Raw genomic sequence first — 50,000 nt, 5'->3', positions numbered from 1 at the left:
ATTCCGGATAACGCTTGCCACCTACGTATTACCGCGGCTGCTGGCACGTAGTTAGCCGTGGCTTTCTGGTTAGGTACCGTCAAGGTGCCAGCTTATTCAACTAGCACTTGTTCTTCCCTAACAACAGAGTTTTACGACCCGAAAGCCTTCATCACTCACGCGGCGTTGCTCCGTCAGACTTTCGTCCATTGCGGAAGATTCCCTACTGCTGCCTCCCGTAGGAGTCTGGGCCGTGTCTCAGTCCCAGTGTGGCCGATCACCCTCTCAGGTCGGCTACGCATCGTTGCCTTGGTGAGCCGTTACCTCACCAACTAGCTAATGCGACGCGGGTCCATCCATAAGTGACAGCCGAAGCCGCCTTTCAATTTCGAACCATGCAGTTCAAAATGTTATCCGGTATTAGCCCCGGTTTCCCGGAGTTATCCCAGTCTTATGGGCAGGTTACCCACGTGTTACTCACCCGTCCGCCGCTAACTTCTTGAGAGCAAGCTCTCAATCCATTCGCTCGACTTGCATGTATTAGGCACGCCGCCAGCGTTCATCCTGAGCCAGGATCAAACTCTCCAATAAAGTTAGTTTGTCTAGCATCTAAAAATAAAAATTGACGTTTCACGTTGTTTGTTTCGTTCAGTTTTCAAAGAACTACTTGGTCGCTCAGAAGCGACTTTATCAATATAACATTTCGTTACATTCTCGTCAACAACTTTTTTCAATAAGTTGTTTTTCGTTTGTTTTGCTTGTTACCTTTCGTGGCAACGAATATAAATATACCAGTTTGATTATTAAAATGCAATAGTTTTTCTAATAAAATTTTTAACTTAGTAAAAAAGTATAAAAACAGCACATTTCTTCTATATAAGTATAATTTCTCGCACCATCAAGATCTATTATACCCACGCAACTCATACTCAAATAAAAAAAGCTTTGGAGAAATCTCCAAAGCTTAGTCTTGTTTATGGCGCATAGCAGGGAATAATAATACATCACGAATAGATGGTGCATTTGTTAATAACATAACTAGACGATCAATACCAATTCCTAATCCACCCGTAGGAGGCATACCGTACTCAAGAGCTTCAATATAATCGTCATCCATCATATGTGCTTCGTCATTACCTTGTTCACGCTCTTTTAATTGCGCTTCAAAACGTTCTTTTTGATCGATCGGATCATTTAACTCAGTAAATGCATTTGCATGTTCACGTGCAACGATAAATAATTCGAAACGATCTGTGAATCGTGGATCTTCATCATTCTTTTTCGCAAGTGGCGAAATTTCTACCGGATGACCGTAAATAAATGTTGGTTGGATTAATTTATCTTCTACTTTTTGCTCGAAGAACTCATTAATAATATGACCAACTTCCATTGTATCCTTAATTTCTACATTATGTTCTTTCGCAAGCTCACGCGCTTCTTCTACACTCATCGGATTCCAGAAATCCGCTCCAGAGTGTTGCTTAATTGCATCTACCATATGAAGACGTGTCCATTCTGGTTCTAGATTAATTTCATAATCACCATATTGGATTGTTGTTGTACCCAATACTTTTTTCGCAATATGAGCAACCATATTTTCTGTTAGTTTCATAATATCATTATAATCAGCGTACGCTTCATATAATTCAATCATCGTAAACTCAGGGTTATGACGAGTTGATACACCCTCATTACGGAATACACGGCCAATCTCATAAACTTTTTCTAATCCGCCCACAATAAGACGTTTTAAATGAAGTTCAATTGCGATGCGCATATATAATTCCATATCTAACGCATTATGATGCGTAGTGAAAGGACGAGCAGATGCTCCACCTGCAATCGCGTGCATCATAGGCGTTTCTACTTCAAGATAACCGTTGTCATCTAAATATCTTCTCATTTCACGAATAATTTTACTGCGAGTAACAAATGTTTCACGACTTTCCATACTTGTAATTAAGTCTAAGTAACGTTGACGGTATCGTTGTTCAACATCTTTTAATCCATGATATTTATCCGGTAACGGACGGAGAGATTTCGTTAAAAGCGTAAATCCCGTTGCTTTTACTGAAAGTTCTCCAACGTTTGTTTTGAACACTTTACCTTCAATACCTACTAAGTCACCTAAATCTGCTGTCGTAAATAACTCGTACTCTTCATCTCCAACAGTATCTTTACGAACGTAAATTTGAATTTGTCCGTGTAAATCTTGAATGTGCGCGAATCCAGCTTTTCCTTTACCGCGTTTTGTCATAATACGACCAGCGATAGAAACAGTGATTTCTTTCTCTTCTAATTCTTCTTTAGAGAATTCTCCATATAAACTTACTAAGTCGGTCGTTGAATTTGTGCGTTCAAATCGTTTACCGAACGGATCGATTCCTTGCTCACGTAAATTATGTAGCTTTTCACGACGAACAAGCAATTGGTCGTTTAATTCTTCGTGGTTCATGTTATCCATGATATTGATATCACTCCAGCTCTATTAATTTTTACAATATATACAGTATAGCATTTTCTACTCAACTAGAAAAACTGCCAGCAACTAACTGGCAGTTCTTCTTTCTTTCACGTAATTATAGGAAGTGTATAGAAGAATGTCAATCTCCTATGTTCCTTATTAACCAACGTAAATTGTTTGTTGTTTCGCTTCTACTTCTTCTACAAATGCACCTAACACATTCGCAAGGTCTTCACGTGTGTTACAAGCATTAATACCATTACGTACACTCGCATTACCACGAACACCTTTTAAATACCAAGCTGCATGTTTTCTCATCTCTCTTACAGCGACACTTTCGTTCTTTAAGTCGATAAGACGATCTAGATGCAACATACATACATCAATTTTCTCGCGCACTGTTGGTTCCGGCATTAATTCACCTGTCTCTAAATACTTTACTGTACGATAAATCATCCATGGATCCCCAAGAGCCGCACGGCCAATCATAACACCATCTACACCAATCTCATCAAGCATTCGCTTCGCATCTTGCGGTGTTTCGACATCACCATTTCCGATAACCGGGATATTCACAGCTTGCTTTACTTGTTTAATGATATCCCAATCCGCTTTACCTTCATACATTTGCACTCGCGTACGTCCGTGAACCGCCACAGCTTGTCCACCAGCACGCTCAATAGCTCTAGCATTTTCTATTGCGAAAATATGTTCTTCATCCCAACCGATACGCATTTTAACTGTAACCGGCTTTTCAACAGCATCTACAACCGCTGCTACCATTTCATATATTTTATTGGGATCTAAAAGCCACCTTGCCCCCGCATCACATTTTACGATTTTCGGTACTGGGCAACCCATATTGATATCAATAATATCTGCTGTCGTATATTTATCTACGTATTTCGCAGCATCTACAAGAGTTTCTTTCTCTCCACCAAAAATTTGTAAACTTAATGGTTTTTCTCTCTCATCGATATATAACATATCTAATGTTCTTTTGTTATTCAGTAATATTGCCTTATCACTTACCATTTCAGCACAAACTAGACCTGCACCAAATTCTTTCACTGTTAAACGGAATGCAGAATTACACACTCCCGCCATCGGTGCTAATACAACCGGATTTTTCATCTCAATATTTGCAATCTTTAACAATCAACCTACTCCTTCCTGCACAGTCACTTTGGCATTAATTCATCTATCGAAACATTTAATGCCTTAGCAACTTCTACTACAAAATCTTGAGAAGGTGATCGATTCCCTCTCTCAACTTCACCTAAAACAGATACAGATACCCCTAATTCTTTAGCAAAACCTTCTTGCGTGTAGCCTTTTAGCTTTCGAAAAGCACGAATGCGTCTTCCCCATTTTTCTGCTTCCATACCGTTACTCCCTCTCGCCTTTTCATTTCTTCTACTTGTGAACGTGAAATGTTTTGTTTTATGTCTTGATTAATCTCTAACAACGGAACGATAACAAAAGCTCTTTCAAACATCCGCGGATGCGGAACAATAAGATTCTCTGCTTCAATATTCTCTTGATTATAAAGTAAAATGTCAAGGTCGATAGTCCTCGGTCCCCACCTAATTTCCCTTTTTCTTCCTAGGTCATTTTCTACTTTTTGTGTTACTTTCAATAATTCTTGTGGTGATAAATTGGTAGAAATTTTTATAACTAAATTTAAAAAGCAACTTTGGTCAGTATAGCCAACTGGCTCAGTTTCATATACAGATGAAATATCATCAACCTGAATATAAGGATTTTTATTTAAGAACTGAATCGCTTCGGTTAGATACGTATAACGCTCTCCAATATTTGACCCTAATGCAATGTATGCTATATTATTCATGGACGTTCTCTCGTAATTTCTACTGCTACAGCACGATAATGACCTGGTATCGGTGGATCCGGCTTAATTACCTTAATTGTACATCGTGAAATACTTTCATATTGTTTTAATATATCTGCAGCAATATTTTCAGCGATACTCTCCACAAGCTTATACTTTCTATCTTCAACAACTTTTCTACATAATTCGAAAAGCTCTCCATAATTGACCGAATGCTCTAATTCATCACTTTCCCCTGCACGCTTTAAATCCAACTCCACCGTTAAGTCAACTTTAAATCTCTGACCTAATTTATTTTCCTCCGGGAACACACCATGATAACCGTAAAACTCCATATCATGGATATAAATTTTATCCAATTACTTTACCCCCTTACCAATCATTGCATCCATCATTTTAGCCATACGCGCCATTTCTTTCACATCATGGACACGAACAAACTCACAACCCTTTTCAATACCAAGACAAACAGTAGCTCCCGTTCCCTCAAGGCGTTCCTCTACTGGCAAATCTAATACGTGCCCAATAAAGGACTTTCTCGATGTACCTAAGAGAACCGGATAACCTAGCACATTTAACTGTTCTAAATTACGCATCACCTCTAAGTTTTGCTTAGGTGTTTTAGCAAAACCGATACCTGGATCTAAAATAATATTCTCATCTCGCACACCAGCATTTTTAGCAATTTTGATACTATCATACAAATCAGCAATCATATCCGCCATTAAATTTCGATAATTCATATTATCGCGGTTATGCATTAAAATGATAGGTACATCATAATGAGCTGCGACTTCAGCAATTATTGGCTCCGCCTTCGCTCCCCAAATATCATTAATAATATGAGCACCAGCCTCAATTGCTTGCTTTGCAACTTCAGCTTTATATGTATCGATAGATATAGGCAATTTCACTTCTTTTGAAACCGCTTGAATCATCGGGACAACTCGCTTTATTTCTTCTTCTACTGATACTTTAGCAAAACCCGGGCGAGTAGATTCGCCACCAATATCAATAATATGAGCACCTTCACCTTGCATTTCTTTTGCATGACGTACCGCAGCATCTACCTCGTTGTAACTCCCACCATCAGAAAACGAATCTGGTGTTACATTTAAAATCCCCATAATTAATGTCTTTTCATTTAAATTCAATGTATATTCGCCGCAGCGTAAATCATAATCCCACTTCAAACTACACATCTCCTCTTCGTAATTCATTTCTGCTCCATAATTTCTCTCTCTGCATTCCATAAAGGTACATTAAACTTTTTGTAACTACTCCTACTTTACCCGGGAAATCCTGCGCTTCTATACGATAAAGCGGAACAATTTCTTGAATTGAGTTTGTTACAAAGACTTCATCTGCTGAAAGTAATTCATCTTTTGTAAAGAAACCTTCCTTTACTTCTATATTCAATTCTTCAGCACTTTTTATAATAAACGCACGAGTGATACCATTTAAAATCCCTGTTTTTAACGAAGGTGTATATAAAACATCACCTTTCACAAAAAAGAGATTCGAAACAATCCCCTCTGCAACATAACCTGCTTCAGTAAGGAAAATACCTTCCTTGCTCACTACATTTCCAATTTCACGCTTCCCTAAAATATTATTTAGATAATGATGAGACTTCAGACGAAATGCTCCTTCTGGTGTATTTCGCACTTGTTTTAAAATAACCCCTTCTTTTTCTACTACATCTCCTGGAGCTGTTAAAGGTTTTATAAAAACAATAACCGAAGGGTCTTCATACATTTCCGTTTGTAATCCTATTTCATCTACACCTGCTGATACATTAAAACGTACATACGCATGTTCCAATTCATTCTTAGCGAGTAGATTTTTCAAAATAAGCATCACGTCATCTTTTGTCATTGTCCATTTAATTTGCAATGCATCTAGCGCACCTATTAAACGGTTATAATGATCATCTAACAAAAAAGGATGACCATTATAAATACGAAATGTCTCAAAAACTCCCAGCCCATATAAATAACCATGGTCATAAGGGGAGATTTTCGCTTCATTCGCTTCTACATACTCGCCATTTACGTAAATTAACATGATGTCACACTTGGACTATATTTACGAATGAAGTTCTGTAGTAACTCTTTCCCATGAGAAGTCATAATAGATTCTGGGTGGAATTGCACACCCTCTATCGGCAGTGTCTTATGACGAATCGCCATAATTTCCCCTTCCTCTGTCCAAGATGTTACCTCTAAACAATCTGGCAATGACTCTTTCTTAACAATCAGGGAATGATAACGCGTTGCAGTAAATGGATTAGGAATATCTAAGAAAATCGTTTTCCCATCATGATGCATAAGTGACGTTTTTCCATGCATTAATCGCTCTGCACGAACAACTTCTCCACCAAATACTTGTGCAATCGATTGATGCCCAAGACAAACTCCAAAAATCGGAATCTTCCCAGCAAAGTATTTAATAACTTCCATACTAATCCCCGCTTCATTAGGACTACATGGACCTGGCGAAATCATTAAGAAATCTGGTTTCATATTCTCAATATCTGCAATACTCACTTCATCATTACGCTTAACAACAAGCTCTTGTCCAAGTTCTCCAAGAAACTGTACTAAATTAAATGTAAAAGAATCATAATTATCAATCATTAATATCATTTCTCTCACCTAACCGTTTCTTCGCTACTTTCTTTTGCACGCCATAAAGCAATTGCCTTTTTTAACGACTCTTTATATTCATTTTTCGGATTTGAATCAATTACAATTCCCGCTCCAGCTTGCACATGTGCTTGCCCATCTTTCGCAAGAAGCGTTCTAATGACAATATTTAATTCCGTATCTCCAGAATAACCAATCCAACCAATTGAACCTGTATAAATCCCTCGACGAACAGGCTCTAATTCTTCTATAATCTCCATCGTACGTATTTTCGGTGCACCAGTAATTGTTCCACCAGGAAATACAGCTTTCACTAAATCGAAAGCATCCTTATCTTCTTCCACCTCACCACGCACATTGGAAACGATATGCATAACATGTGAGTACTTTTCAATTACCATAAATTCATCGACTTCTACAGTACCATATTTACAAACACGTCCTAAATCATTTCGCTCTAAATCTACAAGCATCACATGCTCTGCTCGTTCCTTTTCGTTCTCAATTAATTCCCTTGCTAAGTCTTGATCCTCTTGTTCATTTGCACCTCGGGATCTTGTACCTGCAATTGGTCGTGTACTTACTTCTTGCCCTTGTTTTTTAATCAGCAATTCAGGCGAAGCACTAACAATTTGAAAATCCCCAAGCTCTAAGTAACCCATATATGGAGATGGATTAATTTTACGAAGACTTGTATAAATTTCTAGTGGATGCGTTTGTAAAGTTCTTTCCTGTCTTGTCGACAAGTTTACTTGAAACACATCACCATTTCCAATATACTCTTGAATACATTCAACAGCCTTCATAAAGCCTGCTTCTGTAAAGGCAACCGCTTCATTTTTCTTTTTAGGACGTTCAAACGGCATAGTCACTTCAGGCACTTCTGCCGTCCAAAGATCCTTCCATTCATTTAAACGTTCTTCCGCTTCTGCATGCTTATCTACATAATGTGTAATAATCCACAATACCTTTTCTTTTTGATCATAGACAAACACATCATCAAATAATAAAAAGTATATATCGGGTATATTCAGATCATCCTCTGCAAGAGAAGGGAGTTTTTCAATATAACGGATACAATCATAACTAAAGTAGCCCATTGCACCACCTTGAAAAGGTGGGTACTCTGGATTGTAGTCTGTTTTCCATTTCTCCATATATTCTTGCATTAAATCTAATGGATTCCCTTTTTTTATTGTTTCCTTACCACTTTCACTTATATGTAACTTTACACCCTTTCCTTGGATTGCCGCTACCGGGTTTAAACCCACTATGTTATAACGACCGCCACGTCCACTTTCCAGCAAAATATGTTGCGGCTTATCCTGAGAAAGAAATTTATATTGCTTAAAGAAATCTAACTGATATGGAATAGAAAGCGCTAAAGATTTTCTTCGTTGCATATCAACACCCCGTCTTCTTTTATCCCACCCTCTTAGATGAACCACCTCAAACTACATAAGTTATTTATATAGAGATTGATTATACTCGAAGGCTAGTGAAAATAATTTAATTATACTACCTCTTATTTTACATGAAGTTTTCTAGTCATTCACTCTTTTCCTATTTCCAATCCAAAAAGAAAAAGCATCCTTTTTCAAGGATGCTTTTTCAATCGCATTTAATTATGATTCAAATTGATAAAGTGGTGTACTTAAATAACGTTCACCGTTACTTGGAATAATAACGAGTACCTTTTTCCCTTTACCTAACTTTTTCGCAACTTCTGTTGCTGCATAAATAACTGCTCCTGAAGAGATACCAACTAAAATACCTTCTTCTTTAGCCACTCTTCTCGCATATTCAAATGCTTGCTCTGTTTTCACTTGAATAATTTCATCATATACTTCTACATCCAATGTCTCTGGGACAAATCCCGCCCCAATTCCTTGGATTTTATGTGGACCTGGTTTCCCACCAGATAACACTGGTGAATCCGCAGGTTCTACTGCATAAATTTTAATACCTTCATATGCTTCCTTCAGCACTTCACCAGCACCAGTAATTGTTCCACCTGTACCAATACCTGCAATAAACGCATCTAATTGATCACCCATTTGTTCAACAATTTCTGGACCTGTTGTTAAACGGTGAATTTGTGGATTCGATTGATTTTGGAACTGTTGCGGTATAAAGTAACCATGCTCTTTTGCTAATTCAGTTGCTTTACGAATTGCTCCACCCATCCCTTCAGGACCTGGAGTCAATACTAATTCAGCACCGTAAGCACGTAATAAATTACGACGCTCAATACTCATTGTTTCTGGCATTACTAAAATTGCATTATATCCTTTAGCAGCCGCTACCATCGCTAAACCAATACCTGTGTTACCACTTGTTGGTTCAATGATTGTATCGCCCTCTTTTAACAATCCCTTTTTTTCAGCATCTTCAATCATAGCTAGTGCAATACGATCTTTAACGCTACTCCCCGGATTCATAAATTCTAGTTTTAAGTATATATCTGCGCTGTCTGATTCTACGATGCGGTTCAACTTAACGATCGGCGTTTTCCCGATTAATTCTGAAACTGATTGTGCCACTCGCATTCCTGTCACTCCTAACACCGAGTATTTTTATTGGTTTTATCTATATTTAGATTTTGTCAGAAAATTCCCTGTTTGTCAATCTATTCGGAGGGTTAATCCCCTTATTACAAATTCTCAATTAAATTTGTAATATCTTCTTTAGAGAACTTGTAACGTTCATTACAGAAATGGCAATGAACTTCTGTCTCTTCTTCTTCTTCACGAATTTGCTCTAACTCTGTTTTACCTAAACTAATTAACACACTCTCAATACGCTCACGTGAACACGTACAATTAAATTGAACATCCATTGTTTCTAATACTTTTACTTTATCTTCTCCAAGGACTGCATATAGTAGCTCTTCTGGAGAAAGGCCTCGTTCAATCAATGTTGATACAGGCGGGATTTTTTGCAAACGATCTTCAATGAATGAAATTGTTTCTTCCTGTGCGCCCGGCATAATTTGAAGGATAAATCCACCCGCCGCTAATACGCTGTCATCTCCATTTACAAGAACACCGACACCAACAGAAGAAGGCGTCTGCTCAGAAACTGCGAAATAATACGTGAAATCTTCCCCTAGTTCTCCCGAAACGATTGGGGATTGACCGATAAACGGCTCACGCATACCAATATCTTTAATTACTGTTACAAAACCTTCTGTACCTACCGCTTGATATACACGTAATTTCCCTTGTTCCGTTCCTTCAAAATCAACATGTGGATTCGTTACGTAGCCACGTACATCTCCATTTGCATGAGCATCCACTAAGATAGGGCCAATCGGACCATTACCTTCTACCTTAATCGTTAACTTTTGATCACCTTTTAACATCGCACCCATCATTGTACCTGCAGTTAAAGAACGACCAAGTGCCGCCGAAGCTGTCCTCCATGTATCATGACGTCTTTGTGCCTCACTTACTGTATTTGTTGTACGTACACTATACGCACGTACTTCTCCATCAAACGCTAACGCTTTTACTAAATAATCTTTCATACTTATTTATTCACCTTTCTCCTGCTGTAAATTTGCATTACGCTCATATAACATATACAAGCCTTTTAACGTTAAAAATGGATCTACAATATCAATTACATTCGATTCCTCTGAAATTAATTTCGCCAATCCACCTGTTGCAATAACTTTCGGTTCTTGTTTAGCTTCCTCTTTCATACGCTTAACAATACCTTCCACTTGTCCTACATAACCATAAAGAATACCTGATTGCATCGCACTTACTGTATTCTTCCCAACAACACTGCTCGGTTTTGTAATTTCAATACGAGGAAGTTTTGCCGCCCTACTATATAAAGCCTCTGCTGAAATCATAATTCCTGGCGTAATAACTCCACCCATATAATGCTTTTCTTCATTAATATAACAATATGTAGTAGCCGTACCAAAATCAACAATAATAAGTGGACTTCCATACAATTGGATTCCTGCTACTGCATTTACAATTCGATCTGCGCCTACTTCACGTGGATTTTCATATTTAATATTTAGCCCCGTTTTTATTCCAGGTCCTACTACAAGCGGTTTAATTTTAAAATACTTTTCACACATACGTTCTAAAGCGAACATAATTGGTGGTACGACTGAAGACACAATAATACCTTTCACATCTTCAAACGAGAGACCCTCATGATCAAGTAACTGTTTTACAAGCATTCCATATTCATCTTCTGTCTTATGACGATCTGTTTCCATGCGCCAATGCTGACGAAGTTCCCCCTCTTCAAACACGCCTAGTACAGCATTTGTGTTCCCTACATCCAATACAAAAATCATATTCTCACCACTTATCTTATTTAATCTATATTTGTGTAGTATGTATAAAACTTATAAAAACATCATATCACACATACTTATATAATCAGCTTTCCTATCCTCATCATTTTACAAAAAGATTGCTCTCTATTTCAATTTTTAATACTAGTTTTACTTAAATTACTTTATCCACTAAGCCCTCAATAGTAATTAGCAAAAATCTTAACAAATAAAAAAGGAGTGACGATAGTCACTCCTTCATTTCTTACTTATCTTCTTTATCTTCATCGTCTTTCTTCATATTGATGTTTACTTTCACATCATCTGAAGATGTTGGACGCTCAGGTAATCTGCCATAATCATATAAATGATTAATTTGCTCTGCATCTAATGTTTCTACTTCAAGTAACGTTTTTGCGATAATATCAAGCTTATCTCGTTTTTCAGTAAGAATTTGTTTCGCACGAGCATAACAGTCTTTAATAATCGTTTGCATTTCCACATCAATTTCATGCGCAATTGCATCACTGTAGTTTTGTTCTGAATGGAAGTCTCTTCCTAAGAATACCTGACCACCTTGTGAGCTACCAAATTGCATCGGTCCAAGCTTATCACTCATACCGAATTCCGTAACCATACGTCTTGCAATACCAGTCGCACGTTGGAAGTCGTTGTGAGCACCTGTACTTGCTTCACCAAATACAATCTCCTCAGCTACTCGACCACCAAGTAAACCAGTGATTTTATCAAGTAACTCTGGCTTTGTCATGAAGTAACGATCTTCCTTCGGAAGCATTACCGCATATCCACCAGCTTGACCACGAGGGACAATTGTTACTTTATGAACGACATCAGCCTCATCAAGAACAACACCAATTACAGTGTGGCCTGCTTCATGGAAAGCAACGATATTACGTTCTTTTTCAGAGATAACACGACTTTTCTTAGCTGGACCTGCAATAACACGATCCGTTGCTTCATCGATATCACTCATATCAATTTTCTTCTTATCTCGACGTGCAGCTACTAAAGCAGCTTCGTTTAATAAGTTTTCAAGATCCGCACCAGAGAATCCTGGTGTACGAGTCGCAATTGCTCTTAAATTAATATGCTCATCAAGCGGTTTATTACGCGCATGTACTTTCAGTACAGCTTCACGGCCATTTACATCTGGACGATCTACTGTAATTTGACGGTCAAAACGACCTGGACGTAATAACGCTGGGTCAAGAATGTCTGGACGGTTTGTCGCAGCAATGATAATAATACCTTCGTTTGCACCGAATCCATCCATTTCAACAAGTAACTGATTCAATGTTTGCTCACGCTCATCATGACCACCACCAAGACCTGCGCCACGTTGACGACCTACTGCATCAATTTCATCAATGAAAATGATACAAGGAGCATTTTTCTTTGCATTTTCAAATAAATCACGTACACGTGATGCACCGACACCGACAAACATCTCTACAAAGTCAGAACCACTGATAGAGAAGAATGGAACGCCAGCCTCACCTGCAACAGCACGTGCTAATAAAGTTTTACCTGTACCTGGAGGTCCAACTAATAGGACACCCTTTGGAATACGGGCACCAACTTCAGAAAACTTACGAGGGTCTTTTAAGAATTCAACTACCTCAACAAGTTCTTGTTTCTCTTCATCCGCCCCAGCAACATCTCTGAAACGAACTTTTTTCTTTTCATCATTATATAACTTCGCCTTACTTTTCCCGAAGTTCATAACACGGCTACCGCCGCCTTGAGCTTGGTTTAATAAGAAGAAGAATAAAATGAAGATGATGACAAACGGAATGATTGAAGTAAAGAATGTTACCCAAGCACTTGTTTCTTCTGCTGGTTGATACTTAACTTCGGCACCTTTCGCTTTATCATTGATTTTCTTTTGTAATTCCTCAGTATTTGGTGCATAAGTAACAAATTGTTCTCCTTGGCTAGAGTTATTGAATTGTCCTTTTACCTCAAATACACCATTTTTCGGTTGAAGTTGCACATTACGCACTTCACCGCTTTCTAGTTTAGTAATGAATTTGTCGTAGCTAACTGATGTCGTTTTTTGTGTCGAACCATTAAAATAGCTCACGATTCCAATTACTACTAAGAATATCAGTAAATAAAAGATGGTATTACGGAAGATACGATTCATTCCTAACCTCCTCTCACGGCATAAACACTATAGTAAATCGTAACATAGAAAAACTTTCCTATACAATTGTAAAGCCTGTATTTAATTAATTCGAGTAAACGCTTGGTTTTAATACGCCTACATAAGGAAGATTACGGTACTGCTCTTTATAATCTAATCCATATCCTACTACAAATTCATGTGGAACAGTAAATCCAACATAATCCGCTTTCAGATCAACCTTACGGCCTGTTGGCTTATCTAATAATGTAACAATTTTTACAGACTTCGCTTTACGATATTTGAATAAGTCTACTAAGTAGCTTAGTGTAAGACCACTATCAATAATATCTTCGACGATTAAAATATCACGACCTTCTACAGAAGTATCAAGATCTTTTAAAATTTTCACTTCGCCTGTTGAAACTGTAGAGTGACCATAACTAGATACAGCCATAAAATCCATTTCAAGATATGTATCTGTTCTCTTTAATAAATCTGCCATAAATGGCATTGCGCCTTTTAATACACCAATTGCAAGGGGTACTGTGTTTTTATAATCCTCTGCAATAACTGCACCTAGTTCGCGCACCTTTTCTTGTATTTGTTCTTCAGAAATTAATACTTTTTCGATATCTTGATTCATCATTTCATTATCCTCCCGGAAGACTCCTTGCTTTTGTAGTGAATAATCATATATTTACCCTTCTTTGCCATCTCTTTCGAAATTGCAAATGCAGATCGCTTCAACAAGGGTACCCAAATAATGTTCCCACTTGCATCACAAACGACCGGCCATTCTTCCCTTTTTTCTTTTGGTACTTTCGCTTCGATAAAAATAGCTTTTATCTTTTTCGTGCCATCCATACCTTGTATTGACATGCGATCTCCATTTTCCCTAGAACGAATACGAAGTGGATATGATATATCATTATACTTAGCAACAAATACTGTTTCATTCATGTTACTTGGTATATCTTCGCTCACCTCTGTTACAAATTCATCCCCGTTCAATAGCGTAATGATCCCGGGTACTGATAAATCTTGCAAAAAAGGAGAGACAATTTCTTGTTTAAATCTAAAGCTACACTCCTCGTATGTACGAACAATTTTCAAATCACCTGGAAAATCAAGTGAACCTGAAGGTTGTGTCCGCTTAAAAAACTCAATCACCTTGTCAATATGTATAGAAGAAAGAGAAGATGGAATCTTATATTCATAAAGATAGTTTAATATTAGTTGAATCCCTCTTCTTTGTAAAGGCATAGACATGGATTCAAAGGCAGGAATTGATAAGCTAATTTGTTTATCACTTTTTTTTGTAATTACTTTATTCATTTTCTCAAAAGCTAATTCCTGCAAATAAGCCTCATCCTCTTGCATCTGCACGCTAAATTTTTGGAATTTCTCATGCATTTGTGGATTTTCTTCTTTTAAGTGAGGAAGGACATATTTACGTAATCGATTCCTTGTATATACTTCCTTTTTATTACTCGGATCTATACGTGGAATTAAATTTAGCTTATTACAGTAATCAACAATTTCTTCCTTCGTTACCCCAAGTAACGGCCTAATTAAATATCCATTATGAAAAGGACGCTTCACTGCAATTCCTGCATATCCTTTCGGAGTACTCCCTCTTACAAGACGCATTAAAATCGTCTCTACTTGATCATCTCCATGATGTCCAAGAGCAACATATCTTGCATCATATTTCTTCATTATTCTTTCCAAAAATGCATATCTGCATTCCCTAGCAGCAACCTGTGCATTCATCCCGTATTGCTGTTGATATTGTGATACATTAATTCTTATCGTTTCACAAATAATTCCCAGTTCTTCACAAAGGTCCTGCACAAACTGTAAATCCTCATGAGATTCATCACCTCTAAACATATGATCCACATGAGCTACTACAATTTCCAACTGTTTTTCCGCTCTTTTTTCTAATAAATAATATAAAAGGGCTAACGAGTCAGGACCACCAGAAACTCCCACAACAATTGTTGAATCATTCTTTAATACATCATGCTGCTTTACAAAGTCATCTACTTTTTCAACAAATGTATCTTTCAACTTCGCAATCACCTTTCATTAAACAAGAACAGCAACATTAGTCGCCTTGTCTATAATGGTACAACTTTTACAAACATTGTGCAAAAAAAAGATATACAAAAATTACATTTTTATCTTACATCCTCCGTCTGTATTCACAAAATCAATAGCATTACCTTTTCCCACAAAAAAACCTAGGTATTCGCCTAGGTTTTTAAAATCAAATTTTAGATAAACATTCCACTTACATTTTACTGCGCCTGCATGCCTACAATCGGAATCGTAGCCCACTTCGGCATATTTTTCTTCACTTTTGCCACTACAATAGTCATATCATCATTTATATAACCATCACAAGAGCGAATCACTTCTTCCATAATGATATCAGCAATTTCTTGCGGGTCTTCGGTTTGCAATTCTTTAATTTTTCGTTTCATCCACAATTCATGATTCTCTACATGCTGCGCTCCCTCAAAAATCCCATCGCTCATCATAATAAGGATATCGCCCGTTTTTAATTGTTCACCCACCACATCAACTTCAACATCTTCGATGATTCCCATCGGCAAATTACTTGCTTCAATTTTCAAAATATTATTCGCGCGTTTAACAAAACTCGGCGTTGATCCGATCTTTAAAAACCTTGCACTCGCATCTCGCAAATCTACCATAGCTAAGTCTAATGTCGTAAACATCTCTTCCGTCGTTCTCAAAGAAAGAATTGAATTAATAGACTTAATCGCTATTTCTTCGTCAATACCGGATTGGAGTATTTTTTGTAATAATTTCACCGTTTCCTTACTTTCCATATGAGCTCTTTGCCCATTCCCCATACCATCACTAATCGCAAGTGCATATTTGCCAACACTTAAATCCATCATCGCATAAGAGTCACCCGAAACAAATCCACCGCCCTTTGCGGCTGTGGCCAATCCCGTATCAAGAGAATACGTCTTCGCCGAACCGAATGATATTAAACTGTGGCCATTCGGATAAGAAGACTTTTCTTCATGTTTAACGACAATATTTTCTTTAAGGATATCCGAAAGCATCGGTGCAACTAACTTTTCACATTCACCATGTTCATTAGATGCAACGGGAATCAACATTTCAATATCAATACTTCCTCTATCTAAACAATAAATATCAACATGCTCTACTTCGACACCAAAATCACGGAACGCTTGCATAATCTGTTCTTCCTGCACCTGATGATTTTCACGCTCTCGTTGTATCTCCTTAGCAAAATCCTCCATAACCTTTGATACACCTAATAGTTGCTCCGCAACTATTCTACGATTTTCCTTCATTTGTTTTCGTAATTTTTGTCCCTCATAGAAATGATCTAATTCACCCGCTACTAAATCCGTCACTTTTTTCCCTCTCACACAATGCTTGTCCCACTCACGAACTAATTTACGATTATGTTGCAGGGTTCCTTCTTCCGTTTCACTCATTATTTGTTTCATATAATCGTACGTTTTATCGAAATTCACTACCCAGCATTGATCCTTTTTAAAGCATGTTTGACATGTTTTCGCAGTAATTGTACTCAAAAACAAATCTGCTTCTGTCTCTTTATCTTCTTCCTCTACATACCCATATACAGAAAAGCTATTAGATAAAGCAGCAAATACATTTGCAAATTGGTTGATTTTGTTCGCTGTAACATCGCGCATCCTTCTTAAATATTGTTGTTGATCTTGCGAATGCTCTTGTGTACCTGGCATAAATTTAGCAATACGATCTAAAACAAGCTTTGGCGTTAATAAGAAGATAGCAATCGCTACGCCTGACTCAATTAAAGTCGTTACAATATTTGTCTGTTTGTCTACATATAATGTAATTAAGCTTGTCCCAATTAATAAACCTAAACTAACACCTAAACGCTTCCCTTCTTTTAACAACCCACCAAGCAATCCAGAAAAAGCAAGAAGGCTAAGCTGGGACAAGCTAGATACATTTGCTAAACTTAATATCAAACCTGTTACGACCCCCACTGTAGATCCTGTAGCAGCACCCGCAATAAATGCAAATACTAGTACTAAATACCGTGTAAAAATATGTTGAATAGAAGCATCATATACAAACCAATCTGTTGTACCCGTTAAAACAGATGCTAGTAATATAATCAAACAAACAATTTCTTCCGTCTCTAACGCCTGTTGTTTTCCTTTCCTTTCTACTAAAAGCGGAACACTTTGTAAAAATATCATAGTTAATACAAAACTAAGCCCAGCCTCAATGGTACTAACGAGTAAATCGTACATGGTGACAGTTTGTTGTGCAAAATATACAACAACTAAGTGTGCGGTTAATGCGGAGATAAATACTTGAAATGGAACAAGTCCAACGGTTTTACGTGTGAATCTACTAAAGAAGATATTATAAATGAAGAAAGTAAAGATAGATGCAAAAGTAAAAAACAAATTATCTATCGAGACTGAAAGAGCTCCTCCCATTAGAGCTAAAAATGCTAGCGGCATCTTATCCCGCTTCATAACATAAACAGCAGCAAAAAATGGTAGTGCAAACGGTAAGATATTTGTTAATATATATGCTCTTCCCAAAAGAAAACCAATAACAACAATAATAAATCCCCATCTAAAGAAAACTTGTTCAAATTTCATTCGCAACTTACTCGTCCACTTTATTCCTCCAAGCTGACTCTCATTCATTGCCAATACACTTGTATTCATAGTATTCCTTCCTGCTTTAGGCATACTTTTAACACCACCTGCATAGTTTAATTACTGTCATTATAAAAGATGATTGTTGGGATTTTTGTCAAAACAACAGTTTTCACTTTTATAATCGTTCGACTTTTTATTCGAAATAACTCTACAGATATACACGGTATGTAAGTTATTTCGATTTTTTAATTAAATATTCAGAAAATATAGGGTGATTTTGTAGAAGTGTTGTATATCTTAATCCATTTAACAAAAAAAAGATCATGCAAATTTGCATGATCTTTTTAGATGACCCGTACGGGATTCGAACCCGTGTTACCGCCGTGAAAGGGCGGTGTCTTAACCACTTGACCAACGGGCCGTTAAATTAAATATAGCGGCGGAGGGGATCGAACCCCCGACCTCACGGGTATGAACCGTACGCTCTAGCCAGCTGAGCTACACCGCCATGTCGTCGTATTTAACGGACAATTAGTATCTTACATCAGATATTATTTAAAGTCAACATATCTTGAAAACTTTTTTAAAATATATTTTCACATATAAAAAAGTACCCTGAGCCATCACTCTGGGTACCTCTCTATATGTTAAAAACTAAACGGTCTTATTATCCGCGACGTGCGCCACGGCCACCACGTTTAGACTCTGTGTTACGCTTTAAAGAAGTTAAACGATCTTCGCTATCCTTTAAGAAGCGTGCCATCTTTTGCTCAAATGTTTCTTTTGGAGCTCGGTCGTTACCGCCACCTCGATTATCTCTGTTGAAAGAGCGATTATTACGTTGTGGACGTCCAGAACGTTGTTGATCACCACCGCGTTGGTATTCACCGCGTGGACGATCTCCTTCTGTTTTTTCACGTTCTTTCGCTTTTTTGATAGATAAACCAATCTTTCCATCTTTTTCAACATTAATAACTTTTACTTCTACTTGGTCGCCCACTTTTAAGTGATCGTTAATATCTTTTACATAGTTATCAGCAACTTCACTAATATGAACAAGACCAGTTAAGCCTTCTGGCAGCTCCACAAAAGCCCCAAAATTTGTAATACCTGTTACTTTACCCTGTAACTTGCTGCCTACCTCGATTGACATAAAAAAAATGCTCCTCCTTAGTGGTTAAAAAGTCAAATTTTACTTTATTATATATAATCCTAAAATATAGTGTCAATAAGACATACTCTACTTCGAAACAGGAAAAATTATCTCCCCTTTACCAGAGAAGAAATAATCCCTTCTAGCAATCTTTAATACGTACTCTTCATCATTTAACTTTTGAACTTCGTCTTTTAGACTTTTTTCTTTATTCGTTAATGAATCCAGTTCTTTTTTCATGTCCTTAACTTTTGCTTCTTTTGCTTTAATGGAACTGTTTTGTTGATAAAACGTTACACTAATACTCGCAATAATTGTAAAAGTAAAGACAAGAAAAACCGCTAAACGGCGATAAAGTCGCTTCCTGTTCTCATCCGTTTGTATTATATGCTCTTTAACAGGATTTGGACTCTGTTTTTCGATTGTTCTTTGTCTCAGTTCCCTCATTTCCGAGGTCCCCCTAACTTCTTTTTTATACGCTCCCATATTTGGAAGATATGTCCCTTCAATTTTGCTATATATTGCAGGAACCCTATATGTTTCACTATAAAAAGTTTAACACGATTAGGGAGAAGTTTCCATATGAGCGAAGCAATAAATCGAACAGGCCAGAAAAAAACTTTCCATATGAAAAGTAATATCCAAATCACCATTTTCCATAACACATGTCCAATTGAAAGCAGTATACGAAATAAGAATAATATAAATGCAATAAATAGCTGCGCTATAATAATAACAGGTTTTATCATGAGTAGCTGTATAATTCGAACAAAAAAATATGTTGTTTGCATAAAAATATAGATGAGAAAATTTAACAGCTTCATGTATAGTGCTTTCAGTAAGCTTTGATATGCCGCAAAACCACATAATAATGCCAAAAACACATATATACGTAACTCAGCTTCATTTACGAGAAGCAATACATAAAAGACAAATAATGCTTGGACAATCCAAAATAGTATATCATGTATAAATACAAGCCAACGTTTACGTTCTTGACGCTTTAAAAAACGTTGATATGTATCTAAAGATGCTCCAATCCAAGCACCCATTCCAATCATTGAAAGCATTGTATACAACTGAATTGTTAAGCTCATTTAAACAACTTACTAAAGAAACCTTTAGTTTTTTCTCCTTGATTTTCATCAATATACAGCATCTCATGAACTTTCCCTTTAATCGACACAATACCTTTTTCTACATCTAAATTTTTCATTTGTAAATTTTGACCACGAATCGTTAAAAAACCCATTACGGTTTCGAGTAAAAACTCTTCGCTATCAAAACTCTCTACCTGCTTCACACCAGTAATATCAATTACACGCCTTCCACGCATAATAATATCATGCTCCACAGAAACATTTTGTTGATTAGAAGACGTAGGTGAGTAACCATTATTCACGTAAATCCCCCCATAGGTTTTTACTAGCTAATAGTAATGTATGAGGGGATAAATGATTTTAGAACAAGCCTTCTTCCGCTTTTACTTTTTCTTCGCGAACTAAGCTATACATATTTGCTGCATCTTCTTTTTTAGTTGTTTCTTTCAATTCATTTATTTTTACAGTCACTATTTTTTGACCAAAACGAATTGTTAATTCATCAGCTACTTTCACATCCGAACTTGCTTTTGCCACTTGACCATTAATAGATATTCTTCCTTGATCAGCTACTTCTTTCGCTAATGTTCTTCTTTTAATTAAACGTGACACTTTTAAAAACTTATCTAGACGCATCTCAAATCCCCCTATTAACGCTCTGTTTGTTTCGCTTCTTCCCATAAAACATCTAACTGTTCTAATGATAAATCTTCCATCTCTTTATTCATTTCAGCTACTTTTGCCTCCATGTATAAAAAACGACCAGTAAATTTCTCATTAGTTGAACGTAACGCCTCTTCTGGATCTATTTTATAATGACGAGCTATATTAACAAATGCAAATAGTAAATCACCAAACTCACCTAGCATCTTTTCCTCATCCATGTTTGTAACTTCTTGTTGGAACTCTTGCCATTCTTCCAAAGCTTTCTCTATCATAGGCTGCACATCAACCCAATCAAATCCAACCTTACCGGCTTTCTTCTGAATTTCATAGGCGCGTAGTAACTGCGGCAAACTTTTTGGAACGCCATTTAAAACAGATTCTTTCACGAATCCTTTTTCTTGTTTTTTAATTTCTTCCCAATTGGCAATCACTTCATCAGCATTGTTTACATCCGTATTTCCAAATACATGTGGATGGCGACGAACCATTTTCTCAGATAGAGTTCGAATGATATCATCTATAGAAAACCAACCTTCATCTTCTCCAATTTGAGCATGAAGCATAACTTGTAATAATATATCACCTAATTCTTCTACTAAGTGATCATCATCCTCTTCATCAATTGCTTCCAATACTTCATAAGCTTCCTCAATTAAATATTTCTTTAATGATTGATGTGTTTGCTTTTTATCCCACGGACAACCATTTGGGCCTCGAAGTTCTGCAATAATTTCTCTAAGTACATCGAACTGTTGATACAAGGATGCACGCTCCTGAACTGGCGGCACATACACACTCGTTAAATTATTCAATTCCGTTTCATGATCTAACATATACAACGGTACCTTCTTTACTTGTTCAAATGAAGTTCCTGCAGCTGTTACGATATACACTTCATAATCATCCGGCAACATCTCCATTAATGTTAATTTCACATCAGATGCAACGAATGCATCATATACTTGGCAAAAGATTAGATGTTGACGTAATTCTAATTGTCCTCTTTTAAATGATGTAGCGTCAAGTAATTGAAATCCTTCAATTGGATCAATCTTTAGGCTTGCAAACATAGGATCAAGGAAACTTTGTCCACCCTCAATTCGCAATTCAACATTTGAATCTTCACCTTTTTCCAACAGTAGCTGAACTGTTCTTTCTGCTACAAGCGGATGCCCTGGAACAGCATAGATAATTTCTGTACCTTCAGCTTGTTCTAGCAATTTATTCGCAATTGTTTCATATACAATTTCAAACGTATCATGCGCTTCATATACATCATCAAAAGCCGTATATTGCACGCCTTCTTTCTCCAATTCTTCTATAACTGGATGTTCCTTCGTCCTAACAAACAGATGATCTGCTTCTTTTATCTTTCGATATACACCCATCGTTAGCTGATCTAATTCACCAGCACCTAAACCTAAAATAGTAATGATTCCACTCACAATCTGTCACCTCTATCCACTCTTCTTCAATGAACCTTCTTTTTTCTCTTGTTTCATAACGGTTCCTAATTCTTTTTTTGTAAATACACGTAATTTCAAAATTAAAAACATATATGTCAATCCGCCGACAACTACACCTAGCAACGCTTCAAGCGTCGCGATTCCTCTATGTTCCGTATCAATTACTAATCCAGACACCTGCAACACACGTGTGAACATCATTAATACAAATCCCATACAGATACCACTAATCACTACACCTAACATATTTCGCTTATTGATAAGCGATCCTGATACAGCTCTCATAAGCAACAAACTATTTAGCCCAGAAATTATAATTAACGCACACAAAGTCGCAAAGGCTGCCCCTTTCACACCAAAATAAGGCATAAATATATAATTTAACGCTAACTTTAAGCAACCTCCAAATACAACAAATAATGCTGGCTTAAATGTTTGTCCCAACCCTTGTAAAATAGAAGCCGTCGTAATTGACAACGAGCTAAATAAAATAGATAAAGATAAAATAGATAAAACATCTGATCCATCACTATTTTCAAACAACATAATATTCGTAGGTTGAATAATACAAGTTAGTCCAATAGCTGCTGCAAGTCCAATAACAAGTGTTATTTTCATTGCTAACTTTACCTTTTCTTGAATAAAGGAAAGATCTCCTCTTTCCTTCGCCGCTGTAATAATTGGAATAAGTGACAACGAGAAAGAAGTCGTCACAACAGTACCTAATTGCATTAGCGGAATACTTCTATCATAAACACCCTTTAATACCTTTGCACTTTCAACCTGTTCTCCCGCACCAATAAGTAAGGTGTACAAGGATATTGAATCTGCCATCTGTATAAAAATAAGCACTAAATTACTAACACAAATCGCTAACCCCTGCCAAAAAAGGATTTTAATTATCCTCCTTTTGCCCTTAATTCTCGCTACACTTTTGAAAAATATAGAACGAAAATCTCGACGCATATACAACATAAGTACAATAATCCCAATAAGTCCACCCGCAATTGAGCCTAACATAGCCCCTGCACCAACTGTATATAAATCAAATCCGTGAGCAATTAGGAATAGCGATAAAAATACAATAATAGAAACTCGAATTGTTTGTTCTATTACTTGCGAAACAGCTGTTGGCATCATATTATTGAAGCCTTGAAAATACCCTCTTGCTACAGACAAAAACGGCATCAATAAGAATGAAAATGAAATAACACGTAGTAACTTATCTAAGTATATATCACCCATAGCTATCGCAATTGTTTTGGCCCCAAAAAACAATGTAAAGAAGCCTATAAAACCAATTCCCAATAAAAACCAAAAAGATACACAAATAATTTCTTCTGCTTCTTTTTGTTTTCCCCGCTCTAGTCGTTCTGCAACCATTTTCGAAATGATAATAGGAAACCCATAAGTAGCTAAAATTAAACAAAATCCATAAAACGGGTAAATTTGTTGGTAAATATAAAAACCAATATCACCCGCTATATTTTGATATGGAATACGGTAAAAAGCGCTTAATACTTTTGTAACAAAACTTGCAATCGTTAATATAATAGCCCCGCGCCAAAAGGCTTGATACTTCTTCGCTTCCATATAAGAAAACTCCTTTTTCTATTCTCACCTCTCGTATTATATCATAAAGAAATGAACAAGCTGCCTTACCACCACGGGTAATAATAGGTTCCTGCACCGTTAAAAATACTCAACGAAAAAAGGTAGCAAAGCGCTACCTTCATTCAATATACATATATCTCCAAATAATTGATTTCTCAAAAAGAAAGATCATAATTAGGAAAAATTGCTACTTCTAAAATTATACACCCTTACTGTTCCATTTGTTTCGCTAAGAAACTGGCAGCAGTATTAACCGCTTTATGCTCGATTTCGCTTATAATAGCTTCTTTCGAAAAAATAATGACAGCTCCAATCGGGTCTCCGTTTGCAACAATCGGTCCAACTGTATAAGAATGAACCTTTTCTGTTACACCATCGATAATGGAAATATCACTTTCGTCCGTCATAATAACAGACTTTCGTTCTTCCATCGTTTTTTCGATTAAATCGCCAACACTTTTATTTAAGTATTCTTTTTTCGATACGCCTGATACTGCGATGATAGAATCTCGATCACAGACAAGCACATTATGTCCTAAGCTGTCATATAAAGCCTCAGCATATTCTTTTGCAAAATCACCTAGTTCACTAATTGGAGAATACTTCTTTAAAATTACCTCTCCATCGCGATCAACAAATATTTCTAGTGGGTCTCCTTCTCGAATACGTAAAGTTCTACGAATTTCCTTCGGGATTACTACCCTGCCTAAATCATCAATTCGACGTACGATTCCAGTTGCTTTCATTCTAATGCTGCCTCACTTTCTACTGATGATCAAAGTGGTGAATTTACCTGTTCATGTAAAAATCACCAACTGTTAGACATAGTATTTTACACATTAGTTCTTCTATGCACGTCGAATTGTATTTTTTTATCTTATTTTAGGCATTTATTACTTCTTTTTTTACATCTGGTAAGCCTTTTAATAAATTTTCAGCAATTGTTAACCACTTCGATGTCTCTAAACCATTTGTTTTCATAACAATTTTCAATTGTGATCCTTCCATTCCTAAACCGATCATACGTCCAAAACTATTTCCAAGCATGAATAATTTTCCACCATCAATATTTTGACTTGCTTGTTCAGAAAACAGGAATGTTACTTCAAATTTATTCTGTTTAATTAACTCAATTTGTTCTTTCATTGCCAACACTTTGATATTTGCAATTTGTAATAAATAACCGACTTCTTGTGGATAATCACCGAATCTATCGATCATTTCTTCCTGCAATTCTTCAATATCCTCAATTGCAGAAACACCTCTAAATTGTTTATACATCATAATTTTTTGCTTACTATCTGAAATATAAGCATCTGGTAAGTATGCATCTACCTCTAAGTCAATTTCAACATTAACTGTATTTTCAGCCCCATCTGTTCCTCTACGCTGTTCAATTGCATCTTTTAACATTTGAGAATATAGATCAAATCCGACAGAATCAATAAATCCATGCTGCTCTGCCCCTAACAAATTACCTGCTCCACGAATAGATAAATCTCTCATCGCAATTTTGAAACCAGATCCAAGTTCCGTGAACTCTTTAATTGCTTGCAGACGCTTCTCTGCAACCTCTGACAGCACTTTGTCACGTTTATAGGCAAAGTATGCATATGCAACACGATTAGAACGTCCAACACGCCCACGAAGCTGATACAACTGTGATAATCCCATACGATCTGCATCAAATACAATTAACGTATTTACATTCGGAATATCTACACCCGTCTCAATAATTGTTGTACTTACAAGAACATCATGCTGTCCTTCTAAAAATGATAGCATAACAGACTCTAATTCACTTTCGTTCATTTTCCCATGTGCGTATGTTACACGGGCATCTGGAACTAACATCGAAATTTCATCTGCTTTTCTTTCAATATCCTCTACACGGTTATATAGGAAGTAAATTTGACCGCCTCTTGCAAGCTCTCGCTCTATCGCCTCTCGCATTAATGCTGGATTATACTCTACTACATACGTTTGGACTGGGAAACGATTTTCTGGCGGTGTCTCAATAACAGATAAGTCGCGCACACCAAGCATAGACATATGAAGCGTCCGTGGAATCGGAGTTGCCGTTAATGTTAATACGTCAACATTCGCCTTCAATTGTTTAATTTTCTCTTTATGCGTCACACCAAATCTTTGTTCTTCATCAATAATAAGAAGCCCTAAATCTTTATAAGTAACATCTTTAGATAAAATACGATGTGTTCCGATTACAATATCTATTGTGCCATCCTTTAAACCCTTAATCGTTTCATTTTGTTGTTTTCTCGTACGGAATCTACTTAATAATCCTATATTGATTGGATAATCTTGAAAACGCTCTCGAATTGTTTCATAGTGTTGCTGCGCAAGAATCGTTGTCGGTACTAAAATTGCAACTTGTTTTTCATCCATAATTGCTTTAAATGCCGCACGAATAGCCACTTCAGTCTTTCCATACCCTACATCACCACAAAGGAGCCTATCCATCGGGCGTCCGCGTTCCATATCTTTTTTAATCTCGTCAATAGAACGTAACTGATCCTCTGTCTCTTGATATGGGAAAGATGATTCGAACTCTTGTTGTTCTGCTGTATCTGGCGTATATGCATAGCCTTTTGAAGCTTCGCGTTCAGCATATAGTTTAATTAGGTCATCCGCAATGTCTTGTACAGATTTTTCAACTTTCGTTTTAACCTTCTTCCAATCATTACCACCTAATTTGTAAACTTTTGGATCCTTACCTTCAGACCCTACATATTTTTGGACTTGATCAATTTGTTCAATTGGAACGTATAACTTATCATTACCTTGATATTTAATATTTAAATAATCTTTATGAACACCATTAATCTCTAATGTCTCAATACCTAAAAATTTACCTATACCATGATTTACATGAACTACATAATCTCCAACTTTTAATTCCGAATAACTTTTAATACGTTCAGCATTCGATAACTTTTGTTTACGTTGTGATTTTTTAACTTTCTTATGAAAAAGCTCCTTTTCAGTAATGACAACAAGCTTTTGCATCGGCATTTCAAATCCTGCATGTAAATCACCTACAGCAATTTGTAACCTTCCAGGCAATAAGATATCTGTACCTTCCACAATATCTGCCTCAATATCATAATCACTTAAAATATGTTGTAATTTTTTCACACGTTCATCATCTGTTCCAAGTACAACAGTCGTAAAATGCCCTTCATTCCATCTATCAATTTCTGTTTTTAACAAATTCATCTGTCCATGGAAATCTTGCATTGTTTTACATGTTACATTCACAATATTTTGCGGATGTGTGTGTGCAATATGACGCAAGAATAACGTTAAATATACAAAATTTCTTTTTTTATGATGAAGAAATCCCTCGAATGCGTGAGAGAAAGATAAATCTTGAATAATTGTTCCTTCACCAAGAAGTGATATATACCATTCCGCCTCTTCTGTTTCCAGATGTGATGCTGTTTCTTGAATACGGGAAATCTCATCTAAAATTACAACACCGTCTTCTGGTAAATAATCTATCAGACTAGCAGGTTCTTTATAGAAAATAGATAAGTATTTAAACATCTGTTCTATACTTTGCCCGTTTTTCAACATCTCAATTTCATGACTTACCGTCTCAAGTACTGTAGTCTTTAGTTTATCATCAGAAAGTTTTTGCATCGTCTTAGTCAAACCTTCTTCAAGATGCTGAATTCCTGATTTTAATTCTTCCTGTGAAAATAAAAACTCTGTTGCCGGACCAAACTTAACGCTTTCTTTTTTTCCTTGAGAACGCTGTTCATCCACATCAAATAATCGAATAGAATCGACTTCTGTATCGAAGAATTCAATACGAAATGGTAGTTCTTCAGTTAAAGGATAAATATCTAATATTCCCCCGCGCAAACTGAACTCCCCTGGAGCTTCTACCATCGACTTACGTTCATAGCCAATATGATGTAAAGTATGCAAGAGCGCATCTAAATCAATCTCTTGCCCTAGATTGATTTCAACTTGCTTTTGCTTCCACAATTCTTTTATTGGTAAAAATCTACGCAATCCTGCCACTGGAGCTACAATGATTCCATTCTCTCCAGCAGCCAAGCGATTTAACACTTCTATACGTTGCGCCTTCAATTCTGGACTTGCAACCCCAATTTCCGATGCTATAAGTTCATTCACTGGATATAGCCACACATCTTTTTCACCAAGTAACGCCACTAAATCTTCATGTACTTTTTGCGCTTGGTATAAGTTATGTGTCACGATTAATTGTGATTTTTTTGTTTTTTTATATAAAGCCGCCATTAATAATGAACGAGAAGACGTTGCCATCCCTGATATAAGTTGTTCCTTTAACCCATCTTCTAATCCATTAATAACTGATTGTATCTCTTTATTTTTATAAAATTGCTCTAATAAACCTATCATTTTTAAAACTCCTCTCAACATAAAGAGCAAGCCATTCTATTTTATGCAAATATTTCGGAAAAGGAAAACAGAAAAATGCTTTGGACATGCCAAAGCGACAACATTTTATTGCAGAAATTTTTCATATTCATAATACTCAGGATAAGATGCGAGCGTTTCTTGACACGATTCACAAATCGTTTTTATATATATATTTCCATTCTCATGAAAATGAATCATCTCTACTACTTCTTGCTCTGTTAGTTGAAATAAAACGTCGCTATATACTTTTTCTGCGTTAATGGAGCCTACATTACCTCCGCAGTGTCTGCAATAATAATACCCTTCCATACTAGCCTCCTAAAAATTAAATTACTACTAGTATGGGTAAAACAAAAAAGAAATATTCCTAATCTCATTTTTAACTATTGAAAGTATTCATGATTTGGAGAAAAGGCTTATTTAGCCACTCTTCACATGCATCCGCTGCTTTTTCAATAGAATGGTTAACATCCGGAATCTCTTCAGATGTAAAGCGTCCTAATACATAATCGACTACCTTCATTCCATTTTTCGGGCGATCAATTCCCATACGGATACGTTGAAATTCTTGTGTTCCTAGGTGTGAAATCGTTGACTTTACACCATTATGTCCACCAGCACTACCTTTCATGCGAAGACGCAATTTACCTACAGGAATGTCTAAATCGTCGTACATAACAACGAAGTCCTCAACATCAATTTTATAATAATCCATGAGTGGACGAATACTTTCTCCAGATAAATTCATATATGTTAGCGGCTTTAATAAGATTACCTTTTCTCCATTAACAAACCCTGCACCAAATACACCTTTAAATTTTTGTTCATTCAAAGAAATGTTCCAACGCTTCGCAAGTTCATCAATGGCCATAAATCCAATATTATGCCTTGTTAATTCATATTCTCTACCTGGGTTCCCAAGTCCTACTATCAATTTCATTCTTGTACCACTACTTTCTTTTTTCGATACGAAAAGACGTAACCAATTTTGGTTACGTCTCATTCTATCCAATTAATTGAATAATACACTCACAGATTCTTCTTCGTATACACGAATGATTGCTTCTCCGATTAATGGAGCAACTGAAAGTTCATGTACTTTGTCGATTTTCTTCTCTTCCGGTAATACGATAGAGTTCGTTACAACTAACTCTTTAATATTTGAATTTTGAATACGTTCAATTGCTGGACCAGATAATACTGGGTGTGTACAGCAAGCATATACTTCAGAAGCACCGTTCTCAACAAGAGCGTTTGCTGCTAATGTAATTGTACCAGCTGTATCAATGATGTCATCAATTAAAATCGCTGTTTTGCCTTCAATATTACCGATAATGTTCATTACCTCTGATACGTTCGGGCGAGGGCGACGCTTATCAATAATAGCGATTGGCGCTTTTAGACGATCTGCCATTTTTCTTGCACGAGTTACACCACCATGATCAGGAGACACGATTACGATATCTTTAAGACCTTTTGTTTCAAAGTAATCAGAAAGAATCGGTACACCCATTAAGTGGTCGATTGGGATATCAAAGAACCCTTGAATTTGTGGAGCATGTAAATCTAGAGTGATTACACGAGTTGCACCTGCTGTTTCAAGCAAGTTTGCTACAAGTTTCGATGTAATTGGTTCACGAGAACGCGCTTTACGGTCTTGACGCGCATAACCATAATAAGGAATAACAATATTAATTGTTTTCGCAGATGCACGTTTTAATGCATCGATCATAATAAGTAATTCCATGATATGTTCGTTTACTGGGAAGCTTGTAGATTGAATAATGAATACATCGCAACCACGGATACTTTCTTCAATGTTAATTTGAACTTCTCCATCACTAAAACGATCAACAGAACATTTTCCTAGTCCTACTCCAATATGCTTTGCAATCTGCTCAGCAAGTTCCTTATTAGAGTTTAAAGAGAATACTTTCAAATTAGAATTTAGATATTGAGTCGACATCTAGATTAACCCTCCACATTATGATTTTTTCTTATTCAGCAATTGATCAACATAGTCTTCTTTGTTAACTTGACGTGCACGTGCTACCGATAATGCTTTTGATGGAACATTCTCTGTAATTGTAGAGCCTGCTGCCACATAAGCACCATCTTCAACTGTTACTGGAGCAACAAGGTTTGAATTACATCCAATAAATACCCCATTACCAATCACAGTTTTGAATTTATTCTTACCGTCATAGTTCACCGTAATTGAACCACAACCAAGATTCACGTCTTCTCCAACTTGTGCATCCCCGATATAACTCAAGTGTGAAGCTTTACTTCTATTACCAAAGACAGTTTTTTTGATTTCCACGAAGTTTCCAACGCGTACTTCGTCTCCAATAACTGAATCTGGGCGAATATGTGCAAATGGACCAACCGATACTTCTGTACCAAGTTTACTATCATGTACAGTAGATTGACGAATTGTCGTACGATCTCCAATTTCACTATCACGAATTACTGTATGCGGTCCAATTTCACAATCAGAACCAATTACAGTGTTCCCCTCAATAATTGTTCCTGGATGAAGAACTGTATCACTACCGATAATTGCATCAGCAGAAATATAAGTGTTACTTGGATCAATAATTGTAACACCATTTACCATGTTCTTTCGGTTGATACGGTTTTTCATAATAATTTCCGCTTGCGATAGAGCGACTCTGTCGTTAACACCTAACGTTTCATCGAACTGCTCTGTTTGATAAGCTGATACGATATGACCTTCATTTTTTAAAATCTCAATAACATCTGGAAGGTAATATTCACCTTGTACGTTATCATTTGAAACTTTAGAAAGTGAAGCAAATAAAGCCTTATTATCAAAACAATACGTACCTGTATTGATTTCTTTAATAGCTAATTCTTTCTCATTTGCATCTTTATGCTCAACAATCTTTTCAACATGACCATTCTCATTACGAACAATACGGCCATATCCAGCAGGTTCTTCTATGTACGCTGTTAGCACCGTCGCCATTGCTCCTGCTTCTTTATGTTGCTGAAGTAATGCTTCCATCGTTTCAGCAGTTATTAGCGGCGTATCACCACAAATAACTAAAGTTGTTCCTTCTTCATTTGCAAGTACACTTGCAGCTTGATCTACAGCATGTGCTGTACCAAGTTGTTCTGCTTGTAATGCAAACTCACTTACGTTTCCTAGCTGTTCTTGTACCATTTCAGCACCATGTCCAACAACCGTTACAAGTTTCTGCAATCCTAATTGAGATACTTGATCGACTACGTGTTGTACCATGGGTTTTCCACATACAGGATGCAGCACTTTGTATAGCTTAGACTTCATACGTGTGCCTTTACCTGCAGCTAGAATCACTGCAAATCTGTTTGACATATAGACCCTCCATCGCAACCTATTTATCCATTAAAGATATTATCCTAAATCATCATATATTTCAAGAAACACATTTTAACTATTAAATTTTACCATAATTCTTATAAGATGTTTTACTCTTTAGTATCTTTTTTAAGAAATAAGCTATACTATTTAAAATGATTTTGAAAAAATTAGTAGTTTCTTCTTTTTATATTAATGAATTATGAAATTTACAAATATAAAGTAAAAAAAACAAACTCCTGTAAATGCTTACAGGAGTTTGCTACAAAATTATAAGGCTTTTCGTCAAAGCCCTTTTCATTCGAATTTTACGAAGCACCTGCTTCTTCAAACTCAACCTCTTCTAACTCGCCTAAACGATGATACTCTGTTAAAACCGCATCTTGAATTTTAGAGCGTGTACCAGAATTAATCGGATGTGCAATGTCACGGAACTCTCCATCTGGAGTACGTTTACTTGGCATTGCTACAAATAATCCATTATTACCATCAATTACACGAATATCATGAACAACAAATTCATGGTCCAAAGTAATAGAGGCAATTGCTCTCATGCGGCCTTCTGTGTTTACGCGGCGTAATCTTACGTCAGTCACTTCCATCTTGTGTTCACCACCCTTTTCTAAATAAGCGATATATTTGTATAAATTCCACAAATTTTCTATTTTCCCTTTAATTTTTTAAAAATTTTTAAGATAAAAATTTTTAATGTAGTTGAATATAGAGATTAGTGGAGGTTATCGCTTACAAAAGGTTACTTAACTAGGGCGATTACTTCAATTTCAACGGAAACATCTTTCGGTAATTTTGCTACTTGCACACAAGATCGAGCTGGTTTATGAGTAGAGAAATAAGAGCTATATACTTCATTCACTGCATTAAAATCATCCATGTCCTTTAAAAATACTGTTGTTTTTACGACTGTATCAAATGAAGCACCTGCTTCCTCTAATACCGCTTGTAAATTTTGAAATACTTGTTCTGTTTGTACTGTTACATCTCCTGTTACAAGCTCCCCATTTTCCGTTAATGGAATTTGTCCTGAGCTATAAAACATATTATTTACAATAATCCCTTGTGAGTAAGGTCCAATCGCTTGTGGTGCCTTGCTTGTTTGAACAACTTTCATACTTTTCACCCTTTTATTATTTATTTTACTCTTTAAAAATAGTGTACGAAAGGCAGTTTGTCCATCTATTTTATAATCTATAAATAAAATAAAAAAAGATAGAGCTATCTGCTCTACCTTTTATTCAGCCTCTACAAGCCCTTCATCAAATGGTGCAAGAGAATAATTCCCTTTTTCCACTTGAATCGTTTTTTCTTTCACATCAACTTCCGATAGACGAATTAATGATACAAAATTATTAATTAGTCGTTCTTCAATATCTGTGGATTCTACTAATACACCAATACCAACAACATTAGCCTTGAACTCTTCTAACATACTCATCATACCTTGAATCGTTCCACCAGCTTTCATGAAGTCATCAATAATTAAAACATTCGATCCTTCTGGAAGGCTGCGTTTTGCTAATGTCATTGTTTGAATTCGTTTAGAAGAACCCGACACATAGTTAATACTAACAGTCGGACCTTCTGTTACCTTATTATCTTTCCTTGCAATTACAACTGGTACATCTAAGTAATTTGCCACTGCATAAGCAAGTGGAATCCCTTTCGTTGCCACCGTCATAACCGCATCAATTGATTGCCTAGCAAAAACAGAAGCAAACAAACGACCTGCGCCATTAATATGGCGAGGATTACTCAATAAATCTGTCATGTATAAGTAACCGCCAGGCAAAATACGATCTGGATTTTCAAATAAGCCACAAAGCTCATCAATAATTAGATCTGCCTCTTCTTCACTTATATACGGTATATATTTCACTCCTCCTGCTGCTCCTGGTATCGTTTGCAATGTGCCGACCCCTTGTTGTTCAAACGTTTGCTTAATAATAACTAAATCTTCACTAATGGAAGACTTAGCCGATTGATACCTTTCAGCAAAAAAAGTGAGAGATACTAGCTGACGAGGGTTTTGTAGCAAGTAATAAGTCATATCGACTAATCTTGTACTTCTTCTAATTTTCATACTCTCACCTCAAATCACGAATATTCTAAACAAATCATAACGTATTATACGTCTTTATTCAAGCGTTTCTCGCTCTCCTAATAAACGTACCGCATAGACCTGTTCACAAAATCCTTTTAACCCGTTATAAATGCGATGCATTCGAGAATCATGGTGTACAAGTCCAAATACAGTTGGACCACTTCCACTCATCAATACAGCATCCGCTCCGAATCGCTTCATCTGTGATTTAATACGTGCAACTTCAGGATGCATTCCAAATGTTACATCTTCTAAAACGTTACCAACAGTATCACAAATCCCTTTATAATCTCCAGAATTTATGACATCAACCATTTTATCTACATTTGGATGTATAACTCGATTTAACTTTAAATTTCCATACACATCAGCAGTAGATACACCTATATGTGGTTTCGCTAAAATAACCCAACAAGAAGGCGGAGTCTTTATATGCTCAATTTTCTCTCCTCTTCCAGTGGCAATTGCTGTGCCGCCGTATACACAGAACGATACATCTGATCCAATTTCTGCGCCAAGCTCTGCTAACTCATCAATTGTAAGCCCTAAATTCCATAATTTATTAAGACCACGTAATGTCGCTGCTGCATCACTACTTCCACCTGCTAATCCAGCTGCTACTGGAATCGTTTTTTCAATAGTAATAGATACACCTTTTTTTACATTAAACTTCTCTTTTAATAATTTCGCTGCCTGATAAGCTAAATTTCGTTGGTCGTCTGGGACATACCGATTATGGGATAAAATTTCAATACGGTCTTCTGCTAATTCCGTTAGTTCTAGACGATCTGCTAAATCAATGGTTGTCATAATCATTTTCACTTCATGATATCCGTCTTGTCTTTTTCCCAGTACATCTAACGACAGATTAATCTTTGCTGGTGCTTTCACTAGTAGCTTCAATCTATTCACCCACTCTATGTACTCAATCTTTTATCGTTTATTTTACCATAAATTTATAGTAAGACGATGACACTTCCCTAATTATAACGAAAAGCATTCAGAATGAAACTACTTATGTAAAATGATGGCACCTTTTAGAGTACAAAAAGCCGAGGAATGTCTCCTCGGCTACCGTAGCATAGAAAGTATCTTACAACTACTGGTTTCGTTTCATTAATTGCTGTTCTGCAATTTCTATAGCACGTTTCACCATGTTACCAGCATCTTTCGCACGAATTCCGCCCCATCCTTCTTTCTGAACAACATCATAAAAGCCAAGCTCTTTTGCTAGCTCTTCTTTAAATTGGTTTGACATGACACCTCTTCGTCTACTCAATGCAGAGTCCCTCCTTATTTTGCTACGGTATAGTTAGTATGCAAAATAATATAGCTTTTCATTTATGGGAATATATGTAATGATATATGGATTATAAAATGACCTCATTATGAGGGTCTCCATAAAATGTTAACTCTACTGTCTCTGTTAAAACATCTGCATAACTATAAGATACACGTTGCAACGCATCTTCTTGTTGATCCAATTGTACAACAAAAACAGAACGGTATGTTTCTGCTAGTACACCTGATTGCTCCACAGTTTTTCTTCTTCCACTATTTGCTTTTAACATAAGTCGCTGTCCAAGATGGTGATCTAATTCGCTTTTAATTTCATCTAAACGTTTTGACATATACTTCGCTACACCTCGCTGTAATTTAGATTGAACACTTAAAGCACTATATATCTATCCTAATTATTAACCGCGATTCACAGCTAATATCATCTTGCGTTTGAATAGATAGAAGAAATACTATATTGTAAAAGTATCATTACGTAGTCTGTACGTTCTTGCCTCTTTTTATCCAAATTCATTTAAATCCTTCCATACAAAAAAGCAAGATACATATGTACCCTGCTTACTCTTCGTAATGTTGAAAAGGTAATCCCGTTCGTAAAATCCCTCTCGTTTCAATTCCACCTAGTCCCTTTTCACCAGTAATTGTATTACGTACGACATCCCATACATTGACTCTCTCCATAAATGAAGTAAAACTAATTTTACCAACTACATATACGGGATCTAGTGCATGAATATTAATTCTAGATGGTGAACTAGCGAAATTGGCCCCTGCACGAATTAGTGCCTCAAAGTGCGATTGACATGCCCCAGCAAAAATAACAAGTTGATCCAATGATGGATATTTTTTTCGCACTTCTCGAACAGCCTGTACAAAATGCCTTGAATGCCTATATGCCGCTAAATCTCCCTTCACTCCTTTCGATTTTGTATATGCATCATGCCCCGTAATAACGAGAATGTCTGGGCGAAAGTGATCTATTAAGTCTACTACTTTTTCATGCATCTCCGTTTCTTTACAATGAATACCTTGTACAGGAACGCCAATTTTGTTATATAAGTCTAAGCACTTGCGCAAATATAAAGGGTCTCCATCTATATGCAATACACGTCCCGGCATTTGAAAATAATTCACCTCACTTGTGTATCCACCAGTTGAAGTATGTTCATGCCTTTGTTTCATTAACACATAATCTTGTTGAAACAAACGATACGTGCGCTCCATTGTTTCTTTCTCACGCTTCACCCTTTTTTTATGTTCTCGTTGATCTATACTAATTAAATCTTCAAGTGGCGCATCCGCCACCAGTCTAATTTCCTCTCCAAACAATATAGCTATCTCGCCTTTTATTTCTATAATACGAAAAAGAATATCCCTCTTATGAGAATATCGTTCCACTAATTCTCCAACATGTAAAGCCATTCTCCTACCTCCAAACTCATTAGGCCATCTTACCTGTTTTTAAAATATGAATTTAGAGGGAGAAAGGTGACAAAAGGGACAGTTCAAGTTGAACTGTCCCTTTCATATTCTTATGATAATTTATGAAGAACCAATGCATTACTTAATGTTGCAAACTCTTCAATAGATAGCGTTTCGCCTCTTCGCTTTGGATCAATTCCTACTTCTGTTAAAATTCGATCCAATAATTCCTTATCTTTCGGGAAACCATTTAAATTATTTGATAAATTATTCATTAAAGTTTTACGGCGCTGTGCGAAACTTGCTCGTACTACTTCAAAGAAGAATGTTTCATCTGTCACCTCTACAACCGGTTTCGGACGCTTTAGAAGGCGAATAATTGCAGAATCAACATTTGGCTGTGGTACAAACACTGTACGCGGTACAGTCATAACTGTTTCAACTTCTGTATAATACTGAATGGCAATCGATAAAGAACCATACTCTTTCGTTCCAGGTTTAGCAGCTAAACGATCTCCAACTTCTTTTTGCATCATAACAACAAATCCACGAACTGGTAACTTTTCTTCAAGCAATTTAAATAAAATTGGCGTTGTAATATAGTATGGCAAGTTAGCTACTACCATTACATCTTGCCCTTCTTCAAATTGCTCATTAAATACTTCATGTACATCCGCTTTTAGTACGTCTTTATTAATAACTGTAACGTTACCATATGGTGCTAACGTCTCATCTAAAATTGGTAATAGTCTTTGATCAATTTCAAAAGCCACTACTTTTTTAGCACGCTTCGCTAATTGCTCTGTTAATGCACCGATACCTGGTCCAATTTCAATTGCACCACTTTCTGAACCAATTTCAGCATGATCGACAATACGATTTAATACATTTGTATCAATTAAAAAGTTTTGTCCTAAACTTTTTTTGAATGAAAATCCATACTTTTCAACAATGTCTTTTGTACGATTTGGCGTTGCGATATCCTTCATTTTTTTTCCTCCTGTATTACTTGCTTATAAGCTTCTCCAAATGATTCCTTTGAAACTTGAAACATCTGTAATCGTTTATGTAACTGTTTTGCATTTGTATAACCAATCTTTAATAGCTTACCCATTCTTTCTCTGCGGCTCTTTGCCATTTCTCCGCCCACTAAGCCTGCATCGACTAAATCACTCCAACTAATTTCACTTGTATAAACTTCCATTTCTTCATGTATATTCTCTAGAGCACGGCGGATCGACTCATTAGAAGCATGTTCGATCCCAACTCCCTTTTTCCTTTTAGCAAGCGCTTCTTCCTTCGGTAAAAAGGCATGCTTACAGCCGGGAACCTTGTCAGAAATAATTTTTCGAATACGCTCTCCAGGATAATCCGGATCTGTGAAAATAATAACGCCCCTTTTTTGTTGCGCTAATTTAACTTGCTCAATAACATGATCACCGATTGCTGAACCGTTCGTTTCAATTGTATCCGCATCAACAGCACGCTTAATCGCAACTGTATCATCTTTACCTTCTACAACGATAATCTCTTTTATTTTCATGCTTGCCTCCACACTCGTTTCGTCTCTACTTAGTAAAACAAAAAAATGACGACTTTTCCATTATTATTTTCCCCATTCTTATATTTTAAAAAATAGAATAGAAAAATCTTTGTTCTCTGTCCTTATTGTAACACTTCATCATTCACATTTATTTTCTTCATCACTTCTACTAGTGTTTTTTCAAAATAAAAAAGAACAGGTTTCCCCATTCTTTTTTATTCAACACCAAATAAAAATTTTGCATTTTTGGTTGTCATTTCTGCTACTTCCTCATAAGAAATTCCTTTTAAATTCGCAATTTCTTCTGCTACGAGTTTTACATAACTCGGTTCATTTCGTTTCCCTCGAAATGGATGCGGCGTTAGATACGGACAATCCGTCTCTATTAACAATTTCTCTAATGGAATCTCCGTAGCAACCTCTTTCGGCTTCTTAGCATTTTTAAATGTAACTGGTCCGCCTAACGAAATTAAAAAGTTCATATCAACACATCGCTCTGCTACTTCTACGCTGCCGCTAAAGCAATGCATAATGCCTCCTACTTCAGCTGCATTCTCTTCTTCTAGAATATCAACAATATCTTGAGTTGCATCGCGGTTATGTATAATAATCGGCAATTTCACTTTTTTAGCTAATGTAATTTGTTTACGGAATACTTCTTTCTGTATTTCTTTTGGAGACTTATCCCAGTGATAATCTAAACCCATTTCTCCAAGTGCAACGACTTTAGGATGAGAAGCAAGTTCTTCTAACCAAGCTAAATGTTCTTCTGTCATGTCAATTGCATCAACTGGATGCCATCCAACCGCAGCGTAAATAAAATCATAGGCTTCAGCTAATTCCATCGCCTTTTTTATCGTTACTTCATCAAAACCAACAACAACTGTATAAGTAACTCCCGCTTCTTTCATTCGGGCAATAACTTCTTGCAAATCTTCTTCGAATTGCTCTGCATTCAAATGTGAATGTGTATCAAACAACATAATACATAACTCCTTTTATATTGAAATCAAGTTTATTCTACAAAAATAAGTTCTTTAATAACTTAACGATAACAATACTACAATCTTAATGCAAAAATAGAGAGTGTAAAAAGAAAAAAGACGCTTCACACATGTTACACGTGAAACATCTCTTTTCTTGTCTTAATTACTTGATTTTTGTACCATTTGGTAGATTTTGATCAATTGATGCTAATGACAATACGCCATTCTCTTCACCCGCTAAAATCATACCTTGCGATAATTCACCGCGTAATTTTACAGGTTTTAAGTTTGTTACACAAATAACCTTTTTACCTTTTAGGTCCTCTGGCGAATAGAATTTCGCAATTCCAGAAACAACTTGACGCTTTTCTGTGCCTAAGTCTAGTTGAATTTTTAACAACTTGTCTGCTTTTTTCACAGGTTCAGCAGATAGTACTTCAGCTACGCGTAATTCTACTTTAAAGAAATCATCAATTGTAATTTCTTCTGCCTTCGGTTCTTCTTCTTTTTTCTCTTCTACTTTAGGAGCAGAGCTTTTCATTTGTTCCTTAATGTACTCTACTTCCACTTCCATTTCTAAGCGAGGGAAAATTGGGTTTCCTTTTTCTACTTTTGTTCCAGCTGGAATACAGCCAATTGTAGATAGACTTTCCCAAGATTTATGAGCCTCATCAGTAAGGCCAAGCTGAGCGAACATCTTGCTTGGTGCTACTGTTAAGAATGGCATAAGCATAATACCTGTTTGACGAAGTACTTCTGCTAAATGAGCCATTACAGAAGCTAACTTTTCACGATCATTCTCATCTTTCGCTAATACCCATGGTTGTGTTTCATCAATATATTTGTTCGTACGACTAACCAATTGCCAAATAGATCCTAACGCTACAGAGAACTCCATATTCTCCATTGCCTCTTCTACTTTTTTCAATGTATCTTTTGCAAACGTTACTAACGTTTCATCAAATTCCGTTACATTCGCTTTAAATGCAGGGATTTCTCCGTTAAAGTACTTATCAATCATAGCTACTGTACGATTTAATAAGTTACCTAAGTCATTTGCTAGATCGAAATTAATACGCTCCACAAATCCTTCTGGTGTGAATACACCGTCAGATCCGAATGGAACTTCACGAAGTAAGTAATAACGTAATGCATCTAATCCGTAACGATCGATCAATGTAACTGGATCTACTACGTTTCCTTTTGACTTACTCATCTTTCCATCCTTCATTAAAATCCAGCCATGAGCAAAGACTTTTTTAGGAAGAGGTAAATCTAATGCCATTAAAATGATTGGCCAATAAATTGTATGGAAACGAACGATTTCTTTTCCAACTAAATGCACATCTGCCGGCCAGAATTTCTTATACATCTCTTCATTTTCTGTTCCATAACCTAATGCTGTAATGTAGTTAGATAATGCGTCAACCCATACGTAAATAACGTGTTTCGGATTACCTGGAACACGAACTCCCCAGTCAAATGAAGTACGAGAAACTGCTAAATCTTCTAAGCCTGGTTTAATGAAGTTATTAATCATTTCATTCTTACGAGACTCTGGCTGAATGAAATGTGGATTATCTTCATAGAATTTTAATAGTCTGTCGACATATTTACCCATTCTAAAGAAATATGATTCTTCACGAACAAGTTCTACATCATGACCACTATCTGGACTTTTTCCTCCAACTACTTTGTCACCTTCCATAATTGGATCTACTAATTGATGCTCCGTATAGAATGTCTCATCTTGTACAGAATACCAACCTTCATATTCATCAAGATAAATATCACCTTGATCTACTAGTTGCTTAAAGATTTTTTCAACAACATCTTTATGACGATCTTCAGTTGTACGAATAAAATCATCATAAGAGATATCCATCTTCTCCCAAAGTTCTTTAATTCCTGCAACAATATTATCCACATATGCTTGTGGTGTAATATTTAATTCTTCTGCTTTTTTTTGGATTTTCTGTCCATGCTCATCAGTCCCTGTTAAATAATGAACATTGTATCCTTGCATACGCTTATATCGTGCCATTGCATCTCCTGCTACTGTCGTATAAGCATGTCCAATGTGTAATTTTCCACTTGGATAATAAATTGGGGTAGTAATATAAAAGGACTTATTTTCCTCTGTCATTGTTTTGGACCTCCCGAATAACCTCATATGTATTTATAAACAGTATATCAAAAACTCATATATAAAGTGAAACTTTAATCAGCGGGGTTTTTGTTCATCCCCACTGATTATTAGCCCACATCAATCGGGCTTTTACGAGCAGCCCGAATCTCACTTATCTTCTTTACCCCAACCTAATTTTGAATTTGGGTTCTTAATGCTCGATATCTTTATCATCTATTGCTCATATTCCAAAAAAATATACAATCTCCACTTAAAATTTGTTAATTTTTCAGAAAACAATGTAAATAATTGTGGAATTTCCTCTCAATCTATTATATATAAGAAATAAGAAATCTATAAATCTTTTTAAAAAATATAGAATTTAAGAATTGACGGAAATGTAAATGATTGGTATCATATGTCCATAGGGTATTTTGTCGAAAAATGACGAATCTAAAAATAGACTCGAAACTTATAAACTATTTATTTAGGAGGAAAAAAATTATGAAATCTACTGGTATTGTTCGTAAAGTTGATGAATTAGGTCGTGTAGTAATTCCAATCGAATTACGCCGTACTTTAGGTATTGCAGAAAAGGATGCTCTTGAAATCTATGTTGATGACGAGAAAATCATCTTAAAAAAATATAAACCAAACATGACTTGCCAAGTAACTGGTGAAGTATCTGACGGTAACCTTTCTTTAGCTGAAGGTAAAATCATCTTAAGCAAAGAAGGCGCTGAGCAAATCTTAAACGAACTTCAAGATTATATCGAAACAGCAAAATAAGCTTCTCAATTATGAGAAGCTTATTTTTTATCGACATGATAGATTTGATATACATCTCTTTTCGACAAATCTCGATCTTTAGCGACTGTTTTAATCGCTTCTTTTGAATTCATACCTTTTTCATTTATATAGTGTTCAATATGATCATATACTGAAAGAGATTCCCACCATTGTTCTTCTGGAGCAGGTTCTTCTGTCGAACCAGCTACTAAAATACAAAACTCACCACGTACCTCATTTTGCTTCGTCCACTCAATTGCTTCTTCGACTGTTCCTCGAATAAATTCCTCAAATTTTTTCGTTAACTCCCGACATAATACAATCTCTCTATTTCCCAACACTTCCTGCATCGAAATTAAAGTATCATCTAAACGATGAGGCGCTTCATAAAACATCATTGTAGTTTGTACATAACGAAGCTTTTCTAACTCCATCTTTCGTTCCTTTTTATTTCTCTGCAAGAAACCATAGAAATAAAACTGCTTTGTTTCAAGACCAGATGCAATTAATGCTGTAAGGGCTGCATTTGCTCCAGGAAGCGGAATTACATGATATTGCTCAGCTACTGCCTCAACAACAATATCGTAACCTGGATCAGAAATACACGGCATACCAGCGTCACTAACAAGTGCTACATTCTTTCCATCCTCTAATTTCTCTAATATTTTCTTCCCACTTACTTCTTTATTGTGCTCATGATAACTCGTGACAGGTGTTTCAATTTCAAAATAATTACAAAGTTTTTTCGTTTGTCTCGTATCTTCAGCAGCAATTAAATCAACTTCTTTTAAAATTCGGATTGCACGAAATGTCATATCTTCTAAATTTCCAATAGGAGTTGGTACTAAATATAAAACTCCCTTTTCATTTTGTTGAAAGCTTTTTTGTTGCCACATAGCGTTCTCCTTTTTGCATATATGCCTCTTTTTGTTTTCTCGTTAATTGCTTAAAGTAATACTCCGCTTGCATAGCTGTACGTTTATCATCATGGGTCTCTACATATTTTAAAACGACAGGAAGCCTGACGCGTGTATACTTAGCTCCTTTGCCGCTATTATGAGTCTGTATTCGTTTTTCTATATGGTTTGTATATCCAGCATAATAACTTCCATCAGAGCACTCTACCACATAAAAAAAATGCTTATTCTTCTCCATATAAAATTGAACGTATCTCCTTTGTATATTCGTTATTGTTCTCATATACAACGAGAGGTGGTAAAATTTTTAAATCTGTATTTCCATCCTTAATTCCTTCAATTAACAATGTATTTGCTTCTTTTCCAACCTTAGGATAAACAAATCGCACACGCTTTGGTTCAATTTTATATTTACGCATTAATGTGACAATGTCGAGTAATCGCCCTGGACGATGTACAAACGCCACTTTCCCACCTTGTTTTACTAACTGACTACTTGCAGATACAACATCTTCTAATGTACACATAATTTCATGACGAGCTATCGCTAAATGTTCATTCATATTTTTCTCTGAAGTTTGAGGTGTTTGAAAATATGGTGGATTACATGTAACAACATCATATTGATGACGTCCGAGTTTCTCTGGCATATCTTTCAAATCTCCATGTATGAGGTGAATTCTTTCTTCCAGCCCATTATATTGAACACTTCTTACTCCCATATCATATAAGCGTTCTTGAATTTCCACACCAGTAATCTTTCCTTTTGTTCTTGTACTTAATAGAAGGGGGACAACTGCGTTACCTGTACACAAATCAAGTAAATTCCCCTTTTGAATTGGTACCCATGCAAAATCTGCCAGTAAAACAGCATCTAAAGAAAAATTAAATACTGATGGGCTTTGTATAATCTTCATGTCTTGCGCTAATAAGTAATCTAAACGTTCATCTTCATATAAATTCATATACTGCTCCTTTTCTTACCCTTAACCTACCCTATTTCATGTATAAAAAATTACCTTTCCAATTATAATTGGAAAGGTAATTTCACTTTTTATTTAAGAATGACAGACAGAACAAACAATCTCCCTCTTTACGTACACTTCCATAATGTAGATTGCAAATATGAAAACCTTCTTGATACAGTCTCGCTAGATTGTCATAGCCTTCACCAATATCTGTCTTCGGCTTCACTTCTTTACGCTTTTGAGTTTTTTGTTTTTCTTTATTCTGCACTTCTTCAAAACGGTGTCGCAAATTGTTATTTTCCATTTTTATATGCTGGTTTTCTTCCAACAACTCTGCAAGATGCTGTTTTAACTCTCCCAACTGTTTGTATAAATGTCCAATTTGCTCTTCCATACTAGAAACCGATTCAAAAATATCTTTTTTCTCCACAAGCACCCACCTCATTAATCTGTGGTTTGACTCGAAACGACCCCTTTATTCACTAACTCATCTAACGTATATTCTACTATCCGTTCCTTGTCTACTAGTTCCACTTGAATTAATCTTTCTAAAATATTTAATCCGATAACACGGCCAGTACCATGCGGGGTTTGTATACGTTGATCTAAATCAGGAAGTTGTTCCTTTGCTGCCTCATATTCATCATTCTCATATTTTAAGCAACACATTAAGCGACCACATAAACCAGAGATTTTTGCAGGATTTAATGATAAATTTTGATCCTTTGCCATTTTGATGGATACAGGTTCAAAATCTCCTAAAAAAGTAGAACAACAAAGCATACGACCACATGGACCAATACCACCTAGCATCTTCGCTTCATCACGAACACCAATTTGTCTTAGTTCAATTCTTGTTCTAAAAATTGCCGCTAAGTCCTTCACTAGTTCGCGGAAATCGATCCGACCATCCGCAGTAAAATAGAAAATAATCTTATTACGATCGAATGTATACTCTACATCTACAAGTTTCATATCAAGATTATGCTCTACTACCTTTTGTTGACAGACTTGATATGCTTCTTTTGCAGCATGTTTGTTCTCTTCAACAATGGTACGATCATTTTCATTTGCAATACGAATAACCTTTTTTAGCGGTAATACAACGTCGTTTTCATCAACTTGCTTTTTGGTAATAACTACTTTTCCGTATTCAATACCTCTTACCGTTTCTACAATGACAAACTCATTTTCAGAGATATCGAACTGATTTGGATCAAAGTAATATACCTTTCCGGCCTTCTTAAAGCGAACACCTACTACATCATACAAAACGGTCATCCCTCCTGCAACCGCAACACTAACTGTTCGAACACAAGCTGCGCATTTACATTAGCGTTGATTCTATTTTTTGCCTCTAATATATTAAAGAGAGCTGATACAATGCGCTTCTGAGCATAGGAAAACGATTCAAACATCTCTTTCTGCTCATGAAAAACAAGACGATCTTCTTCTCCAAGTTGAACATATAGTAAATCCTTATAAATAAGGAGTAACATATCTAAACCTTGTTGTAATTGTTCTTTCTCTCCAAAGTGTTTTCCCCATTTTTCTTGTACAAAAAAAATAGAGGTTTTATCTTTTTCGAGCGCTTCACATAATTTTATCACTAAAGCTCGTGCTTGTGCAAACCATTCATCACTACATAAAGCTAAAGCTTCATCAAAACTATTTGTGAGTTGAGCAGCAAGTGTCGATAAAGATGCTGTAATACCTTCTTCCTGTAATCTTCTAATTAAAGATTCCGTAGGTAACGGTCTAAACGTAACAACTTGGCAGCGAGATAAAATCGTATTTAAAATTTGATGACTTTGTTCAGTAAGTAAAATAGCGGTTGTATCACTACTTGGTTCTTCTAAAAATTTCAAAAGTGTATTTGCCGCATTTGCTGTCATACGATCTGCGTGCTCAATAATATATAATTTTTTATTTGCCTCTAATCCTGTTTTTGAAAACTCTTCTTGTAAATCATGAATTTGCTGCTTCTTAATAGATAATCCGTCTGGTTTTACAATATGTAAGTTAGGGTGGTTACCTGAATCAATTCGCTTACAATTTGTGCATACATGGCAGGGCTCTACTCCATTCCGCTGAGAACAGAGGAAACTCTTTGCCATTTGAATTGCTGTCGCAAACTTTCCCGTACCTTTCCCTCCCTCTAACAAGTAAGCGTGGGATATACGCTCTTTTGCAATGCTATTCATCAACATTTTTACACCGATGGGTTGTATAGCAGAAAGCTGCTCCCACGTCTTCATCATAATGCATACCTCACTTATTTCATTCTTTCCTTCTATTATAACAATTTATCTTCTATAATCTGAACAACTTCTTCTATAAGTTTTTCCATCGGCTGTTCAGCATTTACCAATACAATACGATCCGAGAAACGTTCTACAACTTGTAAATACCCTTCGCGCACACGTTTATGGAAAGAGATATCTTCCATATCTAGTCGATTTACTTCACGTCCTGCATCTTTTTCAATTCGAGCCAAACCAACCTCAGGCTCAATGTCTAGATAAATTGTTAAACTAGGCATACAGTCCTCTGTTGCGAAACGATTTATTTCAAATACCTTATCCATACCCAACCCTCTTGCATAGCCTTGATATGCTAAAGAACTATCTATAAAACGATCACATAGCACGAGATAGTTCTCATTAAGTGCTGGCATAACTTTTTCTACTAAATGCTGTCTGCGCGCAGCAGCATAAAGAAGCGCTTCTGTACGTGCTTCCATCATCGTATATTCTTGTTTATGTAAAATCGTCCTAATGTCCTCAGAAATTGCAATACCACCTGGTTCCCTTGTCGCCATTACCTTTTGTGCTTTTTGTTCAAAATATGGTAATAAGCTTTTAATTAACGTTGTTTTACCTGAACCTTCTGGACCCTCAATTGTTACAAATAATCCCTTCATCCTAAAACCTACTTTCTATATCATACACTTTCATATATTTCGTATTACCTTGAAAACGAGCTCCTGCTCTCTCTAAATACATAATTTGCTCTTTATGCTCTGAAGTAATTCTCTCTCCATACATAACCAATGGAATTCCAGGTGGATACGGAATTACCATTTCCGCCGCTATCATTCCAACAGCCTCTTCTATAGATACTATCTTTGTTCCATATCCTTCTAGTTGTTTATACGTATACGGCAAAGGAGAGAATTCACCTTTATAAGTATAACGAATAGATTCCCTCTTGTCTTTCACGTCATAATGTTGCAATGCTACTCGGATCATCTCTATAACCTTCATATACTCCTCATTTACTTGCAGGGGTAAAATAAATAGGACATTGTACGGATCAGCCATCTCTGTATATATACCGACATTTTCAAATACGGACTGTAATTCGTACCCTGATAACTGACAACGAGTTTGTACGGTAACCTTTAGCTCGTCTTGCAACGGATATTCTAAAATGGCGATTTGTGGAATAGAACGTAACTGTTCCTTAAATCTCCGTAAAAACTCAACAATTTCACCATGTCCTTCTTCTTTTATACGCGCCATTGTAAAGCGTGCTATATCCAAGGAAGCCATAATTGGATACGATGGACTACTCGATTGTAGCATACTTAAATAAGTAGTAACCTTCTCTTCGTCTACTAAGTGACCATTTATATGTAAATAGGAACCCATTGTCATTGCGGGTAATGTTTTATGTGCAGAATGAACTACAATATCTGCACCATATGTTAACGCTGATTTTGGGAATGGTTCTCCCAAACAAAGATGTGCCCCATGTGCCTCATCTACCAAAACAGGGATTTTATGTGCATGTGCAAAAGCGATGCTTGCCTCTAAATCCATCCCCATACCATAATAATTAGGATGCGTTAAAATGAGTGCTTTCGCATTTGGATATTTTCCAATTGCTTTCTTAATAATTTCATTACGAACTCCCACTGGTACGTTATAAGCTTCATCAATCCATGGATCTAAAAAAATGGGATTTGCTCCCGCTAGTTTTAAACCATTAATAATTGATTTATGACAATTTCTTTGTACAAGAACAATATCATGTTCCCTGCAACAAGACAAAATCATTGCTAAGTTCCCGACTGTTGAACCATTAATTAAAAAATAACTTCTCTTTGTATCATACACTTCAGTCAATAATTGTTGTGCCTCATCTATACATTCAAACGGACTATGCAAATCATCCAGTCCTGCTAACTCAGTTACATCAATAGATAGAATATCTTTAAACTCTCTTATTGCCTTCTGAGGGAAGTTTAAACCATTCTTATGACCTGGAACATGAAAAGATAACGACCCTCTTTCTTTAAACTCTATTAACGCCTCATATAAAGGCATATGATTTTGATTCATCTACATCTCTTCCTTATAATTCATTCTCCATCTATTATACAGAACAAAAAAAATAATAGGCATATGCCTATTTAAAAATATGATACTTCTAATTTTCGAAGTTGCTTTAAATAATGTATATATTTTGGATCATCTGTCTCTGTGTTCACCATATCCTTTTCACATTCATAACATATTAAATTATTATAAACATATATACCTTCTTTTCTTTTTGTCTCACAAACAATACAAACTTCACTTTGTAATTTCATAACCTTCCCTCCCTATTTAAGTGAACCTATTTTATACTTCTAATCCTTAACAATTTCCAGAAAAATATACACCCATCTCTTATATAATATGATTAACTCTTGGGCAACGTGTTTGTATTACCATTACTTCTTTCCCATTCTTTTTAACAATACAAAAAAACACGAGTCAAATGACTCGTGTTTTAGTTGCTTGGCGACGTCCTACTCTCACAGGGACAAGGTCCCAACTACCATCGGCGCTAGAGAGCTTAACTTCCGTGTTCGGTATGGGAACGGGTGTGACCTCTCTGCCATCATCACCAAACTATTGAAGGCATATTCCTTCAAAACTAGATAACATTTGCTACATATTATATGGTTAAGTCCTCGATCTATTAGTATTCGTCAGCTCCACATGTCACCATGCTTCCACCTCGAACCTATCAACCTGATCATCTTTCAGGGATCTTACTAGCTTACGCTATGGGAAATCTCATCTTGAGGGGGGCTTCATGCTTAGATGCTTTCAGCACTTATCCCTTCCGCACATAGCTACCCAGCTATGCCCTTGGCAGAACAACTGGTACACCAGCGGTGCGTCCATCCCGGTCCTCTCGTACTAAGGACAGCTCCTCTCAAATTTCCTACGCCCACGACGGATAGGGACCGAACTGTCTCACGACGTTCTGAACCCAGCTCGCGTACCGCTTTAATGGGCGAACAGCCCAACCCTTGGGACCGACTACAGCCCCAGGATGCGATGAGCCGACATCGAGGTGCCAAACCTCCCCGTCGATGTGGACTCTTGGGGGAGATAAGCCTGTTATCCCCGGGGTAGCTTTTATCCGTTGAGCGATGGCCCTTCCATGCGGAACCACCGGATCACTAAGCCCGACTTTCGTCCCTGCTCGACTTGTAGGTCTCGCAGTCAAGCTCCCTTATGCCTTTGCACTCTACGAATGATTTCCAACCATTCTGAGGGAACCTTTGGGCGCCTCCGTTACACTTTAGGAGGCGACCGCCCCAGTCAAACTGCCCACCTGACACTGTCTCCCGGGTCGATAAGACCCGTAGGTTAGAATTTCAATACAGTCAGGGCGGTATCCCACCAGCGCCTCCACCGAAGCTAGCGCTCCGGTTTCAATGGCTCCCGCCTATCCTGTACAAACTGTACCAAAATTCAATATCAGGCTACAGTAAAGCTCCACGGGGTCTTTCCGTCCTGTCGCGGGTAACCTGCATCTTCACAGGTACTATAATTTCACCGAGTCTCTGGTTGAGACAGTGCCCAAATCGTTACACCTTTCGTGCGGGTCGGAACTTACCCGACAAGGAATTTCGCTACCTTAGGACCGTTATAGTTACGGCCGCCG

Annotated in this window: 50 protein-coding genes, 2 tRNA genes and 3 rRNA genes (2 of these 55 running past the window's edge); 1 reads left to right on the top strand and 54 read right to left on the bottom strand. The window is 36.5% G+C overall.

Annotation, left to right across the window (positions count from 1 at the left end; genetic code table 11):
• The 43 genes from NZ044_RS00435 to metG form a co-directional block, all read right to left on the bottom strand.
• Positions 1–570, bottom strand: a 16S ribosomal RNA gene (locus tag NZ044_RS00435) (it extends 982 nt beyond the left edge of the window).
• A 373-nt stretch (positions 571–943) separates the two neighbouring features.
• A complete protein-coding gene (gene lysS / locus NZ044_RS00430; RefSeq protein ID WP_098506696.1) occupies positions 944–2,443 on the bottom strand; it encodes a lysine--tRNA ligase in 1,500 nt (499 codons plus the stop codon).
• A 159-nt stretch (positions 2,444–2,602) separates the two neighbouring features.
• Positions 2,603–3,601, bottom strand: coding sequence for a tRNA dihydrouridine synthase DusB (gene dusB / locus NZ044_RS00425; protein WP_000912244.1), 999 nt, complete (start codon positions 3,599–3,601; stop codon positions 2,603–2,605).
• Between the two features lie 23 nt (positions 3,602–3,624).
• Complete coding sequence (locus tag NZ044_RS00420) at positions 3,625–3,828, bottom strand: helix-turn-helix domain-containing protein (RefSeq protein ID WP_000387030.1); 204 nt, start codon at positions 3,826–3,828, stop codon at positions 3,625–3,627.
• A complete protein-coding gene (gene folK, locus NZ044_RS00415; protein ID WP_001059450.1) occupies positions 3,780–4,295 on the bottom strand; it encodes a 2-amino-4-hydroxy-6-hydroxymethyldihydropteridine diphosphokinase in 516 nt (171 codons plus the stop codon). Before folK ends, NZ044_RS00420 begins: the two co-directional genes overlap by 49 nt.
• Positions 4,292–4,654 (bottom strand): dihydroneopterin aldolase, encoded by a 363-nt coding sequence (gene folB, locus NZ044_RS00410; protein ID WP_000358066.1) that lies wholly within the window; start codon positions 4,652–4,654, stop codon positions 4,292–4,294. The genes folK and folB overlap by 4 nt, the downstream gene beginning before the upstream one ends.
• A complete protein-coding gene (gene folP / locus NZ044_RS00405; protein WP_002084136.1) occupies positions 4,655–5,515 on the bottom strand; it encodes a dihydropteroate synthase in 861 nt (286 codons plus the stop codon).
• On the bottom strand, positions 5,490–6,362 hold the full coding sequence (gene pabC / locus NZ044_RS00400; RefSeq protein ID WP_000909860.1) for an aminodeoxychorismate lyase: 873 nt from the start codon (positions 6,360–6,362) through the stop codon (positions 5,490–5,492). The genes folP and pabC overlap by 26 nt, the downstream gene beginning before the upstream one ends.
• Positions 6,356–6,943 (bottom strand): aminodeoxychorismate/anthranilate synthase component II, encoded by a 588-nt coding sequence (gene pabA, locus NZ044_RS00395; RefSeq protein ID WP_000602284.1) that lies wholly within the window; start codon positions 6,941–6,943, stop codon positions 6,356–6,358. Before pabA ends, pabC begins: the two co-directional genes overlap by 7 nt.
• A gap of 5 nt (positions 6,944–6,948) precedes the next feature.
• A complete protein-coding gene (gene pabB / locus NZ044_RS00390) occupies positions 6,949–8,346 on the bottom strand; it encodes an aminodeoxychorismate synthase, component I (protein WP_001189702.1) in 1,398 nt (465 codons plus the stop codon).
• Between the two features lie 222 nt (positions 8,347–8,568).
• The gene (gene cysK, locus NZ044_RS00385) at positions 8,569–9,492 is read right to left on the bottom strand and encodes a cysteine synthase A (RefSeq protein WP_001261716.1); all 924 of its coding nucleotides are present in this window, start codon (positions 9,490–9,492) and stop codon (positions 8,569–8,571) included.
• 104 nt (positions 9,493–9,596) lie between these two features.
• Positions 9,597–10,472, bottom strand: a complete 876-nt coding sequence (hslO, locus tag NZ044_RS00380) for a redox-regulated molecular chaperone HslO (RefSeq protein WP_000656369.1) — start codon at positions 10,470–10,472, stop codon at positions 9,597–9,599.
• A gap of 6 nt (positions 10,473–10,478) precedes the next feature.
• A complete protein-coding gene (locus NZ044_RS00375) occupies positions 10,479–11,267 on the bottom strand; it encodes a type III pantothenate kinase (RefSeq protein WP_000578366.1) in 789 nt (262 codons plus the stop codon).
• A gap of 244 nt (positions 11,268–11,511) precedes the next feature.
• Positions 11,512–13,413, bottom strand: a complete 1,902-nt coding sequence (gene ftsH / locus NZ044_RS00370) for an ATP-dependent zinc metalloprotease FtsH (protein ID WP_001079668.1) — start codon at positions 13,411–13,413, stop codon at positions 11,512–11,514.
• A gap of 85 nt (positions 13,414–13,498) precedes the next feature.
• Positions 13,499–14,041: a hypoxanthine phosphoribosyltransferase gene (gene hpt, locus NZ044_RS00365; protein ID WP_000981846.1), complete on the bottom strand. Its 543-nt coding sequence runs from the start codon at positions 14,039–14,041 to the stop codon at positions 13,499–13,501.
• Positions 14,038–15,468 (bottom strand): tRNA lysidine(34) synthetase TilS, encoded by a 1,431-nt coding sequence (gene tilS / locus NZ044_RS00360; protein ID WP_000655456.1) that lies wholly within the window; start codon positions 15,466–15,468, stop codon positions 14,038–14,040. The genes hpt and tilS overlap by 4 nt, the downstream gene beginning before the upstream one ends.
• A gap of 230 nt (positions 15,469–15,698) precedes the next feature.
• Positions 15,699–18,170, bottom strand: a complete 2,472-nt coding sequence (spoIIE, locus tag NZ044_RS00355) for a stage II sporulation protein E (protein WP_001123558.1) — start codon at positions 18,168–18,170, stop codon at positions 15,699–15,701.
• A gap of 259 nt (positions 18,171–18,429) precedes the next feature.
• Positions 18,430–18,501: transfer RNA gene (locus NZ044_RS00350), tRNA-Glu, on the bottom strand.
• Positions 18,502–18,514: 13 nt separating this feature from the next.
• Positions 18,515–18,588: transfer RNA gene (locus NZ044_RS00345), tRNA-Met, on the bottom strand.
• 159 nt (positions 18,589–18,747) lie between these two features.
• Positions 18,748–19,233: a S1 domain-containing RNA-binding protein gene (locus NZ044_RS00340; protein ID WP_000021451.1), complete on the bottom strand. Its 486-nt coding sequence runs from the start codon at positions 19,231–19,233 to the stop codon at positions 18,748–18,750.
• Between the two features lie 87 nt (positions 19,234–19,320).
• Positions 19,321–19,680 (bottom strand): cell division protein DivIC, encoded by a 360-nt coding sequence (divIC, locus tag NZ044_RS00335; protein ID WP_001208739.1) that lies wholly within the window; start codon positions 19,678–19,680, stop codon positions 19,321–19,323.
• Positions 19,677–20,330, bottom strand: coding sequence for a spore cortex biosynthesis protein YabQ (gene yabQ / locus NZ044_RS00330; protein ID WP_000059770.1), 654 nt, complete (start codon positions 20,328–20,330; stop codon positions 19,677–19,679). Before yabQ ends, divIC begins: the two co-directional genes overlap by 4 nt.
• Positions 20,327–20,635, bottom strand: coding sequence for a sporulation protein YabP (gene yabP / locus NZ044_RS00325; protein WP_001059105.1), 309 nt, complete (start codon positions 20,633–20,635; stop codon positions 20,327–20,329). The genes yabQ and yabP overlap by 4 nt, the downstream gene beginning before the upstream one ends.
• Before the next feature lie 58 nt (positions 20,636–20,693).
• The gene (locus NZ044_RS00320) at positions 20,694–20,969 is read right to left on the bottom strand and encodes an RNA-binding S4 domain-containing protein (protein WP_001234876.1); all 276 of its coding nucleotides are present in this window, start codon (positions 20,967–20,969) and stop codon (positions 20,694–20,696) included.
• Positions 20,970–20,983: 14 nt separating this feature from the next.
• Entirely contained in the window at positions 20,984–22,444 is a 1,461-nt protein-coding gene (gene mazG, locus NZ044_RS00315; protein ID WP_000014231.1) for a nucleoside triphosphate pyrophosphohydrolase, read from the bottom strand.
• A gap of 12 nt (positions 22,445–22,456) precedes the next feature.
• Positions 22,457–24,058 (bottom strand): putative polysaccharide biosynthesis protein, encoded by a 1,602-nt coding sequence (locus tag NZ044_RS00310; protein ID WP_000387575.1) that lies wholly within the window; start codon positions 24,056–24,058, stop codon positions 22,457–22,459.
• Positions 24,059–24,288: 230 nt separating this feature from the next.
• Positions 24,289–24,825 carry a stage V sporulation protein T gene (gene spoVT, locus NZ044_RS00305; protein WP_000648306.1) on the bottom strand — a complete coding sequence of 179 codons (537 nt, stop codon included), beginning with the start codon at positions 24,823–24,825 and terminating at the stop codon, positions 24,289–24,291.
• A gap of 136 nt (positions 24,826–24,961) precedes the next feature.
• Positions 24,962–28,492, bottom strand: a complete 3,531-nt coding sequence (mfd, locus tag NZ044_RS00300) for a transcription-repair coupling factor (protein ID WP_000579721.1) — start codon at positions 28,490–28,492, stop codon at positions 24,962–24,964.
• Positions 28,493–28,597: 105 nt separating this feature from the next.
• Positions 28,598–28,822, bottom strand: coding sequence for an anti-sigma-F factor Fin family protein (locus NZ044_RS00295; protein WP_000399438.1), 225 nt, complete (start codon positions 28,820–28,822; stop codon positions 28,598–28,600).
• 70 nt (positions 28,823–28,892) lie between these two features.
• Positions 28,893–29,453: an aminoacyl-tRNA hydrolase gene (gene pth, locus NZ044_RS00290; protein WP_000767702.1), complete on the bottom strand. Its 561-nt coding sequence runs from the start codon at positions 29,451–29,453 to the stop codon at positions 28,893–28,895.
• A gap of 72 nt (positions 29,454–29,525) precedes the next feature.
• A complete protein-coding gene (locus NZ044_RS00285) occupies positions 29,526–30,479 on the bottom strand; it encodes a ribose-phosphate diphosphokinase (RefSeq protein ID WP_000107420.1) in 954 nt (317 codons plus the stop codon).
• 18 nt (positions 30,480–30,497) lie between these two features.
• The gene (gene glmU, locus NZ044_RS00280) at positions 30,498–31,877 is read right to left on the bottom strand and encodes a bifunctional UDP-N-acetylglucosamine diphosphorylase/glucosamine-1-phosphate N-acetyltransferase GlmU (RefSeq protein WP_000071039.1); all 1,380 of its coding nucleotides are present in this window, start codon (positions 31,875–31,877) and stop codon (positions 30,498–30,500) included.
• Positions 31,878–32,188: 311 nt separating this feature from the next.
• On the bottom strand, positions 32,189–32,482 hold the full coding sequence (spoVG, locus tag NZ044_RS00275) for a septation regulator SpoVG (protein ID WP_000454041.1): 294 nt from the start codon (positions 32,480–32,482) through the stop codon (positions 32,189–32,191).
• Positions 32,483–32,634: 152 nt separating this feature from the next.
• Complete coding sequence (locus NZ044_RS00270) at positions 32,635–33,009, bottom strand: RidA family protein (RefSeq protein WP_000869823.1); 375 nt, start codon at positions 33,007–33,009, stop codon at positions 32,635–32,637.
• Between the two features lie 120 nt (positions 33,010–33,129).
• Positions 33,130–33,978, bottom strand: coding sequence for a pur operon repressor (purR, locus tag NZ044_RS00265; protein ID WP_000702467.1), 849 nt, complete (start codon positions 33,976–33,978; stop codon positions 33,130–33,132).
• 54 nt (positions 33,979–34,032) lie between these two features.
• Positions 34,033–34,902: a 4-(cytidine 5'-diphospho)-2-C-methyl-D-erythritol kinase gene (gene ispE, locus NZ044_RS00260; protein ID WP_140153231.1), complete on the bottom strand. Its 870-nt coding sequence runs from the start codon at positions 34,900–34,902 to the stop codon at positions 34,033–34,035.
• Positions 34,903–35,098: 196 nt separating this feature from the next.
• Positions 35,099–35,278, bottom strand: a complete 180-nt coding sequence (gene sspF / locus NZ044_RS00255; protein WP_002094215.1) for an acid-soluble spore protein SspF — start codon at positions 35,276–35,278, stop codon at positions 35,099–35,101.
• 91 nt (positions 35,279–35,369) lie between these two features.
• Positions 35,370–35,630: a biofilm formation stimulator Veg gene (veg, locus tag NZ044_RS00250; RefSeq protein ID WP_000044347.1), complete on the bottom strand. Its 261-nt coding sequence runs from the start codon at positions 35,628–35,630 to the stop codon at positions 35,370–35,372.
• Positions 35,631–35,856: 226 nt separating this feature from the next.
• Positions 35,857–36,720: a sporulation peptidase YabG gene (gene yabG, locus NZ044_RS00245; protein ID WP_001173734.1), complete on the bottom strand. Its 864-nt coding sequence runs from the start codon at positions 36,718–36,720 to the stop codon at positions 35,857–35,859.
• A 110-nt stretch (positions 36,721–36,830) separates the two neighbouring features.
• Positions 36,831–37,709 carry a 16S rRNA (adenine(1518)-N(6)/adenine(1519)-N(6))-dimethyltransferase RsmA gene (gene rsmA, locus NZ044_RS00240; RefSeq protein ID WP_000651548.1) on the bottom strand — a complete coding sequence of 293 codons (879 nt, stop codon included), beginning with the start codon at positions 37,707–37,709 and terminating at the stop codon, positions 36,831–36,833.
• Positions 37,706–38,263: a ribonuclease M5 gene (rnmV, locus tag NZ044_RS00235; RefSeq protein WP_000692842.1), complete on the bottom strand. Its 558-nt coding sequence runs from the start codon at positions 38,261–38,263 to the stop codon at positions 37,706–37,708. Before rnmV ends, rsmA begins: the two co-directional genes overlap by 4 nt.
• 215 nt (positions 38,264–38,478) lie before the next feature.
• Positions 38,479–39,246, bottom strand: coding sequence for a TatD family hydrolase (locus tag NZ044_RS00230; protein WP_000895845.1), 768 nt, complete (start codon positions 39,244–39,246; stop codon positions 38,479–38,481).
• 166 nt (positions 39,247–39,412) lie between these two features.
• Complete coding sequence (metG, locus tag NZ044_RS00225) at positions 39,413–41,395, bottom strand: methionine--tRNA ligase (RefSeq protein ID WP_000134138.1); 1,983 nt, start codon at positions 41,393–41,395, stop codon at positions 39,413–39,415.
• A gap of 486 nt (positions 41,396–41,881) precedes the next feature.
• On the opposite strand from metG, the gene NZ044_RS00220 reads away from it, so the two are divergent.
• Positions 41,882–42,166: an AbrB/MazE/SpoVT family DNA-binding domain-containing protein gene (locus NZ044_RS00220; protein ID WP_000843036.1), complete on the top strand. Its 285-nt coding sequence runs from the start codon at positions 41,882–41,884 to the stop codon at positions 42,164–42,166.
• A 20-nt stretch (positions 42,167–42,186) separates the two neighbouring features.
• Here the strand turns inward: NZ044_RS00220 and rsmI are convergent, their stop codons facing one another.
• The 11 genes from rsmI to NZ044_RS00165 form a co-directional block, all read right to left on the bottom strand.
• Positions 42,187–43,062 (bottom strand): 16S rRNA (cytidine(1402)-2'-O)-methyltransferase, encoded by an 876-nt coding sequence (rsmI, locus tag NZ044_RS00215; protein ID WP_000267816.1) that lies wholly within the window; start codon positions 43,060–43,062, stop codon positions 42,187–42,189.
• On the bottom strand, positions 43,031–43,321 hold the full coding sequence (locus NZ044_RS00210; RefSeq protein WP_000414350.1) for a GIY-YIG nuclease family protein: 291 nt from the start codon (positions 43,319–43,321) through the stop codon (positions 43,031–43,033). The genes rsmI and NZ044_RS00210 overlap by 32 nt, the downstream gene beginning before the upstream one ends.
• Entirely contained in the window at positions 43,308–44,048 is a 741-nt protein-coding gene (locus NZ044_RS00205) for a tRNA1(Val) (adenine(37)-N6)-methyltransferase (protein ID WP_340949404.1), read from the bottom strand. The genes NZ044_RS00210 and NZ044_RS00205 overlap by 14 nt, the downstream gene beginning before the upstream one ends.
• Positions 44,049–44,130: 82 nt before the next feature.
• Positions 44,131–44,481, bottom strand: a complete 351-nt coding sequence (yabA, locus tag NZ044_RS00200) for a DNA replication initiation control protein YabA (protein ID WP_000412063.1) — start codon at positions 44,479–44,481, stop codon at positions 44,131–44,133.
• A gap of 14 nt (positions 44,482–44,495) precedes the next feature.
• On the bottom strand, positions 44,496–45,323 hold the full coding sequence (locus NZ044_RS00195) for a PSP1 domain-containing protein (RefSeq protein WP_000272429.1): 828 nt from the start codon (positions 45,321–45,323) through the stop codon (positions 44,496–44,498).
• A gap of 5 nt (positions 45,324–45,328) precedes the next feature.
• On the bottom strand, positions 45,329–46,312 hold the full coding sequence (holB, locus tag NZ044_RS00190) for a DNA polymerase III subunit delta' (protein WP_000978578.1): 984 nt from the start codon (positions 46,310–46,312) through the stop codon (positions 45,329–45,331).
• A 35-nt stretch (positions 46,313–46,347) separates the two neighbouring features.
• Positions 46,348–46,974: a dTMP kinase gene (tmk, locus tag NZ044_RS00185; RefSeq protein WP_086402846.1), complete on the bottom strand. Its 627-nt coding sequence runs from the start codon at positions 46,972–46,974 to the stop codon at positions 46,348–46,350.
• A 1-nt stretch (position 46,975) separates the two neighbouring features.
• Positions 46,976–48,397 (bottom strand): aminotransferase class I/II-fold pyridoxal phosphate-dependent enzyme, encoded by a 1,422-nt coding sequence (locus NZ044_RS00180; RefSeq protein WP_001073007.1) that lies wholly within the window; start codon positions 48,395–48,397, stop codon positions 46,976–46,978.
• 71 nt (positions 48,398–48,468) lie between these two features.
• The gene (locus NZ044_RS00175; RefSeq protein ID WP_000776279.1) at positions 48,469–48,648 is read right to left on the bottom strand and encodes a sigma factor G inhibitor Gin; all 180 of its coding nucleotides are present in this window, start codon (positions 48,646–48,648) and stop codon (positions 48,469–48,471) included.
• Between the two features lie 188 nt (positions 48,649–48,836).
• A 5S ribosomal RNA gene (gene rrf, locus NZ044_RS00170) occupies positions 48,837–48,952 on the bottom strand.
• A gap of 50 nt (positions 48,953–49,002) precedes the next feature.
• Positions 49,003–50,000 (bottom strand): 23S ribosomal RNA (locus NZ044_RS00165) (it continues 1,924 nt past the right edge of the window).

It is taken from the genome of Bacillus sp. FSL K6-1338 (assembly GCF_038006965.1).
GTDB lineage: Bacteria > Bacillota > Bacilli > Bacillales > Bacillaceae_G > Bacillus_A > Bacillus_A thuringiensis_S.
The sequence above is the reverse complement of the archived record's forward strand: the minus strand, read 5'-3'. Positions and strand labels throughout refer to the sequence as shown.

Bases quoted from the DNA above. Each gene is read 5' to 3' on its own strand.
- lysS (WP_098506696.1), bottom strand. From the start codon at position 2,443: ATGGATAACATGAACCACGAAGAATTAAACGACCAATTGCTTGTTCGT.
- NZ044_RS00420 (WP_000387030.1), bottom strand. From the start codon at position 3,828: ATGGAAGCAGAAAAATGGGGAAGACGCATTCGTGCTTTTCGAAAGCTA.
- folK (WP_001059450.1), bottom strand. From the start codon at position 4,295: ATGAATAATATAGCATACATTGCATTAGGGTCAAATATTGGAGAGCGT.
- folP (WP_002084136.1), bottom strand. From the start codon at position 5,515: ATGAATTACGAAGAGGAGATGTGTAGTTTGAAGTGGGATTATGATTTA.
- pabC (WP_000909860.1), bottom strand. From the start codon at position 6,362: ATGTTAATTTACGTAAATGGCGAGTATGTAGAAGCGAATGAAGCGAAA.
- pabA (WP_000602284.1), bottom strand. From the start codon at position 6,943: ATGATATTAATGATTGATAATTATGATTCTTTTACATTTAATTTAGTA.
- pabB (WP_001189702.1), bottom strand. From the start codon at position 8,346: ATGCAACGAAGAAAATCTTTAGCGCTTTCTATTCCATATCAGTTAGAT.
- cysK (WP_001261716.1), bottom strand. From the start codon at position 9,492: ATGCGAGTGGCACAATCAGTTTCAGAATTAATCGGGAAAACGCCGATC.
- hslO (WP_000656369.1), bottom strand. From the start codon at position 10,472: ATGAAAGATTATTTAGTAAAAGCGTTAGCGTTTGATGGAGAAGTACGT.
- NZ044_RS00375 (WP_000578366.1), bottom strand. From the start codon at position 11,267: ATGATTTTTGTATTGGATGTAGGGAACACAAATGCTGTACTAGGCGTG.
- ftsH (WP_001079668.1), bottom strand. From the start codon at position 13,413: ATGAATCGTATCTTCCGTAATACCATCTTTTATTTACTGATATTCTTA.
- hpt (WP_000981846.1), bottom strand. From the start codon at position 14,041: ATGATGAATCAAGATATCGAAAAAGTATTAATTTCTGAAGAACAAATA.
- spoIIE (WP_001123558.1), bottom strand. From the start codon at position 18,170: ATGCCTAAAGCAGGAAGGAATACTATGAATACAAGTGTATTGGCAATG.
- NZ044_RS00340 (WP_000021451.1), bottom strand. From the start codon at position 19,233: ATGTCAATCGAGGTAGGCAGCAAGTTACAGGGTAAAGTAACAGGTATT.
- divIC (WP_001208739.1), bottom strand. From the start codon at position 19,680: ATGAGGGAACTGAGACAAAGAACAATCGAAAAACAGAGTCCAAATCCT.
- yabQ (WP_000059770.1), bottom strand. From the start codon at position 20,330: ATGAGCTTAACAATTCAGTTGTATACAATGCTTTCAATGATTGGAATG.
- NZ044_RS00320 (WP_001234876.1), bottom strand. From the start codon at position 20,969: ATGCGTCTAGATAAGTTTTTAAAAGTGTCACGTTTAATTAAAAGAAGA.
- NZ044_RS00310 (WP_000387575.1), bottom strand. From the start codon at position 24,058: ATGGAAGCGAAGAAGTATCAAGCCTTTTGGCGCGGGGCTATTATATTA.
- spoVT (WP_000648306.1), bottom strand. From the start codon at position 24,825: ATGAAAGCAACTGGAATCGTACGTCGAATTGATGATTTAGGCAGGGTA.
- mfd (WP_000579721.1), bottom strand. From the start codon at position 28,492: ATGATAGGTTTATTAGAGCAATTTTATAAAAATAAAGAGATACAATCA.
- NZ044_RS00295 (WP_000399438.1), bottom strand. From the start codon at position 28,822: ATGGAAGGGTATTATTATTGCAGACACTGCGGAGGTAATGTAGGCTCC.
- pth (WP_000767702.1), bottom strand. From the start codon at position 29,453: ATGAAATTGATAGTAGGACTTGGGAACCCAGGTAGAGAATATGAATTA.
- NZ044_RS00285 (WP_000107420.1), bottom strand. From the start codon at position 30,479: ATGTCGACTCAATATCTAAATTCTAATTTGAAAGTATTCTCTTTAAAC.
- glmU (WP_000071039.1), bottom strand. From the start codon at position 31,877: ATGTCAAACAGATTTGCAGTGATTCTAGCTGCAGGTAAAGGCACACGT.
- spoVG (WP_000454041.1), bottom strand. From the start codon at position 32,482: ATGGAAGTGACTGACGTAAGATTACGCCGCGTAAACACAGAAGGCCGC.
- NZ044_RS00270 (WP_000869823.1), bottom strand. From the start codon at position 33,009: ATGAAAGTTGTTCAAACAAGCAAGGCACCACAAGCGATTGGACCTTAC.
- purR (WP_000702467.1), bottom strand. From the start codon at position 33,978: ATGAAAATTAGAAGAAGTACAAGATTAGTCGATATGACTTATTACTTG.
- veg (WP_000044347.1), bottom strand. From the start codon at position 35,630: ATGTCAAAACGTTTAGATGAAATTAAAAGCGAATTAGATCACCATCTT.
- yabG (WP_001173734.1), bottom strand. From the start codon at position 36,720: ATGGCTTTACATGTTGGAGAATTAGTGGAACGATATTCTCATAAGAGG.
- rsmA (WP_000651548.1), bottom strand. From the start codon at position 37,709: ATGAAGGATATCGCAACGCCAAATCGTACAAAAGACATTGTTGAAAAG.
- rnmV (WP_000692842.1), bottom strand. From the start codon at position 38,263: ATGAAAATAAAAGAGATTATCGTTGTAGAAGGTAAAGATGATACAGTT.
- NZ044_RS00230 (WP_000895845.1), bottom strand. From the start codon at position 39,246: ATGTTGTTTGATACACATTCACATTTGAATGCAGAGCAATTCGAAGAA.
- metG (WP_000134138.1), bottom strand. From the start codon at position 41,395: ATGACAGAGGAAAATAAGTCCTTTTATATTACTACCCCAATTTATTAT.
- NZ044_RS00220 (WP_000843036.1), top strand. From the start codon at position 41,882: ATGAAATCTACTGGTATTGTTCGTAAAGTTGATGAATTAGGTCGTGTA.
- rsmI (WP_000267816.1), bottom strand. From the start codon at position 43,062: ATGTGGCAACAAAAAAGCTTTCAACAAAATGAAAAGGGAGTTTTATAT.
- NZ044_RS00210 (WP_000414350.1), bottom strand. From the start codon at position 43,321: ATGGAGAAGAATAAGCATTTTTTTTATGTGGTAGAGTGCTCTGATGGA.
- NZ044_RS00205 (WP_340949404.1), bottom strand. From the start codon at position 44,048: ATGAATTTATATGAAGATGAACGTTTAGATTACTTATTAGCGCAAGAC.
- holB (WP_000978578.1), bottom strand. From the start codon at position 46,312: ATGATGAAGACGTGGGAGCAGCTTTCTGCTATACAACCCATCGGTGTA.
- tmk (WP_086402846.1), bottom strand. From the start codon at position 46,974: ATGAAGGGATTATTTGTAACAATTGAGGGTCCAGAAGGTTCAGGTAAA.
- NZ044_RS00180 (WP_001073007.1), bottom strand. From the start codon at position 48,397: ATGAATCAAAATCATATGCCTTTATATGAGGCGTTAATAGAGTTTAAA.
- NZ044_RS00175 (WP_000776279.1), bottom strand. From the start codon at position 48,648: ATGAAATTACAAAGTGAAGTTTGTATTGTTTGTGAGACAAAAAGAAAA.